Annotated in this window: 48 protein-coding genes and 1 riboswitch (1 of these 49 running past the window's edge); of the genes, 30 read left to right on the top strand and 18 right to left on the bottom strand. The window is 73.7% G+C overall.

Annotated elements, in window-relative coordinates; all coding sequences use genetic code 11:
- The 5 genes from shc to ACFC0B_RS12185 form a co-directional block, all read left to right on the top strand.
- Positions 1–1,120 carry the 3' portion of a squalene--hopene cyclase gene (gene shc, locus ACFC0B_RS12205; protein ID WP_376085204.1) on the top strand. 974 nt of this gene lie to the left of the window's left edge, so 1,120 of the gene's 2,094 nt are visible here — the last part of the coding sequence; its start codon lies beyond the left edge, outside the window; it ends in the stop codon at positions 1,118–1,120.
- A complete protein-coding gene (locus tag ACFC0B_RS12200; RefSeq protein ID WP_376085202.1) occupies positions 1,117–1,812 on the top strand; it encodes a 1-hydroxy-2-methyl-2-butenyl 4-diphosphate reductase in 696 nt (231 codons plus the stop codon). Before shc ends, ACFC0B_RS12200 begins: the two co-directional genes overlap by 4 nt.
- 2 nt (positions 1,813–1,814) lie before the next feature.
- Positions 1,815–2,840 carry an adenosyl-hopene transferase HpnH gene (gene hpnH, locus ACFC0B_RS12195; RefSeq protein WP_376085200.1) on the top strand — a complete coding sequence of 342 codons (1,026 nt, stop codon included), beginning with the start codon at positions 1,815–1,817 and terminating at the stop codon, positions 2,838–2,840.
- Positions 2,841–2,977: 137 nt separating this feature from the next.
- Complete coding sequence (gene dxs / locus ACFC0B_RS12190; RefSeq protein ID WP_376085198.1) at positions 2,978–4,915, top strand: 1-deoxy-D-xylulose-5-phosphate synthase; 1,938 nt, start codon at positions 2,978–2,980, stop codon at positions 4,913–4,915.
- Positions 4,905–6,365: an aspartate aminotransferase family protein gene (locus ACFC0B_RS12185; protein ID WP_376085196.1), complete on the top strand. Its 1,461-nt coding sequence runs from the start codon at positions 4,905–4,907 to the stop codon at positions 6,363–6,365. The genes dxs and ACFC0B_RS12185 overlap by 11 nt, the downstream gene beginning before the upstream one ends.
- A 96-nt stretch (positions 6,366–6,461) precedes the next feature.
- On the opposite strand, the gene ACFC0B_RS12180 is transcribed toward ACFC0B_RS12185, so the two are convergent.
- Positions 6,462–6,734: a DUF6343 family protein gene (locus ACFC0B_RS12180; RefSeq protein WP_376085194.1), complete on the bottom strand. Its 273-nt coding sequence runs from the start codon at positions 6,732–6,734 to the stop codon at positions 6,462–6,464.
- A gap of 122 nt (positions 6,735–6,856) precedes the next feature.
- Between ACFC0B_RS12180 and ACFC0B_RS12175 the strand changes: the two genes are divergently transcribed.
- Entirely contained in the window at positions 6,857–7,045 is a 189-nt protein-coding gene (locus ACFC0B_RS12175) for an I78 family peptidase inhibitor (protein WP_030392181.1), read from the top strand.
- Here ACFC0B_RS12175 and ACFC0B_RS12170 read toward each other — a convergent pair.
- The gene (locus ACFC0B_RS12170) at positions 6,996–7,787 is read right to left on the bottom strand and encodes a phosphatase PAP2 family protein (protein ID WP_376085192.1); all 792 of its coding nucleotides are present in this window, start codon (positions 7,785–7,787) and stop codon (positions 6,996–6,998) included. The genes ACFC0B_RS12175 and ACFC0B_RS12170 overlap by 50 nt on opposite strands.
- Positions 7,788–8,019: 232 nt before the next feature.
- Positions 8,020–8,787, bottom strand: coding sequence for an SDR family oxidoreductase (locus ACFC0B_RS12165; RefSeq protein ID WP_376085190.1), 768 nt, complete (start codon positions 8,785–8,787; stop codon positions 8,020–8,022).
- A gap of 560 nt (positions 8,788–9,347) precedes the next feature.
- On the opposite strand from ACFC0B_RS12165, the gene ACFC0B_RS12160 reads away from it, so the two are divergent.
- Complete coding sequence (locus ACFC0B_RS12160; RefSeq protein WP_376085188.1) at positions 9,348–10,214, top strand: MarR family winged helix-turn-helix transcriptional regulator; 867 nt, start codon at positions 9,348–9,350, stop codon at positions 10,212–10,214.
- A gap of 205 nt (positions 10,215–10,419) precedes the next feature.
- On the opposite strand, the gene ACFC0B_RS12155 is transcribed toward ACFC0B_RS12160, so the two are convergent.
- Entirely contained in the window at positions 10,420–11,283 is an 864-nt protein-coding gene (locus ACFC0B_RS12155; protein ID WP_376085186.1) for an aldo/keto reductase, read from the bottom strand.
- A gap of 271 nt (positions 11,284–11,554) precedes the next feature.
- Here ACFC0B_RS12155 and ACFC0B_RS12150 point away from each other — a divergent pair, with 271 nt between their 5' ends.
- The 11 genes from ACFC0B_RS12150 (at position 11,555) to ACFC0B_RS12100 (ending at position 22,439) form a co-directional block, all read left to right on the top strand.
- Positions 11,555–13,327, top strand: a complete 1,773-nt coding sequence (locus ACFC0B_RS12150; RefSeq protein ID WP_376085184.1) for an ABC transporter transmembrane domain-containing protein — start codon at positions 11,555–11,557, stop codon at positions 13,325–13,327.
- Between the two features lie 127 nt (positions 13,328–13,454).
- Complete coding sequence (locus tag ACFC0B_RS12145; RefSeq protein ID WP_376085182.1) at positions 13,455–15,227, top strand: ABC transporter ATP-binding protein; 1,773 nt, start codon at positions 13,455–13,457, stop codon at positions 15,225–15,227.
- 118 nt (positions 15,228–15,345) lie between these two features.
- On the top strand, positions 15,346–15,588 hold the full coding sequence (locus tag ACFC0B_RS12140) for a lipopolysaccharide assembly protein LapA domain-containing protein (protein ID WP_376085180.1): 243 nt from the start codon (positions 15,346–15,348) through the stop codon (positions 15,586–15,588).
- Positions 15,589–15,638: 50 nt separating this feature from the next.
- Positions 15,639–16,367 (top strand): amino acid ABC transporter ATP-binding protein, encoded by a 729-nt coding sequence (locus tag ACFC0B_RS12135; protein WP_376085941.1) that lies wholly within the window; start codon positions 15,639–15,641, stop codon positions 16,365–16,367.
- A 9-nt stretch (positions 16,368–16,376) separates the two neighbouring features.
- Positions 16,377–17,279: a glutamate ABC transporter substrate-binding protein gene (locus ACFC0B_RS12130; RefSeq protein WP_376085178.1), complete on the top strand. Its 903-nt coding sequence runs from the start codon at positions 16,377–16,379 to the stop codon at positions 17,277–17,279.
- 14 nt (positions 17,280–17,293) lie between these two features.
- Positions 17,294–17,938 (top strand): amino acid ABC transporter permease, encoded by a 645-nt coding sequence (locus ACFC0B_RS12125; RefSeq protein WP_376085176.1) that lies wholly within the window; start codon positions 17,294–17,296, stop codon positions 17,936–17,938.
- On the top strand, positions 17,935–18,804 hold the full coding sequence (locus tag ACFC0B_RS12120; RefSeq protein WP_376085174.1) for an amino acid ABC transporter permease: 870 nt from the start codon (positions 17,935–17,937) through the stop codon (positions 18,802–18,804). Before ACFC0B_RS12125 ends, ACFC0B_RS12120 begins: the two co-directional genes overlap by 4 nt.
- Before the next feature lie 196 nt (positions 18,805–19,000).
- The gene (locus ACFC0B_RS12115; protein WP_376085939.1) at positions 19,001–19,906 is read left to right on the top strand and encodes a LysR family transcriptional regulator; all 906 of its coding nucleotides are present in this window, start codon (positions 19,001–19,003) and stop codon (positions 19,904–19,906) included.
- An 87-nt stretch (positions 19,907–19,993) separates the two neighbouring features.
- The gene (locus tag ACFC0B_RS12110) at positions 19,994–20,560 is read left to right on the top strand and encodes a cysteine dioxygenase (protein ID WP_376085172.1); all 567 of its coding nucleotides are present in this window, start codon (positions 19,994–19,996) and stop codon (positions 20,558–20,560) included.
- 7 nt (positions 20,561–20,567) lie between these two features.
- On the top strand, positions 20,568–21,626 hold the full coding sequence (locus tag ACFC0B_RS12105; protein ID WP_376085170.1) for a YeiH family protein: 1,059 nt from the start codon (positions 20,568–20,570) through the stop codon (positions 21,624–21,626).
- A gap of 105 nt (positions 21,627–21,731) precedes the next feature.
- A complete protein-coding gene (locus tag ACFC0B_RS12100) occupies positions 21,732–22,439 on the top strand; it encodes a spermidine synthase (RefSeq protein WP_376085168.1) in 708 nt (235 codons plus the stop codon).
- A gap of 44 nt (positions 22,440–22,483) precedes the next feature.
- Here ACFC0B_RS12100 and ACFC0B_RS12095 read toward each other — a convergent pair whose 3' ends face one another.
- The 4 genes from ACFC0B_RS12095 to ACFC0B_RS12080 all read right to left on the bottom strand — a co-directional run bounded on the left by ACFC0B_RS12095 (position 22,484) and on the right by ACFC0B_RS12080 (position 28,516).
- Positions 22,484–24,775, bottom strand: a complete 2,292-nt coding sequence (locus ACFC0B_RS12095; protein WP_376085166.1) for a glycosyl hydrolase family 18 protein — start codon at positions 24,773–24,775, stop codon at positions 22,484–22,486.
- 307 nt (positions 24,776–25,082) lie between these two features.
- Positions 25,083–27,002 carry a hypothetical protein gene (locus ACFC0B_RS12090; RefSeq protein WP_376085164.1) on the bottom strand — a complete coding sequence of 640 codons (1,920 nt, stop codon included), beginning with the start codon at positions 27,000–27,002 and terminating at the stop codon, positions 25,083–25,085.
- Positions 27,003–27,135: 133 nt separating this feature from the next.
- The gene (locus ACFC0B_RS12085) at positions 27,136–27,960 is read right to left on the bottom strand and encodes a TetR/AcrR family transcriptional regulator (protein ID WP_376085162.1); all 825 of its coding nucleotides are present in this window, start codon (positions 27,958–27,960) and stop codon (positions 27,136–27,138) included.
- Between the two features lie 10 nt (positions 27,961–27,970).
- Positions 27,971–28,516, bottom strand: a complete 546-nt coding sequence (locus ACFC0B_RS12080) for an NUDIX hydrolase (protein ID WP_376085160.1) — start codon at positions 28,514–28,516, stop codon at positions 27,971–27,973.
- Between the two features lie 61 nt (positions 28,517–28,577).
- Here ACFC0B_RS12080 and ACFC0B_RS12075 point away from each other — a divergent pair, with 61 nt between their 5' ends.
- A complete protein-coding gene (locus ACFC0B_RS12075; protein ID WP_376085158.1) occupies positions 28,578–29,798 on the top strand; it encodes a serine hydrolase domain-containing protein in 1,221 nt (406 codons plus the stop codon).
- A gap of 73 nt (positions 29,799–29,871) precedes the next feature.
- Here ACFC0B_RS12075 and ACFC0B_RS12070 read toward each other — a convergent pair whose 3' ends face one another.
- The 3 genes from ACFC0B_RS12070 to ACFC0B_RS12060 form a co-directional block, all read right to left on the bottom strand.
- The gene (locus tag ACFC0B_RS12070; protein WP_376085156.1) at positions 29,872–30,195 is read right to left on the bottom strand and encodes a nuclear transport factor 2 family protein; all 324 of its coding nucleotides are present in this window, start codon (positions 30,193–30,195) and stop codon (positions 29,872–29,874) included.
- 223 nt (positions 30,196–30,418) lie between these two features.
- Positions 30,419–31,942: an aldehyde dehydrogenase family protein gene (locus ACFC0B_RS12065; protein WP_376085154.1), complete on the bottom strand. Its 1,524-nt coding sequence runs from the start codon at positions 31,940–31,942 to the stop codon at positions 30,419–30,421.
- Positions 31,943–32,176: 234 nt separating this feature from the next.
- Entirely contained in the window at positions 32,177–33,127 is a 951-nt protein-coding gene (locus tag ACFC0B_RS12060) for a terpene cyclase (RefSeq protein WP_376085152.1), read from the bottom strand.
- A gap of 292 nt (positions 33,128–33,419) precedes the next feature.
- Here ACFC0B_RS12060 and ACFC0B_RS12055 point away from each other — a divergent pair, with 292 nt between their 5' ends.
- The 7 genes from ACFC0B_RS12055 to ACFC0B_RS12025 all read left to right on the top strand — a co-directional run bounded on the left by ACFC0B_RS12055 (position 33,420) and on the right by ACFC0B_RS12025 (position 44,238).
- Positions 33,420–36,473: an AAA family ATPase gene (locus ACFC0B_RS12055; RefSeq protein ID WP_376085150.1), complete on the top strand. Its 3,054-nt coding sequence runs from the start codon at positions 33,420–33,422 to the stop codon at positions 36,471–36,473.
- Positions 36,474–36,690: 217 nt separating this feature from the next.
- Positions 36,691–37,776, top strand: a complete 1,086-nt coding sequence (locus ACFC0B_RS12050) for an aldose epimerase family protein (RefSeq protein WP_376085148.1) — start codon at positions 36,691–36,693, stop codon at positions 37,774–37,776.
- 308 nt (positions 37,777–38,084) lie between these two features.
- Positions 38,085–39,362 (top strand): extracellular solute-binding protein, encoded by a 1,278-nt coding sequence (locus tag ACFC0B_RS12045; RefSeq protein ID WP_376085146.1) that lies wholly within the window; start codon positions 38,085–38,087, stop codon positions 39,360–39,362.
- 112 nt (positions 39,363–39,474) lie between these two features.
- A complete protein-coding gene (locus ACFC0B_RS12040) occupies positions 39,475–40,476 on the top strand; it encodes a carbohydrate ABC transporter permease (protein ID WP_376085144.1) in 1,002 nt (333 codons plus the stop codon).
- Between the two features lie 37 nt (positions 40,477–40,513).
- A complete protein-coding gene (locus ACFC0B_RS12035) occupies positions 40,514–41,425 on the top strand; it encodes a sugar ABC transporter permease (RefSeq protein ID WP_376085142.1) in 912 nt (303 codons plus the stop codon).
- A gap of 61 nt (positions 41,426–41,486) precedes the next feature.
- Entirely contained in the window at positions 41,487–43,193 is a 1,707-nt protein-coding gene (locus tag ACFC0B_RS12030; RefSeq protein ID WP_376085140.1) for an alpha-amylase family glycosyl hydrolase, read from the top strand.
- A gap of 25 nt (positions 43,194–43,218) precedes the next feature.
- Entirely contained in the window at positions 43,219–44,238 is a 1,020-nt protein-coding gene (locus ACFC0B_RS12025) for a LacI family DNA-binding transcriptional regulator (protein ID WP_376085138.1), read from the top strand.
- 57 nt (positions 44,239–44,295) lie between these two features.
- Here ACFC0B_RS12025 and ACFC0B_RS12020 read toward each other — a convergent pair whose 3' ends face one another.
- Both ACFC0B_RS12020 and ACFC0B_RS12015 read right to left on the bottom strand, forming a co-directional pair.
- Entirely contained in the window at positions 44,296–44,496 is a 201-nt protein-coding gene (locus ACFC0B_RS12020; protein ID WP_376085136.1) for a hypothetical protein, read from the bottom strand.
- A 182-nt stretch (positions 44,497–44,678) separates the two neighbouring features.
- On the bottom strand, positions 44,679–45,959 hold the full coding sequence (locus ACFC0B_RS12015) for a transglycosylase family protein (protein ID WP_376085134.1): 1,281 nt from the start codon (positions 45,957–45,959) through the stop codon (positions 44,679–44,681).
- Positions 45,946–46,144, bottom strand: a riboswitch (cyclic di-AMP (ydaO/yuaA leader). (Overlaps the previous gene by 14 nt.)
- A 347-nt stretch (positions 46,145–46,491) precedes the next feature.
- On the opposite strand from ACFC0B_RS12015, the gene ACFC0B_RS12010 reads away from it, so the two are divergent.
- On the top strand, positions 46,492–48,597 hold the full coding sequence (locus ACFC0B_RS12010; protein ID WP_376085132.1) for a hypothetical protein: 2,106 nt from the start codon (positions 46,492–46,494) through the stop codon (positions 48,595–48,597).
- 60 nt (positions 48,598–48,657) lie between these two features.
- On the opposite strand, the gene ACFC0B_RS12005 is transcribed toward ACFC0B_RS12010, so the two are convergent.
- On the bottom strand, positions 48,658–49,581 hold the full coding sequence (locus ACFC0B_RS12005; RefSeq protein ID WP_376085131.1) for a hypothetical protein: 924 nt from the start codon (positions 49,579–49,581) through the stop codon (positions 48,658–48,660).
- 514 nt (positions 49,582–50,095) lie between these two features.
- On the opposite strand from ACFC0B_RS12005, the gene ACFC0B_RS12000 reads away from it, so the two are divergent.
- A complete protein-coding gene (locus tag ACFC0B_RS12000; protein WP_376085129.1) occupies positions 50,096–50,350 on the top strand; it encodes a DUF397 domain-containing protein in 255 nt (84 codons plus the stop codon).
- A 395-nt stretch (positions 50,351–50,745) separates the two neighbouring features.
- Here ACFC0B_RS12000 and ACFC0B_RS11995 read toward each other — a convergent pair whose 3' ends face one another.
- Positions 50,746–51,273, bottom strand: a complete 528-nt coding sequence (locus ACFC0B_RS11995) for an ATP-binding protein (protein ID WP_376085127.1) — start codon at positions 51,271–51,273, stop codon at positions 50,746–50,748.
- A gap of 417 nt (positions 51,274–51,690) precedes the next feature.
- Here ACFC0B_RS11995 and ACFC0B_RS11990 point away from each other — a divergent pair, with 417 nt between their 5' ends.
- Entirely contained in the window at positions 51,691–52,557 is an 867-nt protein-coding gene (locus ACFC0B_RS11990) for a helix-turn-helix transcriptional regulator (RefSeq protein WP_350542546.1), read from the top strand.
- 76 nt (positions 52,558–52,633) lie between these two features.
- On the opposite strand, the gene ACFC0B_RS11985 is transcribed toward ACFC0B_RS11990, so the two are convergent.
- Together ACFC0B_RS11985 and ACFC0B_RS11980 are read right to left on the bottom strand one after the other, a co-directional pair.
- On the bottom strand, positions 52,634–53,212 hold the full coding sequence (locus ACFC0B_RS11985; protein WP_376085125.1) for a TetR/AcrR family transcriptional regulator: 579 nt from the start codon (positions 53,210–53,212) through the stop codon (positions 52,634–52,636).
- Between the two features lie 290 nt (positions 53,213–53,502).
- Positions 53,503–55,026 carry an MFS transporter gene (locus tag ACFC0B_RS11980; protein WP_376085123.1) on the bottom strand — a complete coding sequence of 508 codons (1,524 nt, stop codon included), beginning with the start codon at positions 55,024–55,026 and terminating at the stop codon, positions 53,503–53,505.
- 88 nt (positions 55,027–55,114) lie between these two features.
- Between ACFC0B_RS11980 and ACFC0B_RS11975 the strand changes: the two genes are divergently transcribed.
- Entirely contained in the window at positions 55,115–55,546 is a 432-nt protein-coding gene (locus ACFC0B_RS11975) for a MarR family winged helix-turn-helix transcriptional regulator (protein WP_376085122.1), read from the top strand.
- Positions 55,547–55,585: 39 nt separating this feature from the next.
- Here the strand turns inward: ACFC0B_RS11975 and ACFC0B_RS11970 are convergent, their stop codons facing one another.
- Positions 55,586–56,548 carry a M56 family metallopeptidase gene (locus ACFC0B_RS11970; protein ID WP_376085120.1) on the bottom strand — a complete coding sequence of 321 codons (963 nt, stop codon included), beginning with the start codon at positions 56,546–56,548 and terminating at the stop codon, positions 55,586–55,588.
- Positions 56,549–56,801: the final 253 nt, after the last annotated feature.

Raw genomic sequence — 56,801 nt, 5'->3', positions numbered from 1 at the left:
GCTCGACCACCCGGTGATGCGGGCCGGGCTCGCCTCCTTCGACCGCTTCACCGTGCACACCCCCGACGGCCGGCGCTGGCTGGAGGCCTGCCAGTCCCCGGTCTGGGACACCTGCCTGGCCACCATCGCCCTGGTCGACGCCGGCCTGCCGGCCGACCACCCGGCGCTGGTCTCCGCCGTCGACTGGATGCTCGGCGAGGAGATCACCAAGCGCGGCGACTGGTCGGTCCAGCGGCCCTCGCTCGCCCCCGGCGGCTGGGCCTTCGAGTTCGAGAACGACACCTACCCGGACATCGACGACACCGCCGAGGTGGTGCTCGCGCTGCGCCGGGTCGCCCACCCCGACCCCGCCAAGGTGGCCGGCTCCGTCGACCGGGCCGTGCGCTGGAACCTCGGCATGCAGTCCAAGAACGGCGCCTGGGGCGCCTTCGACGTCGACAACACCAGCACCCTGCCGAACAAGCTGCCGTTCTGCGACTTCGGCGAGGTCGTCGACCCGCCGTCCGCGGACGTCACCGCGCACGTCGTGGAGATGCTCGCCGAGGTCGGCCGGGCGGCCGACCCGCGCACCCGGCGCGGCGTCGAGTGGCTGCTGCGCAACCAGGAGGCGGACGGCTCCTGGTTCGGCCGCTGGGGCACCAACTACATCTACGGCACCGGCTCGGTGCTGCCCGCCCTGGTCGCGGCCGGCGTCCCGGCCGAGCACCCGGCGATCCGCCGGTCGGTGCGCTGGCTGGAGGACCGGCAGAACGCCGACGGCGGCTGGGGCGAGGACATGCGCTCCTACGACGACCCGGCGCGCTGGGCCGGGCGCGGCGACTCCACCGCCTCGCAGACCGCGTGGGCGCTGATGGCGCTGCTCGCGGCCGGCGAGGGGCCGGACGGCCGGGCCAACCCGGCGGTGGAGCGCGGCGTGGACTGGCTGGTGCGCACCCAGCTGCCCGAAGGCACCTGGGACGAACCGCAGTTCACCGGCACCGGCTTCCCGTGGGACTTCTCCATCAACTACCACCTGTACCGGCTGGTGTTCCCGGTCACCGCGCTCGGCCGCTACCTGCACGGCAACCCCGCCACCGGCCGCCCGGCCGGCGGTCCGGCGGCGATCGGGGCGTCCCGGTGACCGCTTCCCCGCTGCTGGTCCTCTGCGCGCTCGGCCCCGAGGTGTGGGCCCTGCGCGGCGGGGACTGGCGTGGCGCGGCGGGCGGCCCGCCCGTCGTGGTGCGGACCGGGGTCGGCCGGCGGCGGGCCTCACTGACCGTCAGGAGGCTGCTCACCGCCGCCCCGGGCGGCTACGGCGCCGTCGTGGTGGCCGGCTTCGGCGCCGCCGTCGCGCCGGGAATAACACCCGGTGACGTGATCGTTGCCGACGGCGTGCGCGATGCCGAGGGCAACCACTTCGCGGTCGACTCCGGCCCGGAGCTCACCCGGGCCCTCACCGTGCGCGGCCTGACCGCGCACACCGGCGTGCACCACACCGCCGACCACGTGGTGCGCGGCCTGGAGCGGCGCGCCCTGCACCTGCAGGGCGCGCTCGCCGTCGACATGGAGGCCGCCGCCGTGCTGGCGGCCCTGAGCGAGCTGCGCCCCGGCCTGCCCGCGGCCGTCCTGCGGGTCGTGGTCGACACGCCCGAGCGCGAGCTGCTGCGGCCGGGCACCCTGCCGGCCGGCGTCCGCGCCTGGCGGACGCTGCGTTCCACGGTCCCCGCCCTGGTCGACTGGCACCTGCGCGACGACCGGCCGGACCGCGGCCGTCCCGCGCCCGCCCCCCTCAACCAGCCCACATCCTCGACGCTCCCCCAGGAGGCGAGCTAGCCATGGCCATGCCGCTGCGCCAGACCGTGCGGGTCGGCACCTACCTCATGCAGCAGAAGCTCAAGCGACGCGAGAAATTCCCGCTGATCGTCGAACTGGAACCGCTCTTCGCCTGCAACCTGGCCTGTGAGGGGTGCGGCAAGATCCAGCACCCGGCGGGCGTGCTGAAGCAGCGGATGCCGGTCGCCCAGGCGGTCGGCGCGGTGCTGGAGTCGGGCGCCCCGATGGTCTCGATCGCCGGCGGCGAGCCGCTGATGCACCCGCAGATCGACGAGATCGTGCGGCAGCTGGTCGAGCGCCGCAAGTACGTGTTCCTCTGCACCAACGCGCTGCTGCTGCGCAAGAAGCTGGACAAGTTCAAGCCCTCGCCGTACTTCACCTTCACCGTGCACATCGACGGGCTGCGCGAGCGGCACGACGCCTCGGTGGCCAAGGAGGGCACCTTCGACGAGGCGGTGGAGGCGATCAAGGAGGCCCAGCGGCGCGGCTTCCGGGTGACCACCAACTCCACCTTCTTCAACACCGACACCCCGCAGACCATCATCGACGTGCTCGACTTCCTCAACGACGACCTCAAGGTCGACGAGATGATGATCTCCCCGGCGTTCGCCTACGAGAAGGCGCCCGACCAGGAGCACTTCCTCGGCGTCGAGCAGACCCGCGAGCTGTTCCGCAAGACCTTCGCCGGCGGCCGCCGGCGGCGCTGGCGGCTCAACCACAGCCCGCTCTTCCTGGACTTCCTGGAGGGCCGGGTCGACTTCGAGTGCACCGCCTGGGGCATCCCCAACTACTCGCTGTTCGGCTGGCAGCGGCCCTGCTACCTGATGGCCGACGGCTATGTGCCGACCTACCGCGAGCTGATCGAGAAGACCGACTGGGACAAGTACGGACGCGGCAAGGACGCCCGCTGCGCCAACTGCATGGCGCACTGCGGCTACGAGCCGACCGCCGTCCTCGCCACCATGGGCTCCCTCAAGGAGTCGCTGCGGGCGATCACCGAGACCGTCGGCTCCAGCCGGAGCCGCTGAGCGGACTCGCCGGCGGCCGGCGCACCGCGCCGTCCGCCCCCGTCCGGCCCGGGCCGCCGACCCGGGCCGGACCACCCCCGCGCGGCGCGGCCACGGCGGGGCACCACCGCACCGCTCCGAGTCGTGAGGTGAAAGCCATGTCACTGCTCTCCAGCGTCACGTCCCCGGCGGACCTCAGATCCCTCCCGGCCGCCGAGCTGCCCCGGCTCGCCGACGAGATCCGCGACTTCCTGATCGACGCCGTCACCCGCACCGGCGGCCATCTGGGGCCCAACCTCGGCGTCGTCGAACTGACCATCGCGCTGCACCGGGTCTTCGACTCCCCGCGCGACCGGATCGTCTGGGACACCGGCCACCAGAGCTACGTCCACAAGCTGCTCACCGGCCGCCAGGACTTCTCCCGGCTGCGGGCCAGGGGCGGCCTGTCCGGCTACCCGTCGCGCACCGAGTCCGAGCACGACGTCGTCGAGAACTCGCACGCCTCCACCGCGCTCTCCTACGCGGACGGCCTGGCCAAGGCCAACCAGCTGCTCGGGAAGAACGACCCGGTGGTGGCCGTCATCGGCGACGGCGCGCTCACCGGAGGCCTCGCCTGGGAGGCGCTCAACAACATCGCCGACGCCAAGGACCGGCCGCTGGTCATCGTCGTCAACGACAACGAGCGCTCCTACGCCCGGACCATCGGCGGACTCGCCAACCACCTCGCCGCGCTGCGCACCACCCAGGGCTACGAGCGCTTCCTGTCCTGGGGCAAGGAGGCACTGCAGCGCACCCCGGTGGTCGGCCAGCCGATCTTCGACGCGCTGCACGGCGCCAAGAAGGGCTTCAAGGACGCCTTCGCCCCGCAGGGCATGTTCGAGGACCTCGGCCTGAAGTACCTCGGCCCGATCGACGGCCACGACCTCACCGCGCTGGAGTCCGCGCTGGTCAAGGCGCGCGGCTTCGGCGGCCCGGTGATCGTGCACTGCCTCACCGTCAAGGGCCGCGGCTACCGGCCCGCCGAACAGGACGAGGCCGACCGCTTCCACGCCGTCAACCCGATCGACCCCTACACCTGCCTGCCGATCGCGCCCAGCGCCGGCGTCTCCTGGACCTCGGTGTTCGGCGACGAGCTGCTGGCCCTCGGTGCCGAGCGGCCGGACGTGGTGGCGATCACCGCGGCGATGCTCCAGCCGGTCGGGCTGGCCAAGTTCGCCAAGGCCCACCCCGAGCGGACCTTCGACGTCGGCATCGCCGAGCAGCACGCCGTCACCAGCGCGGCCGGCCTGGCCACCGGCGGCCTGCACCCGGTGGTGGCGGTGTACGCGACCTTCCTCAACCGCGCCTTCGACCAGGTGCTGATGGACGTCGCCCTGCACAGGCTGGGCGTCACCTTCGTGCTGGACCGCTCCGGCGTCACCGGCAACGACGGCGCCTCCCACAACGGCATGTGGGACCTGTCGATCCTGCAGGTCGTCCCCGGCCTGCGGCTCGCCGCCCCGCGCGACGCCGACCAGCTCCGCGCCCAGCTGCGCGAGGCCGTCGAGGTCGACGACGCCCCGACCGTGCTCCGCTTCCCCAAGGGCACCGTCGGCCCGGCCGTCCCCGCCGTCGAGCGGACCGGCGGCGTGGACGTCCTGCTGCGCACCGGGGAACTGCCGGAGATCCTGCTGGTCGCCGTCGGCACCATGGCCGGCGCCGCGCTGGACGCGGCCCGGCTGCTGCTGGCCGAGGGGTTCACCGCGACCGTCGTCGACCCGCGCTGGGTGAAGCCGGTCGACCCGGCGCTGCCGGCCCTCGCCGCCGGGCACCGGCTGGTGGTCACCGTCGAGGACAACGGCCGCACCGGCGGGGTCGGCACGGCGATCGCCCAGGCGCTGCGCGACGCGGACGTGGACGTCCCGGTGCGGGTGCTGGGCCTGCCGCAGGAGTTCCTCGGGCACGCCGCGCGCGGCGAGATCCTGGAGGAGGCCGGGCTGACCGGCACCGGGGTCGCGGCCCAGACCGCCGCCTTCGCCAAGCACCTGCTTCCGGCCCGAGGACTACCGGACCGGGGACTACCGAACCGAGGAGCGAACCAGCACCATGCCGGCTGACCCCGACAGCACCGACCGCCTCGACCGCCCCGACCCCCTGGACCGCGTGAACGGTGCGGGGCGGGGCGGGTCGCGCTTCGACCTGGCCGCCCTGCTCGCCGAGCGCGGCGGCGAGCGGTACGAGCTGCAGAGCCGCTACCTGAACCCGCAGCTGGCCCGGATGCTGCACACCATCGGCTTCGACAAGTACTACGAGCGGGCCCGGGGGCAGTACTTCTACGACGCCGAGGGCAACGAGTACCTCGACATGCTGGCCGGCTTCGGCATCTTCGCGCTGGGCCGCCACCACCCGGTGGTCCGTTCGGCCGTCCAGCAGGTGATGGACCTCGACCTGCCGGACCTGGTCCGCTTCGACTGCTCGCCGCTGCCCGGCCTGCTCGCCGAACGCCTGCTGTCCCACGCCCCCGGGCTGGACCGGGTCTTCTTCGGCAACAGCGGCACCGAGGCGGTGGAGACCGCGCTGAAGTTCGCCCGGTTCGCGACCGGCCGCAAAAGGATCCTCTACGCCGACCACGCCTTCCACGGGCTGACCACCGGCTCACTGTCGGTGAACGGGGAGAGCGGGTTCCGCAAGGGCTTCGACCCGCTGCTGCCGGACACCGCGATCCCGCTCGGCGACCTCGGGGCACTGGCCAAGGAGCTGAAGCGCGGCGACGTCGCGGCGCTGATCGTCGAGCCGATCCAGGGCAAGGGCGTGCAGGCGCCCCCGCCCGGCTGGCTGAGGGCCGCGCAGGAGCTGCTGCACAGCCACAAGGCGCTGCTGATCTGCGACGAGGTGCAGACCGGCATCGGGCGCACCGGCGACTTCTTCGCCTACCAGCACGAGGACGGCGTGCTGCCGGACCTGGTCTGCGCGGCCAAGGCGCTGTCCGGCGGCTACGTGCCGGTCGGGGCGACCCTCGGCAAGGGCTGGATCTTCGAGAAGGTGTACTCCTCGATGGACCGGGTGCTGGTGCACTCGGCCAGCTTCGGCTCCAACGCGCAGGCGATGGCGGCCGGTCTGGCGACCCTGGAGGTCATGCGGGACGAGCGGGTGGTGGAGAACGCCCGCAAGGTCGGCGACCACTTCCGCGAGCGGCTGACCGCGCTGGTCGACCGGTACGAGCTGCTCGCCGAGGTGCGCGGGCGCGGGCTGATGATCGGCATCGAGTTCGGCCGGCCGAAGTCGCTGAAGCTGCGGACCGGCTGGACGGCGCTCCAGGCGGCCCGCAAGGGCCTGTTCGCGCAGATGGTGGTCGTCCCGCTGCTCCAGCGGCACCGGATCCTCACCCAGGTGTCCGGGGACCACCTGGAGGTGATCAAGCTGATCCCGCCGCTGATCATCACCGAGCGGGACGTGGACCGCTTCATGGCGGCCTTCACCGAGGTGATGGACGACGCGCACCGGGGGAGCGGTCTGATGTGGGACTTCGGGCGGACGCTGGTCAAGCAGGCGGTCAGCAACCGCTGAGGGCGCGGGCCCGCCGGGCGTTCGCCGGACGTTCGCCGGGGTGGGAGCCGGGGTGGGAGGCCGGGGCCGGCTTCCCACCCTTCGGGAGACACCGCGTCAGAGTTCGGTCCGGCGGCGCCGGACGACGACGACGAGATCGACGACGGCGAACAGGGTGAGGATCCCGCAGGCCACGGCGAAGCCGGTGAGGGTGCCCCGGCTCGGTGCGCCGAGCGGGGGGGCGTTCGCGGCCCAGTACGCGAAGGCCGCGGTGGCCAGCGCGAACAGCGGGGTGAAGGTCAGCGAGAGCAGGTAGCGCAGCTTGAGGTCGCTGCGGGCGGTGGCGGGTTCGGAGCCGCTGCGCCACCGGCGCGGGGTGGTGGCGGGCATCCGCGGTCACCTCCGGTGCTGCCGCCTGCCGGTCCGCCCGGTCCCGCCGGTCGGCCCGGCCGGATCCGTGCGGTCGGTCTACGATTCCAGCGTACGTCCGCTGGGCGAGCCGGGGAGGGGCGATGACGGACACGGACGCGGAGGGTTACGCGGGGCTGCGGGTCGAGCGGGCCGAGGAGCTGGCCCGCCGGCACGGCTGGGCCTCGGTGCGGGTGCTGCCGCAGGGGGCGGCGATGACCATGGACTACCGGGAGGGGCGGCTCAACCTCGCGGTGCGCGACGGGGTGGTGGTCCGCAGCTGGGAGGGGTAGCCGCGGTCCGGCGCCGGGTGAGCCGGTGTTCGGCGGCGTGCACCAGGGGCTCCAGCAGCGGGAGCGAGAGCAGCACCAGCAGGCCGGCGGCCCAGCCGGCCAGCACGTCGGTGACCCAGTGGGTGCCCAGGTAGACGGTGGTGAGGCCGACCGACCAGGCGGTGGCGCCGGCCAGCAGTGCGCCGGTGCGCCGCCAGCGGACCGCCAGGTAGGCCAGCACGCCCCAGGTGACCACGGCGTTCGCGGTGTGCCCGGAGGGGAAGATGGTGCCGCCGGAGAACAGCTCGGGCGAGCCGACGTAGTGGGCGTAGTGCGGGCCGAGCCGGCCGGTGACGATCTTGACCCCGCCGACCGTGAGGTTGAGCAGCAGCAGGGCGGAGCCCATCACCAGCAGCGGCCGGATCCGTCCCAGCCGGCGGGCGCGCCAGCCGAGCCAGGCGAAGGCGGCGAGCGCGGAGGGTCCGCGCTGCCCGGCCACCACCCAGTTGTCGAGCAGGGGTTGCAGGTCGGGCCAGTGCTCGTAGGGCCGGTACAGGCGTATCCTCCAGTCCAGGTCGACCAGCGAGGTGTCCAGCAGGACGGCGGCGACCACGAGCAGGTAACCGAGCGCGGTCAGGCCCAGCAGGGCGGCCTGCCGGCGGCCGAGGGGCGGCCAGGCCGGTTCGCCGGGGCAGGGGCGCGGGCGCTCGCGGCGGGTGGTCAGGTGCTCCGGGCGGCCCGGCAGTTCACTCGGCGCTTGCACGGCGGTGACCCTACCCAGCAACGCAGGGTGATTCCCCGCCTCATTCGGAATTCCCCGGCAAAGCCGTTCTCCGATCGGCCGCGGTCTGTTTCAGGACGATCCAATGTCGTTTTCGGATCGAATGTCCGTAAGGGGTTCGTGTGCTTTTCCCCAAGTTCGGGCAAAAGGAACGGGGCGGGAGACCGGCCGCGCCGGTTCCCACCCCGTGGTAACCCTGTGTAGGTTCGGTGGCTCAGTCGAGGGGGCCGCCGGCCACGTACACCACCTGTCCGGAGACGAAGCCGGCGCCCTCGGAGGCGAAGAACGAGATGGCGTGGGCCACGTCCTCGGGCGCGCCGACCCGCTGGACCGGGATCTGGGTGGCGGCCGCGGCCTTGAAGTCCTCGAAGTCCATGCCCACCCGGGCGGCGGTGGCGGCGGTCATGTCGGTGGCGATGAAGCCGGGGGCGACCGCGTTGGCGGTGATGCCGAACTTGCCGAGCTCGATGGCCAGGGTCTTGGTGAAGCCCTGCAGGCCGGCCTTGGCGGCGGAGTAGTTGGCCTGGCCGCGGTTGCCCTGGGCGGACGAGGAGGACAGGTTGACGATGCGTCCGAATCCGGCGTCCACCATGAACTTCTGGACCGCCCGGGTCATCAGGAACGCGCCGCGCAGGTGCACGTTCATGACCGTGTCCCAGTCCGATTCGGTCATCTTGAAGATCAGGTTGTCGCGGAGCACGCCCGCGTTGTTGACGAGCACGACCGGGGCGCCCAGCTCTCCGGCGATCCGCTCGACGGCGGCCCGGACCTGCCCGGCGTCCGAGACGTCGGCGCCGACGGCCAGGGCCCGGCCGCCGGCGGCGGTGATCCGTTCGACGGTCTCCCGGCCGGCCGACTCCTCCAGGTCGAGGACGGCCACGGCGTAGCCGTCGGCGGCCAGGCGCACGGCGGTGGCGGCACCCAGTCCGCGCGCGGCGCCGGTGACGACGGCGACCCGGGGGGCGGTGGTCTGCTCGGTCATGCTCGGTCTCGTCTCTCTCGGAGGCAATCGGGCGTTGTTGCAGGTCAGTTGCAGGTGGCGGGGGGTCGCAGCGGGTCGGCCCGGTGCCGGTCGCGCTCCGGAGTCGGCCCGCCTGGGTGCCGCCCGGCGGGCCGGGGTCCAGGAAACTCCCAGGAACCGTTCGGGGGGCACTCGGGTTCCACGGGCCGCTCCGGAGGCCGGATCCGCCTCGGTGGCCACACCCTACCGGCGAGTAAGGGGCGCGGCCAGGGCGAAGGCGCAGGTGACCGTGGGTAAGGACCGACCGGTCGGCTTTCTCCTGCGAACGGGTTACCGACGGGTCGGCACGGCGAGTAAATATGCCAATGTTGCCGAACCTGCGTCTACTATCCGCCCCTGCCTGCCAGCGAGGGCCTGCCGTTTGTATAGTGTCCGCCAGCAGCCACCGGCTGCACGGCTGGAGCGCCCTCCCGAACAGCGGGACGCCCACTCGCCGTTACTGCCCCACCCGGGTGTCCCACACACACCGGGTGTGACATCGGGACGGATACATGGTGCTGGGGGAGATCCCGACGACCCGCGTGTCCGCGCGACTGCAGCAGTCGCCCGGACACCTCATCCGCGTTGCACAGCAGGTCCACACCCGTCTGTGGTCCGAACACGTCGGAGCCGACCTCACGGCTCCGCAGTTCGCTGTCCTGCTGGTCCTCGCCCTCGAACCGGGCGCCGACCAGCGCACGGTGGGCGAGCGTGCCTCGCTCGACAAGGCCACGATGGCCGAGATGGTCGCCCGGCTGGTCCGGCGCGGCCTGGTGCTTCGGCGCCGAGACCCGGCCGACGGCCGGCGCAAGCTGCTCGCTCTCTCGCAGAGCGGCGCCCAGGCTGTCCGCGAGGCCACCGGCGGAGTGGTCCGCGTGCAGCGCACGCTCTTCGAGCCGCTCACTCCGGAGGAGCAGCTGGAGATCGTCCGCGTGATGGCCAAGATAGCCAGACTGGAGCCGGCCCAGGTCGCCGTCCTCACGGACGCGCGACCGATGCTGGACGCCCAGCGGGCGATCGGCTACCTGATCCGGGTGAGCCAGCAGGTGCACACCAAGCTCTGGTCGGAGCACGTCGGTTCGGAGCTGACGGCGCCGCAGTACGCGGTGCTCGACGCCCTCGAACTGGAGCCGGGCGCCGACCAGCGCACGGTGGGCGAGCTGGCCTCGCTGGACAAGGCCACGATGGCCGAGATGGTCAGCCGGCTGGTCCGGCGCGGCCTGGTCCAGCGTCGCCGCGACCCCTCGGACGGACGGCGCAACCTGCTCTCGCTCTCACCGGCGGGACAGGACCTGCTGCACCGCTCGGCCGCGGGCGTGGCCCGGGTCCAGCAGCTGCTGCTGGCGCCGCTCGACGAGGAGGAGCACGAGGCGGCGCTCGCGCTGATCGCCAAGGCGGCCCGGCTCTAGCCGGAACGCCGCGGTTGTCAGCCAAAACGATTCACCAGTCGGTCGCCGGTCGGTCGCCAGCCGTCCGCCGGTCGATCCGGTCCCGCCGATCCCGGGCCGGTGACGGTGCGCACGGGTCAACACGCTGAAGGCCGCCCTCCCCCGAGCGGGGAGGGCGGCCTTCGGCGTTGACGCGCGGTCGGGCGGCCGCGGGCCGCCGGGGCGGTCAGTTCCAGTCGAAGCCCTGCGGGTCCGGGCCGATCCGGGTGCCGGTGGCGATGCCGGCGATCGCGGCGAGGTCCTCGGCGTCCAGCTCGAAGCCGGCGACGTCCAGGTTCTCCTTGATCCGCGACGGGGTGACCGACTTCGGGATCGCGATGATGCCGCTCTGCAGGTGCCAGCGGAGCACCACCTGGGCGACGGTACGGCCGTGCTTGGCCGCGATCCGGACCAGCTCCGGCTCGGAGAGCAGCTCCTTGCCCTGGCCGAGCGGGCTCCACGCCTCGGTGGCGATGCCGTGCTGCGCGTGGAAGGCGCGCAGCTCCTGCTGCGGGAAGTACGGGTGCAGCTCGACCTGGTTCAGCGCCGGGAGGAGCGAGGACTCCTCGGCGATCCGGGTGAGCTGCTCGGTGCCGAAGTTGGAGACGCCGACCGAGCGGACCCGGCCGTCGGCCTTCAGCTGCTCCAGCGCCTTCCAGACGTTGAGGTAGCTGCCGTGCATCGGTCGCGGCCAGTGGATGAGGTAGAGGTCGAGGTGGTCGAGGCCGAGCCGGTCCAGCGAGGCGTCGAACTCGCGCAGCACCGCGTCGCGGCCCTGCTCGCCGGACCAGTCGCGGGTGCCGGAGTTCCACAGCTTGGTGGTGATGTAGAGGTCCTCGCGGGCCACGCCGCCGGCCAGGGCCTCGGCGATCGCCTTGCCGGTGCCGGACTCGTTCTCGTAGATCGCGGCGGTGTCGATCGAGCGGTAGCCGGCCTCGATCGCGGTGCGGACGGCGGCGGTGGCCTCCGCGTCCGGCACCTGCCAGACCCCGAAGCCGAGCTGGGGGATCCGGGTGCCGTCGTTGAGCGTGACGCTGGGAATGTTGCTCACGGAAGGAGTGCCCTCTCCTGGTCGTCCCTGTGGTTCTGATGGGGCAACCGGCGCGACGGCCGGAAGTGTTCCCCGGTCGGGGAATTTTCCGACGCCTGCTACCGGCGCATGCACAACCCTAAGCCGTCGGCCGGGTGCCCGGAAAACCTGTTGCGCAGGTCACATCCGAGTTGGCAGTCTCGCTGCCATGACCTCCTGACGAACCCCACGGCCGTGACCCTACCGGCCGTCCTCCGCGTCCTCCGCCCGCACCGCCCCGGATGGGAGCGTCATGCTGCTCAAAACCCTTCCCCTGGCCGATCCCGGCCGACCGGACCTCTCCTCCCCGCTCGCCTTCCTGCGCTGGCTCCAGCGCGGCCAGCGGCGCGGGCAGGTGCTCGCCACCTGCTGGTCGGTGGTCGAGATGGGCTGCCAGGCCGCCCTGCCGGTGCCGGTGGGCCTCGGCGTCCAGGCCGTCGTCGACGGGGACTCCGGCGCCCTGTGGCGGGCCGGCGCGCTCGCCCTCGCGCTGGCCGCGGTGTCCGCGCTCGGCACCGTGCTGCTGCACCGCCAGGCGGTCTGGAACTGGATCCACGCCGCCAGCCAGGTCCGCCAGCTGGTCGCCCGCCAGGCCTCGCACCTCGGCGCCGGGCTGTCCCGGCGGATCGCCACCGGCGAGATCGTCGCGGTCGGCAGCGGGGACGTCGAGAAGATCGGCTGGTACGTCGAACTCGTCGCCCGGCTGCGCGGGGCGGTCGCGGTCTGGCTGGCGGTCAGCGCCGCGGTGCTGGCCGTCGAGCCGGTGCTCGGGCTGGCCGTGCTGCTCGGGGTGCCGGTGCTCGCGGCCTCGGTCTGGCCGCTGCTCGGACCGTTCGAGCGCCGCTACACCGAGCAGCGGGCCCTCGGCGGCAAGGCCACCGAGCTGGCCGCCGACACGGTCGCCGGGCTGCGGGTGCTGCGCGGCATCGGCGGCGAGGAACTCTTCCTCGACCGCTACCGGGCCGCGTCCCAGAAGGTCCGCGCCGCGGCCGTCCGCTCGGCCCGGATCTGGTCACTGATGCAGGCCCAGCAGGTGCTGCTGCCCGGCCTCTTCGTGGTCGGCATCACCTGGTACGGCGCCCGGCTGGCGGCCGACGGGCGGATCTCGGTCGGCACCCTGGTCGCGGTCTACGGCGCCACGGCCTTCCTCGCCGCGCCGCTGCGGATCCTCGGCGAGGCGGCGCACGCGTGGAGCGTGGCCCGGGTCTCCGCCGGGCGCGCCGTGCGGGTGCTCTCGCTGGCCCGGACGGAGGGCGGCGGGTCCGCCGGGCCGGCCGACCCGGCGCGCTCCGACCTGTTCGACCCGGTCACCGGGCTGACCGCCCGGGCCGGCGAGCTGACCGCCGTGGTCTGCGGCGACCCGGACTTCGCCGGGGCGCTCGCCGAACGGCTCGGCGGGCACGTCCCGGTGGCGGAGGACGGGCGGGCGGAGCCGTCCGTCCGGCTCGGCGGCATCGAGCTGGACGCCGTCCCGCTGGCCGAGGCACGGGCCGCGGTACTGGTGCACGACAAGGAGCCGGTGCTGCTCTCCGGCACCCTGGCGGCGCTGTTCGAGGTGCCCGCCTCCGGCCGGGTCGATCCCTGGGAGGCGCTCGCCGCGGCCCGCGCCCAGGACGTCCTGGACGCGTTGGCGGACGGGTCGCCCGAGGCCTCGGCCGAGGTGATGGCGGCGGAGATCACCGAGCGGGGGCGGTCGCTGTCCGGCGGGCAGCGGCAGCGGTTGGCGCTGGCCCGTTCGCTGCTGGCCGACCCGCCGGTGCTCGTGCTGGACGAGCCGACCAGCGCGGTGGACGCGCACACCGAGTCCCGGATCGCCGCCGGGCTGCGGAAGAACCGCGAGGGGCGCACCACGGTGGTCTTCGCCACCAGCCCGCTGCTGCTCGACCAGGCCGACCGGGTGGTCCTGGTCCGCGACGGCCGGGTGGCGGCGGCCGGCGTCCACCGGGAGCTGATGCGCGGTGAGCCGGCCTACCGGGCGGTGGTCACCCGCGCGGAGGAGCCGGCGGCGGACGGGGAGCGGCGGTGAACCGCCGGCGGCCGCCCGGCACGGCGGCGCGGGCCGTCTGCACCGGGTTCGCCGTCCGCGCCGGGTTCGCCGTCCGCATCGGGTGCGCCGGGTGCGACAACCACCGGACCGAGTCGAGGAGTGACGCATGAAGCCCCCCGTCCACCAGGAGCAGCGGCCGGCCACCACCCTGCCGGTCGGCTCCCCGGCCGCCGTGCGCGGCTATCTGCGGGTGCTGGCCCGGCGCCACCGGGGCGCCTTCTCGGGGGTGGTCGGGCTGCACGCGGTGGCCACGGTGGCCGGGCTGGTCGGCCCGTGGGTGCTCGGCACGCTCGTCGAGTCGCTGGCCACCGGCACCGCGGAGTCCACCCTCACAGTCGCCGTGGCGTGGTACCTGCTGGCGCTGGTGGTGCAGTCCGCGTTCACCTGGTGGTCGCGGCTGCGCGGCGCCGTGCTCGGCGAGCGGGTGCTGGCCGACCTGCGGGAGGACTTCCTGGTCCGCTCGGTGGCGCTGCCGACCGGCGTCCTGGAGCGGGCCGGGACGGGCGACCTGGTCTCCCGGGGCACCACCGACATCGACCGGCTGGACAAGTCGGTGCGCGAGGCGGTGCCGGAGCTGGCCGTGGCGATCGTCTCGCTGCTGCTGGTGTTCGGCGCGCTGGTGGTCACCTCGCCGCCGCTCGCGCTCACCTCGCTGATCGGCCTGCCGCTGCTGCTGGCCTCCTCCCGCTGGTACTTCCGGCGCGCCCCGCAGTCCTACCGCAACGAGTCGGCGGGCTACGCGGCGGTGAACTCCGTCCTGGCCGAGACGGTCGACGCCGGGCGGACGGTGGAGGCGCTGCGGCTGGGAGAGCAGCGGGTCCGGCTGACCGACCGCAAGCTGGCGGAGTGGATCGCCTGGGAGCGGTACACCCTCTGGCTGCGCTCGGCCTGGTTCCCGACCGTCGACGCGGCGTACACCCTGGCCGTGCTCGGTCCGCTGGTGTTCGGCGGGCTGTTCGCCCTGCGCGGCTGGATCACCGTGGGCCAGCTGACCACCGGGGTGCTCTACGCCCAGGCGCTGGTCGCGCCGGTCGATCTGATCCTGCGCTGGTACGACGAGCTGCAGATCGGCCAGGCCTCGCTGGCCCGGCTGGTCGGCGTGCACGAGGTGCCGCAGACGCAGGGCGACGACGAGGTCCGGCCGAGCGGGCGGCGGGTCGAGGCGCGGGACGTGCGCTTCGGCTACCGGGAGGGCGCCGACGTGCTGCACGGCATCAGCCTGGACGTCGCGCCCGGCAGCAGGGTGGCGCTGGTCGGACCCTCCGGGGCGGGCAAGTCCACCCTGGGCCGGCTGCTGGCCGGGATCTACGCGCCGGGCCGGGGCAGTGTGACCCTCGGCGGGGCGGCGCTGTCGCGGATGCCGGCCGAGCGGGTGCGCGCCGAGGTCGCGCTGGTCAACCAGGAGCACCACGTCTTCGTCGGCACCCTGCGCGACAACCTGCGGCTGGCCGCGCCGGGGGCCGACGACGCCGAGCTGCGCCGGGCGCTGGACGCGGTGGACGCCGGGGCGTGGGTGGACGCGCTGCCGGCCGGGCTGGACAGCGAGGTCGGCTCCGGCGGCACCGCGCTGACGCCGCCGCAGGCCCAGCAGCTGGCGCTGGCCCGGCTGGTGCTGGCCGATCCACACACCCTGGTGCTGGACGAGGCCACCTCGCTGCTGGACCCGCGGGCCGCCCGGCACCTGGAGCGTTCGCTCTCCCGGGTGCTGGAGGGTCGGACGGTGATCGCCATCGCGCACCGGCTGCACACCGCGCACGACGCGGACGTGATCGCGGTGGTCGAGGACGGGCGGATCAGCGAGTACGGCAGCCACCCCGAGCTGGTGGCGGCCGGCGGCCCGTACGCGGCGCTCTGGCGCTCCTGGCGCGACGAACACTGACGGGGCGTGGCAGGGGAGTGACGGGAGGTGGGCCCGCACGGGACCGGACGGTCCCGTGCGGGCGACTCCCCGGCCGCGTATACGGGCAAATGTGTCCAAGCGCCCTCAGAATGCTCGGGTGACCAAGATTTCGGACTCCTCCGGTGCCAAGCGCAGTGAGATCGGCGGGATTCCCACCCGCTACATCGGGATCGGCGTCATCGTCGTCCTCGCGGTGTGGTTCCTGTTCGCCAACCTCGACAAGGTGAAGATCCAGTTCTGGGTGTTCACCGTGACCGCTCCGCTCTGGATCGCCCTGCTGGCCACCCTGCTCGCCGGCGCGGCGCTCGGGTGGCTGCTGAAGGGGCGGCGCGAGAGGTGAGCGCCGCCGCCGAGCCGCCCGCCGCGCCCGGCCCCGGCGGCTTCACCCCGTTGATCGAGCTGCGCGGCGTCAACAAGCACTTCGGGGCGCTGCACGTCCTCCAGGACATCGAGCTGACCGTCGGCCGGGGCGAGGTCGTGGTGGTGATCGGCCCCTCCGGCTCCGGGAAGTCCACGCTCTGCCGGGCCATCAACCGGCTGGAGCCGGTCGAGTCGGGCTCCATCGTGATCGACGGCCGGCCCCTGCCGGAGGAGGGCAAGGGGCTGGCCCGGTTACGTGCCGAGGTCGGGATGGTGTTCCAGTCCTTCAACCTGTTCGCGCACAAGACCGTGCTGCAGAACGTCTCACTGGCGCAGGTGAAGGTGCGCGGGCGGAGCCGGGCGGAGGCCGACACCAAGTCCCGGGCGCTGCTGGAGCGGGTCGGGCTGGCCGCGCACGCGGACAAGTACCCGGCGCAGCTCTCCGGCGGCCAGCAGCAGCGGGTGGCGATCGCCCGGGCGCTGGCGATGGACCCCAAGGCGCTGCTGTTCGACGAGCCGACCTCGGCGCTCGACCCCGAGATGATCAACGAGGTGCTGGAGGTGATGCGCCGGCTGGCGCACGAGGGCATGACGATGGTCGTGGTGACCCATGAGATGGGGTTCGCCCGCGCCTCCGCCAACCGGGTGGTCTTCATGGCCGACGGGCGGATCGTCGAGGATCGCGCCCCGGAGGACTTCTTCGGCGCCCCGGAGAGCGAGCGCGCCCGGGACTTCCTCTCCAAGATCCTGAAGCACTGAGGCCGGGCCGTGAAGAGGATCGTGACCCTGGCGGCGACCGCGGCGCTGCTGCCGGCCCTGCTGCTGTCCGGCTGCGGCAAGGAGGGCACCCCGCCGCCCAAGGGGCCGCAGCCCAGCTCGCTGCCCAGCTACCAGGTGGCGGCCGGCACCCCGGTGAGCGGCTCGCCGACCCTGGACGCGGCCCGCGGGCGCGGGCACCTGGTGGTCGGCGCCAAGGAGGACCAGCCCTACCTGGGCCAGAAGAACCCGGCCACCGGCGAGTACTCCGGCTTCGACATCGAGATCGCCAAGATGGTCGCCGCCGACCTCGGGTTCGGCCCGGACCGGATCGAGTTCCGGACCATCGCCTCCGCCAACCGCGAGACCGCGCTGCAGAACGGCCAGGTGGACTACTACGTCGGCACCTACACCATCAACGACAACCGCAAGAAGCTGGTCGGCTTCGCCGGACCGTACTTCCTGGCCGGGCAGTCGCTGCTGGTGCGCAAGAACAACAAGGACATCAACGGCCCCGAGGACCTGGACGGCAGGAAGGTCTGCTCGGCGGCGGGCTCCACGCCGTACCAGCGGATCCAGAAGCAGTACCCGAAGGCGGAGCTGATCGGCTACGACACCTACTCGGCCTGCGTGGACAACCTGATCACCTCCCAGGTCGACGCCGTCACCACGGACAACACCATCCTGCTGGGCTACGCGGCCAAGGTGCCGGACGAGCTCAAGGTGGTCGGGCCGCTGTTCTCCCAGGAGCCGTACGGGATCGGCACGCCGAAGAACGACACCGTGCTGCGCGCCGCGCTCAACGACGCGCTGGCGCACCACGAGGAGAACGGCGACTGGAAGAAGGCGTTCGACGCGACCCTCGGCCTGTCCGGGGAGCCCGCGCCCGCCCCGCCGCCGATCGACCGGTACTGAGGAGGGGCCGGGCTGTGAAGACGCTGACCGACAACTGGTCGACCTACTGGGACGGCTTCCTCGGCACCCTCCAGCTGTTCGCGGTGAGCGCCGTGCTGGCGCTGGTGCTCGGGGTGCTGATGGCGAGCTTCCGGGTCTCGCCGGTGCGGCCGCTGCGGGTGTTCGGCACCGCCTGGGTGACCCTGCTGCGCAACACCCCGCTGACCCTGCTGTTCTTCATCGTCGTGCTGGGCCTGCCGCGGTTCGACATCACCCTGCCGTTCTTCACCTTCGCGGTGCTCGCGCTCGGCTGCTACACCTCCGCCTTCGTCTGCGAGGCGATGCGCTCGGGCGTCAACACCGTGCCGGTCGGGCAGGGCGAGGCGGCGCGCAGCCTGGGCATGACCTTCGGCCAGACGATGGGGCTGGTGGTGCTGCCGCAGGCGTACCGCTCGGTGGTGGCCCCGATCGGCAGTGTGATGATCGCCCTGGCGAAGAACACCGCGATCGCCGGCTCGTTCAGCGTCACCGAACTGCTCGGCACCTACCGGACCATCAACGAGCTGGGCTACAGCATCGTCTGGACCTTCGTCTGGATCGCCGTCGGCTACCTGATCATCACCCTGGCCATCAGCGCCGTGTTCAACCTGCTGGAACGACGACTGGCGGTGTCGCGATGACGGTGGAATCCTCGGCGCTCTACGACATCCCCGGCCCGAAGGCGCTGGCCCGGCACCGGCTGTACGGCGGCATCGCGCTGCTGGCGATCGCCGCGCTGATCGGCTGGATCGTCTACATGCTGTTCCACACCCACCAGTTCACCGCGGACAAGTGGACGGCCTTCCAGTACCAGGGCGTCCAGGACCTGCTGCTGCGCGGGCTCGCCAACACCCTCAAGGCCTTCGGCTGGACGGTGCTGTTCGCGCTGCCCTTCGGCGCCCTGTTCGCGGTCGGGCGGCTCTCCGACCACCGGGTGGTGCGCCTGCTGTCCACCCTGGTGGTGGAGTTCTTCCGGGCCATGCCGCTGCTGGTGATGATCTTCTTCATCTTCGTCGCCCTCAAGGTCGCCCCGCTCTGGGCGCTGGTGGCCGGGCTGGTGCTCTACAACGGCTCGGTGCTCGCCGAGGTGTTCCGGGCCGGTGTGCTGGCGGTGCCCAGGGGGCAGGGGGAGGCCGCCTTCGCGCTCGGCATGCGCAAGTCCCAGGTGATGGCGTACGTGCTGGTGCCGCAGGCCGCCCGGGCGATGCTGCCGGCGATCATCAGCCAGCTGGTGGTGGCGCTCAAGGACACCTCGCTGGGCTTCCTGATCACCTACGAGGAGTTCCTGCACGCCGGCAAGCTGATCGCCACCAACCTGGACTACGACCTGCCGTTCATCCCGGTGGTGATGGTGATCGCGCCGGTGTACATCGGGATGTGCCTGCTGCTCTCCTGGTTCGCGCACTGGGTCGAGCGGCGCAGCCGGCGCAGCCCGAGCGCGCGCGGCGGGGCCCCGGTGGCGCCGGCCGAGGTGCCGACGGGGCTGCCGCCGTCCGCTCGGGCGTGAGCGGGCGTGAGTGACCGTGACCGCTCATGACTGGTCATGAGCGGCCTTGATCGATCCGGGTGCGGACGGGGGGCCGGGGGCGGGCGGTTCGGCGGTAAACCATAGGTGCGGCCGAGGTCTGGCTCGGTACCTCCAAACTCTGCTTATGATTGCCGGGCAGCGACGCGACGGCCGGGCGGAGGGACACATGGAGCCGGTGTTCGACTCACGGCACATCAGGACCTTCCACGAGGTCGTCCGGGCCGGCTCCTACTCGGCGGCCGCCCGCGAGCTCGGCTACACCCAGCCCGCCATCACCCAGCAGATGAAGGCCCTGGAGCGCACCGTCGGCCTGCCGCTGTTCACCCGGGCCGGGCGCGGGCTGCGGCTCACCGAGGCGGGCGAGGCGCTCGCCCGGCACGCCGAGCAGATCCTCGGCAGCCTCTCCGCCGCCCAGCAGCAGCTCGCCGCGCTGGGCCGGCTGCGGGCCGGACGCGTCCGGGTCTGCGCCTTCCCCAGCGCCAACGCCACCCTGATACCGGAGGCGATGGCCCGGCTGCTCGCCGAGCACCCCGGTGTGCGGGTCGAACTCCTGGAGGCCGAGCCGCCGGACTCGGTGCAGCGGCTGCTGCGCGGGGAGTGCGACATCGCGCTGGCCTTCCGCTATCCGGGAGCGCCCGCCGAGGTGCCGGAGGAGCTGGACGAGATCCCGCTGATGGAGGACCTGCTGACGGTCCTGCTGCCGGTCGGCCACCCGCTCGGGCGCCGGCACGCCGTCCGGCTGGCCGACCTCGACAGCGAGCGCTGGATCGCCGGCTGTCCGCGCTGCCGGGCCAATCTGCTGCAGGTCTGCGCCGAGCAGGGCTTCGCCCCGGACATCGTGTTCTCCACCGACGACAACCTCGCCGTCCAGAGCCTGGTCGCCGCCGGGGTCGGGATCGCGCTGATGCCCGCCCTGGTGCTCTCCTTCATGTGCCACCGCAAGGTCACCGGCCGGGCCGTCGAACCGCACCTGCGGCGGCAGGTCAGCGCGTACGTGCTCCGCGAGCACCGGGGGATCCCGGCGACCGCGCTGGTCCTCGACCACCTGCGGCAGGCCGCCGCGGCGAGGGTGGGCTGCTGACCCCGCCCCGATCCATAAGCGCGGATGGGGGAGGAGCGAAGGAACCCTCCTTGGACGTGATGGGTCGGTGGCGACCAACCTGCTGACATGACAACGTCAGCCACGGTCGGCGGCGGCCGGCTCACCGAGCGCATGACCGCACTCGTCGGCGAGATCCGCGCGGTCGTGGACCGCGGCCTGCCGCCCGAACTCACCGCCTACCTGGTCGGCGAACGGCTCGCCCCGCACCTCGGCGACGCCGAACTGCTCACCGCGGACCAGTGCGAGGGCGACCCGGCCCGCTACCGCCAGCACGTCCTGCACGCCGAGGGCGACGGCTCCTTCTCCGTCGTCGCCCTGGTCTGGCTGCCCGGCCAGTACACCCCGATCCACGACCACGTCTCCTGGTGCGTGGCCGGCGTCCACCAGGGCCAGGAGAGCGAGACCCGCTACCGGCTGGTCTCCGACGGGCGCAACGCCCACCTCGTCGAGACCGAGCACGTGGTCGGCCCGGTCGGCAGCGTCGCCGCCTTCGCCCCGCCCGGGGACATCCACCTGGTGCGCAACGCGTGCAGCGCCACCGCCATCTCCCTCCACGTGTACGGCGCCGACGTCTCCCGGCTCGGCACCAGCATCCGGCGCGTCTACCGACTGCCCGCCGGCGAACAGCGGTGAGCCCCGTATGGCCCTGACCCTCCGGGACCGCGCGCTGCGCCCGTCCCGCACCCGCGTCCTGCCCCCGCTCGGCGGGGACGTCCCCGGCCTGCTGCTCGCCGCGCTCGGCGTCGCCGCCGCGATCGCCGTCCACCGGGCCGTCCCCGCCGTGCCCAAGCTCACCGCCGCCGTGCTGCTCGGTGTCGCCGCCGCCCACCTGCCCGGTCTGCGGCCGGTGGTCCGCGGCGTCGCCCGGCCCGGGCTCTCCACCGCCGGCAAGCGGCTGATGCGCGCGGGCATCGTGCTGCTCGGCCTCAAGCTGGGCCTCGACGACGTGCTCGGCCTCGGCTGGGCCACCGTCGCCATGGTGCTCGCGGTGGTCACCGCCACCTTCGCCGGCACCCTCTGGCTCGGGCGCCGGCTCGGCCTGCCCGGCGACCAGCCGCTGCTGGTCGCCACCGGCTACTCGATCTGCGGCGCCTCGGCGATCGGCGCGGTCAGCCAGGCCGCCGGCAGCGAGGAGGAGGACGTCGCCGCCTCCGTCGCCCTGGTGACCCTCTGCGGCACCCTGGCCATCGCCGTGCTGCCGCTGCTCCAGCACCCGCTCGGCCTGGACGCGAGCGGCTTCGGCCGCTGGGTCGGCGCCAGCGTGCACGACGTCGGGCAGGTGGTCGCCACCGCGCAGACCGGCGGGACGGGCGCGCTGCGCGAGGCCGTGCTGGTCAAGCTGATGCGGGTGGTCCTGCTCGCGCCGCTGGTCGCCGGGGTCGCGGTGGCCGTCCGGCGCTCGCACCGGCGCGCCGGCACGGAGCCCGCGACCGGCAAGCGGCCGCCGCTGGTGCCGCTGTTCGTCGCCGGGTTCCTGGCCATGATCGCGCTGCGCACCACCGGCGTGCTGCCCGAGCGGGCCCTCACCCTCGCCGGGGACGCCCAGGAACTGCTGCTCGCGGCCGCGCTGTTCGGGCTCGGCAGCGCCGTCCACCTGCCCACCATGGTGCGCACCGGAGGCCGGATCGCCCTGCTCGGGCTGGGCTCCTGGGTGGTCGTCGCGGGGGTCTCGTATGTCGGGGTGCTGGCCACGACGTGAAAACACGGGGCGGCCGGCGGCGGTTGGGGCTATCGTCGGCCGGGCGGTCCGGCGCTCGGCCGGCCCGCGCCCGTGTCCCCGAGCGCCGCAGAGGAACCGCCGCACATGTCGACCGCACTGCCCGACCGGGACGGCTCCGCAGCCGTCGTCACGCTCGACCGGCGCGAGGGCCCGTTCGGGGAGGTGGTGCTGCGGCGGCGCGGCGGGCACTACGAGATCATCGCCAACGGCTGCTTCCTGATGGACACCGCCGACGGGCGCTCCGAGCGGCTGCTGGTCACGGCGGCGCTGGACGAACTGGACCGCACCGGGCCGGTGGCGGAGCCCTCCGTGCTGATCGGCGGGCTCGGCGTCGGCTTCTCGCTGGCCCACGCGGCGGCCGAGCCGCGCTGGGGGCGGATCGCCGTGGTGGAGCGCGAGCGCGCGGTCATCGACTGGCACCGGGGCGGCCCGCTGGCGGCCTTCTCCGCCGGCGCGCTGGACGATCCCCGGGTCGAGGTGCTGCCCGTCGACCTGCTGGAGTACCTGGCCGGCGGCGACGGCGCCCGCTACCACGCGCTCTGCCTGGACGTCGACAACGGGCCGGACTGGACGGTCACCGACGCCAACGCCGGGCTGTACGGCCCGGACGGGCTGGCGCTGCTCGGGCGCCGGCTGGAGCCGGGCGGGGTGCTGGCGGTGTGGAGCGCCCGGCCGTCCCGGGCCTTCGAGGAGGCTCTGCGGACGGCCGGCTTCACGGACGTGGTGACCCGGGAGGTCGCGGTGGCCCGGGGCGTTCCGGACGTCGTGCACCTGGCCCGCCGCGCGCGATGAGCGCGTGACGGGCCAGGCGTCGGAGCGGCGGGGCCGTTCCGGGGCTACTTGAGGCCGTTGTCCACCGCGGCCATCAGCTCGCCGCTCGGGGTGTCGCCGTCGAAGGCCCAGATCATCGCGCCGGCCAGCCCCTGGGACTTGATCCAGGCGGTCTTGCGGGCGATCTCGATCGGGTCGTCGTAGGTGTAGAAGACGGTCCCGTTGTAGATGTAGGCGTGGCCGGCCACCGGGTCGCGGTAGAGGGTGTAACCGCCGCTGGTGGCCATGTCCTTGAGCTTCTTGTAGTCCTCGAAGCCCGCCTCGTAGGTGCCCGGGCCGGGGCCCGTCGCGGTCTGGAAGAGGCCGTTGGTGGTGCCGCGCGGCACGCCCGTCCAGCCGCGCCCGTAGAACGGGATGCCCAGGGTGAGCTTGCTCTTCGGGGCGCCGCCGTCCACGTAGGCGCCGATCGCGACCTCGGAGCTGAACCGGCGGGCCGGCGGGTTCGGGTCGCCGGCGGCGACCTTGATGCCGGACTGCTGGTTGGTGACCATCTCCCAGCCGCCGTGGTAGTCGTAGCCCTGGATGGTGGCGAAGTCGAAGGCGCTGAACAGGCCGGGGACGTCGATGCCCGCGGCGATCTTGCCGGGGTCGGCCGGGAGGAAGGCGCTCAGCGTGTAGTGCTTGCCGGTGGTGGCGCCGAGGGCGTCCAGCTGGCGGCGGAACTCCTGGGCCAGCAGGACGTAGTTGGCCTTGTCGGCGGGCCGGAAGATGTTCCCGGCGTGCCCGTCGGAGTTCGGCCACTCCCAGTCGAGGTCGATGCCGTCGAAGATGCCGGCCGCGCTGCCCGCGCCGCCGCGGCCGTCGATCACCGGCAGGTTGCCCTTGATGTACATGTCGATGCAGGAGCTCACCAGGGCCTTGCGGGAGGCGTCGGTGGCCGCCGCGTCGGAGAAGTACTTGCTGTAGGACCAGCCGCCCAGCGAGATCTGCATCTTGAGGTTGGGGTACTTGGCCTTGAGCTGCTTCAGCTGGTTGAAGTTGCCGGCCAGCTTCTGGTCCCAGGTGTCGGTGGTGCCGGCCACCGAGTTGCCGGCGTCCCAGCCCTTGCCGAAGTCGGCCCAGGCGTCACCGGCGCCGTCACCCGCGTTCGGGTCGTTCTCCGGCCCGGCCGCCTTGTTGGTGATGAAGCACTGCTTGGTGCTCGGGTGGATGTTGGCGAAGGCGTAGTTGAGCACCGAGAGCCGGCCGGCCGAGCCCGAGGTGTCGAGCTGCTTCACGCTGTAGCCGCGGGCGTAGATGCTCCACTGGGTGAAGTAGCCGATCTTCAGCGCGCCGCCGGTGCCGCCCTTCTTGGTGCGGGCGGTCACCGGTCCGGAGACCGGGGAGACGTTGCCGGCCGCGTCGCGGGCCTTGACGGTGAAGGTGTACTCGGTGTCCGGGGCCAGGCCGCCGACGGTGCCGGAGGGACTGGTGACCGTGGTGACCACGCCGTTGCTCGCGGAGATGTCGTAGGCGGTGACGCCGACGTTGTCGGTGCTGGGCGCCCAGCCGAGCGAGACCGAGCTGGAGTCCGAACCGGTGACGGCCGGGGTGCCGGGGGTGGTCGGCGCCTCCTTGTCCTCGATCGGCGGCGGGGTGGTGACGCTCAGCGGACCGGCCGCCGCCGAGCGGTTGCCCGCCGCGTCGAAGGCCTGGACGGTGAACTGGTAGGTGGTGCCGCCGGTCAGGCCCTGCACGGTGACGGCGGTGGTGGCGCCGTCGGTGGTGGCGACCTTGGCGCCGTCCTTGAACACGTCGTACCCGGTGACGCCGACGTTGTCGGTGCTCGCCGTCCAGGAGAGTGCGGCCGTGGTCTGGGTGACGGTGCCGGACGTCAGGGCGCCCGGGACGGTCGGCGGGGTCAGGTCGTCGCCGCTGCCGTCGCACGGCTTGCCGTTCAGCTTGCAGTTCGCCAGGGGCTGGTAGGCGCCCGAGTAGGCGATGTTGAAGCCGACGTTGTAGGTGCCGCCGACCGGCAGGGTCGAGGCCCAGCCCGGGTTCTTCACCGTGACGTGGGAGGCCGCGGTGGTGTAGGAGGCGTTCCACAGGCCCGCGACGGTGTTCCCGGCGGGCAGGTCGAACTCCAGCGTCCAGCCGTTGACCGCGGCGCCGGAGCCGTTGGTGATGGTGTAGCTGCCCTCGTAACCGCTGCCCCAGTCGCTGCCCTTGGTGAGGGACGCGGTCAGGGACCCGGCGGCGGCCCGCGCGGCCGCGTCGGCGGAGGCGTGGGCCAGGGTGGCGGGGAGGGCTGCGCCGAGCAGGGGGACGAGCAGGGTCCCGGCCGCGAGGAGCGGCAGGCCGATCCGACGTCTGCGCATGGAGTGGCTCCTGTCCTGGGGGCCCGGGCAGGACCGGACGCCCCGTTACCCGTGGGGAGGTGTCAGGTGCGTGGAGCAGCGTGATCCGGGCCATGGGGGCGGCGCGGAACCGGTCCTCGGGCCGTCGGGGTGCCGCGGAGGATCCTGAGCCGAGGGTAGGGAGCGGGCGGGTGAACTGGCAATAGGTCTGTACCACTTGCCGATCGTGGACATGACCGCGGGGTGACGGCGAACGCCCTGACGACGGGGAGTCGTCAGGGCGTTCGCGCCGCGGTGGCCCGGGGCCGGCCGGCTCGGTGCTGGGGGCTCAGCCGAAGGGGTCCCGCTCCGGCGCGGCGGCCGGCGGCGGGGCCGGGGCGGCTTCGGGCTGCGGGGCGAAGGGGTTGAAGTCCGGCGGCGGGACCATCACCGGGGTGCCCTTGGCCGGGCCCGGGCCCGGGCCGGTGGCCGGGGCGGCCGCGGGGACGGCCGGCGGGGTGCTGGGCGGGGGCGGGACGGCCACCGGCCGGGGATCCGGGACGGTGGTGCCGAACGGGTCGCCGGCCCGGTCCGCGGCGGTCACCGTGCCGAACGGGTCGGCGGCCGGGGCGGCCGCGGGCTGCGGGGCGGCGGGCAGCGGCTCGGCGGCCGGGGCGCCCAGGATGCCGAAGGGGTCGAAGTCCGGCGGAGGCACCATCACCGGCGTGCCCTTGGACGGCTCCGGGGTGCCGGGGGCCTCCGGGGCGGCCGGTTCGGCGGCCGGGGTGCCGAGGATGCCGAAGGGGTCGAAGTCCGGCGGCGGGACCGTCACGGGCGTGCCCTTGGGCGGGGCGGGCGGCTGCGCGGCGTCCTCCGGCACCAGGATCGGCCGGGCCGGGGTCGGGTCGGCTACCGGGGCGAAGGGGTTGAAGTCGGCCGGCGGGATGCGGACCGGGGTGGCGTCCTCCTCGGGAGCCGGAGCCGCAGCCGGGGGTGCGGCCGGCGCCGGGGCCGGTGCCGGGGGTGCGGCCGGGGCGGGTGCCGGGAGAACCGGGGGAGCGGCGACGGCGGGCTGCGGGGCGACCGGGGTGGCGGGCACGCCGTCCCAGCCGAACTGCACGCTCTTCAGCAGTTCGGCGAAGACGTCCGTGTACAGCTCCCAGTCCTGCGGCTGGGCGGTGGTCAGTTGCACGCAGAGCACCGAGACGCCGTCCGGCAGCGGGACGAACGCCTCCACCACCGAGGTGACCGTCCAGCGGCGCCCCCCGTCGGCGGCCAGCGGGCCCGGCACCGGGACGCTGCGGGCCTCGACCAGGACGGCGGCCGGTCCGGCGGGCAGCAACACCGTCCAGACCTCGGCGTGCCGCCGTACGGTGGCCAGTTCGGTGGCGAGCCCGGTGATCGGCAGCGGGTGGCGGGCCAGCGAGACGACCAGGGTCGCGTCGGTCGGCCGGCCCTCCAGGTGGAAGGCGCCGACGCCGGCGTAGACGGCGCCGGCGGCGGTGACGGTGTCGGCCAGGGCGGCGGCGACCACCGCGAAGTCGCGGCGCTCGCCGGCGCCGGCGCCGCTGAACAGCTCCTCGGCGGTCTCGGCCAGGTGCGCCGTCAGCGCGGCCGCCGCCGCACCGGTGGCCGGGTCGACCCCCCGGCCGGCCGGTATGCCGTCCACCGGGCCGGTGGGCACCGTCCGGGCGGAGACGCCGGGCGGGCCGTCCGGCGAGGTGAGCGTGTGGAAGCCGGGCGGGACGACCAGGCGGACCTCGGCGCCCGCGCCGGTGGGCAGTTCGACCGGCTGCCGGGTCTGCTGCCCGCCGGCCAGGGCGGCCAGCGGCGCGGCGAAGGCGGGGCGGAGCTTGGGGTCGGCGGGCTCGCCGGTCACCGGCAGTTCGAAGGACTCCGCGGTGAGTGCCTCGGCGGGGCCGGCCGCCGCGCCGCGGACCGGGCCGGCGGCGCCGTAGCGGGCCAGCAGCGCGCCGGTCACCAGCGGGGCGAGCGCGGCGCCGGTGCCCGGGCGGGCGGTGCCGGCGGTGACCACCGTGCCGAGCCGGTCGACGGCGGTGTGCACCGGGCCGTTGGGCGCCAGCGGCAGGTGGAACAGGGCGTCGGCGGCCGGGTGCGCGGTGGCCCGCAGGGCGGTCAGCGCGGCGGCCGGGTGGCGCGAGGTCCGGGCGCCGAAGAGCGCGTCGGTGAGGCTTCCGAGGGTCGCGGAGACCCGCTCCGCGGCTGTGAAGGGGCTGGCCTCCGTGCTGAACCGGCCGTCCTGGGTCACCTGTTGAGCCCCCCGCTCCGTTCGCTGTGCGTTCCTGGTCGGTGGACCCGGGCCCGGGGGTGACCGGCGGGCCGTCAGATCCGTGCACATTCCTATCAGAGGCCGCCGACGCGGCAGAACCGGCCGTCCGGAGTCAGCCGGCGTCCGGGGCCGCGGCGGGGACGGCGGCGGCCAGGGCGGTGAGGGCGTCGGCCAGGCCCGGGACGGCCAGCAGGCCCGCCAGGTCGTGCACCAGCCGCCCGGTCGGGCCGTCCGGGCGCTCGTCGGCGAAGAAGCCGGCCAGCTCGGCGGCCAGCGCGGGCTCCCGGGCGGCGGTCAGGGTGAGCGCCGCCACGAACTCCTGCACCAGGTGCAGTTGCAGGTCCTCCAGCGGCACCGAGCGGTCGGCCAGCCACTCCAGCGAGGTGATCTCGGCGTTGGCGATCCAGGCCCGGACGGTCAGCCGCAGCCCCGGGCCGGGCGAGGGCAGCGCCAGGTGGCCGAGGATCTGGTCGTACGCGGCCTGCCGGACCTCGTCGATCACCGCCGAGGTGTTGGTGCTGGCCGTCACCGAACCGCCGCGCAGCAGCGCCGCGAAGCCGGGGCCGTGGCTCTGCACGAAGTCCAGGTAGCGGCCCATCACCCGGTACAGGCGCTCGGAGAGCGGCCCCTCGGCCGGCTCCTCGAACCGGGCCGACAGCTCCCGGCCGGCCCGGCGCAGCGACTCCTCGTAGATCGCCTGCTTGCCCGGGAAGTAGTGGTAGACCAGCGGCCGGGAGGCGCCCGCGGCGGCGGCGATGTCGTCGATCGACACCTCCTCCGGCGGGCGGTGGCTGAACAGCTCCAGCGCCACGGCGATCAGCTGCTCGCGCCGCTCGTCCACGCTGAGCCGCCGGCGCGGGCGCCCGGCGGGCTCCGGGCGGTCGCCGCCCGCGGGCGCGGGCGCGGGGGAGGGGGCCGACGGCGTGCGGGATGCCATGCGCGCCACCCTATCCGTCCCGTCGGGCCGGCCGGTGTTCCAGGTAGCGGCGGTAGGCCTCGCGGCCGTCCGGGACGAAGGTGTCGCGCTCCAGCCGTTCGGCCAGCTCGGCGGGGGTGAGCCAGGCGTGCCAGGCCACCTCGGACTCCTGCGGGGCGACCGGGCCGTCCCACTCGGCCTCGTGCACGTCGGACCACCAGGCGAGGCCCTCGCCGCGGTACAGGAAGCGGAACAGCGGGCGCGGGGCGATCCCGGTGACGCCCAGCTCCTCCTCGGCCTCCCGGACGGCGGCCTGCCCGTAGGTCTCGCCGGCGCCCACCACGCCGCCGACGAACATGTCGTGCGCGCCCGGGGCGAACAGCTTGGTGGCGGTGCGCCGGTGCACGAAGATCCGCCCGGCCGGGTCGCGGACCAGGACGAAGACGCACCGGTGGAGCAGCCCCCGCCGGTACACCTCCCCGCGCCGCTCGGTCCCGATCACCCGGTCGTGCTCGTCGACGACGTCCAGCAGCTCGTCGGCGGGATCGGCGGGACTGGTCCGCGCGGGCTCGGTCATGCACCACAGGTTAGGGTTTCCGGGCGGATCATGGACGGACGGACGACGGGAACGGCGCGCGGTGGTGGAGATCTGGGGCGAGACGGCCGGGGGCTTCGAACCGGTGCGGGAGGCCTTCGCGCGCAACTTCCGCGAGTACGGCGAGCTCGGCGCGGCGTTCGCGCTGTACGTGCACGGCCGCAAGGTGGTCGACCTGTGGGGCGGCGACGCCCGGCCCGAGGTCGGCGGGCGGCCCGCGCCGGCGGTGCCCTGGACGGCGGACACCGCGCAGGTGCTGCGCTCGGTCACCAAGGGCCTGACCGCGGCCACCGCGCTGCTGCTCGCCGAGCGCGGGCAGCTCGACCTGGACGCCCCGGTGGTCGCGTACTGGCCGGAGTTCGGGGCGGCGGGCAAGGGCGGCGTGCCGGTGAGCTGGCTGCTGTCGCACCAGGCCGGGGTGCCCGCCCTGGACGTGCCGCTGCGCCTGGAGGACGTGCTCACCTGGGAGCGGGCGGTGGCCGCGGTGGCCGCCCAGGAGCCCGCCTGGGAGCCCGGCACGGCGCACGGCTACCACCCGTACACCTTCGGCTGGCTGGTCGGCGAGGTGGTGCGCCGGGTGAGCGGGCGGACCGTCGGCCAGTACTTCGCCGAGGAGATCGCCCGGCCGCTCGGCCTCGACCTGTGGATCGGCCTGCCGGCCGGCGCCGCGCCCCGGGTCGGCCAGCTGGTCGACCTGCCCGCGCCGCAGGCCGCCCGGACCGGGCCGAGCGGGCTGCGGCTGCGCGCCAAGCAGTCGGTGCGGGAGGCCTACCGGGACCCGGCCTCGCTGACCGCCCGGGCGTTCGCCTCGGTGCGGCCCGGGGTGGACCTGAACGACCCGGCGGTGCAGGCCGCCGAGATCCCCGGCGCGGGCGGGATCGGCACGGCGCGCTCGGTGGCCCGGTTCTACGCGGCGCTGATCGGCGCGGCCGACCGGCACGGCAGCGGCGGCGGGACGCTGCCGCCGCTGCTCGGGCCCGAGGTGCTGGCCCGCGCGGTCGGGCCGGTGGTCAGCGGCCCGGACCGGGTGCTGATCGTCAACTCGACCTTCGGACTGGGCTTCTTCCGGCACAGCCCGACCGCGCCGATGGCCTCGCCGGCCGCCTTCGGCCACCCGGGGCGGGGCGGCTCGCTGGGCTTCGCCGACCCGGAGCTCGGGATCGGGTTCGGCTACGTCACCAACGGCATGCAGCCCGGGGTCACCGGGGACATCCGCTCCCGCACGCTGATCAGGGCGGTACGGGAGTGCCTCGGGGCGTCCTGAGGCGGCGGCCCGGGGCGGCGGCCGGAGGTGGTGGCCCGGGCGGGCGGCGGTCCGCGGCGGAGCGGGCCGGTGATCAGGCCTGGCCGGTCTCGAAGTGGCTGATCCGGCCGTTCGCGACGGTGAAGCGCCAGGCGGTGCGCATCTCGCCCCAGGTCTCGTTGCGGTAGTCGGCGACCAGCGCCCGGCCGCCGTCGGACTCGGAGCGGACCTCCATGTGGCCGCGGACGGTGAAGATCTCCCGGTCGATCCAGTCCTGGAGGTCGCGCGCGGAGCCGTCGTCGGCCATGGTCGCGTCCGGGGCGAGCAGGTCGACGAAGGCCTGCCGGTCACCGGCGTTGATCGCGGTGACGGCGGCGCGCACGGTCGGGTCGGAGAGTCTGGCGGGGGCGATGGTCATCCGGTCTCCCAGGAGTCGCGGCGGGTCGGGACTCCTGTTTAGGGCGTCGGCCGGAACACGCCGCGCATGTCGGCGGCGCGTCGGGGATTTCCGGGGGATTCATGTGCTTGGATCCCGGCACGGGTGATGTCCCCCAGGGATCCCCGCGCGGGCCACGGGGAGTGGCAGACGGGGTGGGAAGCCGGCCGGCCCGGCTTCCCACCCCGGGTTCCGGGGCCTGGCGTCAGAACAGTCCCAGGGCCTGCGGGGAGTAGCTGACCAGCAGGTTCTTGGTCTGCTGGTAGTGCTCCAGGACGGTCTTGTGGGTCTCCCGGCCGATGCCGGAGTTCTTGTACCCGCCGAACGCCGCGTGGGCCGGATAGGCGTGGTAGCAGTTGGTCCAGACCCGGCCGGCCTGGATGGCGCGGCCGGCCCGGTAGGCGGTGGTGCCGTTGCGGGTCCAGACGCCGGCGCCGAGCCCGTACGGGGTGTCGTTGGCGAGCGCGACCGCGTCGTCGAAGTCCTCGAAGCGGGTCACCGCGAGGACGGGGCCGAAGATCTCCTCCTGGAAGATCCGCATCCCGTTGACGCCCTCGAACACCGTCGGCGTGACGTAGTAGCCGCCGGACAGCGGGCCGCCGAGGTCGGCCCGCTCGCCGCCGGTCAGCACCTTGGCGCCCTCGGCCTGGCCGATCTCGACGTAGGAGAGGATCTTGCGCAGCTGTTCGTCGCTGGCCTGCGCGCCGACCTGGGTCGCGGTGTCCAGGGGGTTGCCCTGGCGCAGCGCGCGCACCCGCTCCAGGCCGTCGGCGAGCAGCCGGTCGTAGACCGAGGACTCGATCAGCGCCCGGCTGGGGCAGGTGCAGACCTCGCCCTGGTTGAGGGCGAACATCGCGAAGCCCTCGACGGTCTTGTCGTAGAAGGCGTCCTGCTCGGCGGCGACGTCGGCGAAGAACAGGTTGGGGCTCTTGCCGCCGAGCTCCAGCGAGACCGGGATGAGGTTGCCGCTCGCGTACTGCGCGATCAGCCGGCCGGTGGTGGTCTCGCCGGTGAAGGCGACCTTCCGGATCCGGTCGCTGGAGGCGAGCGGGCGGCCGGCCTCCAGACCGAAGCCGTTGACCACGTTGAGCACGCCGGGCGGCAGCAGGTCGGCGGTCAGCTCGGCCAGCAGCAGGACGGAGGCCGGGGTCTGCTCGGCCGGCTTCAGCACGACCGCGTTGCCCGCGGCCAGCGCCGGGGCGATCTTCCAGACGGCCATCAGGATCGGGAAGTTCCACGGGATGATCTGGCCGACCACGCCCAGCGGCTCGTGGAAGTGGTACGCCACGGTGTCCTCGTCCAGCTGCGACACGCCGCCCTCCTGGGCGCGCAGCGCGCCGGCGAAGTAGCGCAGCTGGTCGACCGCCAGCGGCAGGTCGGCGGCCAGGGTCTCGCGGACCGGCTTGCCGTTCTCCCAGCTCTCGGCGACGGCGAGCCGCTCCAGGTTCTGCTCGATCCGGTCGGCGAGCCGCAGCAGCACCAGGGCGCGCTCGGCGGGCGGGGTGCGGCCCCAGGCGGGGGCGGCCGCGTGGGCGGCGTCCAGCGCGGCCTCGATGTCCTCGGCGGTGCCGCGGGCGACCTCGGTGAAGACCTCGCCGGTGACCGGGCTGGGGTTCTCGAAGTAGCGGCCGAGGACCGGCGGCGTCCACCGGCCGCCGATCCAGTGCTCGTAGCGGGGGTGGTAGCTGACGACGGATCCGGGCTGCCCGGGGGGCTGGTAGACCGGCATGCTCTGGGGCCTCCTCGCGCTGTCGGGGCACCGCTTCGGCACGCGGGCCGGAGCGGTGCGCCGGGCCGCGCTGGGAGCGGCCCGGCGGAGGGTACGGACACACACGCGGGTCGGGCGCACCCCGTGCCGGGGGCGTCCGCCGGGCAGCACCCTAGCCGGGGGACGGCCGGTTCGGCTACGGTCCGTGCGGCGGCGGTCGACGGAGGGTGGTGCGCTCCGGCCGTCGGGTCCGGGTCACCGGGCCTCCTGGTAGCGGCCGGTGCGGCGCTCCCAGCTCAGGTAGCCGGCCAGCCAGGTGACCAGGCCCTCGGCGTAGCGCTGGGCGATGATCCGCTCCACCCGGGCCAGGCCGAGCTCCCGGTGCACGTCGGGCAGGCCCTCGTACAGCTCGCGGGCGCGCTCGACCATCAGCTGCGCCTCGGCCATCACCACGGCGCACGCCTCCTCGGCGGAGCAGTCGCGCTCGCGCCGCACGATCATCACCAGGTTGTTGACGTCGCCGCGCGGCGCCTCCAGGGGGAAGGACCGCACGTCGTTGGTGAGCGAGGGGATGTCGGCGGCGAGCTGGCGCAGTTGGCGCAGCACCGGGTGGTGCAGCACGGCCGGCGGCACCTCGAAGCGGCCGAGCCGCTCGATCATGTCGAAGATGGTCTCCATCGCGGCGGTGCCGCGTCGGAGCACCTGGTAGCCGGCCCGGTCCGGCGGGCGCGGGCTGATCCGTCCGGCGGCCTCGGCGGGGTGCGAGGCGAGGTAGTACTCCCAGTTGTACGCCGCGCGCGCCTGCCAGCGCGCCGGCATGCCCTGGACGCTGCGCTCCCACAGGTCGGCGAAGGCGGTCTCCACGGGGGAGTCGCGATCGGCCTTCGCGCCGTGCAGGACGGCGACCAGCCGGTCGCAGATCGGGGCGACCTCGGCGGGGCGGCGGCCGAGCGGGCCGTCGAACTGGTCGTCGAAGAGGAAGTAGAAACCCATGAGGTCGGCGGCGAGCGCGAGTTCGTCGGGCCCGGCGTCGGGGTAGCCGAGGGCCGCGAGGTCGACCACGTCCCAGTGGGCGTAGGACGGGTGGGCCGGGTCGGGCAGCAGGGGATGGCGGGTCAGCCAGGCGCGGTGCAGTTCGGTGGCGTACGGCCCGTGGCCGCTGCGACGGTGCGGGAACGGAATCTGAAGTGAGGTGTCGTCAGACATCGGACTCCCGGAGCTGCGAAGGTTGGGGTCACTGATGGGCAGGAAGGGCTCGGGTGGGGGAATCGGGGCGTCGGTGCCAGCGGAGGCTGCATGGTCATGGCATGATCAACTCGGCTGGCGGGGCGTAGAGTATCTGATGCAATGATCCGACGTTAGGGATATAGGGCAATTGCCCTCGGCAAGCCCCCCAAACCCTTCAACTCGCCCCTCGCCTGCGTGAATACACTCCACCAGGCCCCCTGCAACGCTAACCTCGGCTCCACGAGCAGATCGGCGAGGCGGAGGCACGACGGTGACCGAGCGGGACAGGGATTTCCGGGCGGAGGCGTTGCCCGGCGCGCGGGAGGTGGAAGGCGCCCCCAGCCGGATCAGGCTGCGCGACCGCGACGCCGAACTCCGCTCCGCCGAGGCCGCGGTGGACAAGCTCTGCCGCGACTTCGCGGCCGGCGGCACCGAGATCGGCGAGCTGCTCACCTTCTCCGGCCGGCCCGGCATCGGCAAGACCAGCCTGCTGCACGAGGTCCGCCGGATCGCCAAGCTGCGCGAGGGAGCCACCGTCCTCTTCGCCCGCGGCGGCGAGCGCCAGTTCAACGAGCCGTACCACGTGCTGCGCCAGCTCCTCCAGCCGGTGCTCGGCGGCCTGGATCCGGACGAGTTCAGCCAGGTGATGGGCACCTGGGAAGAGGTCGTCGGCCCGGCGATGGGCCTCAAGCAGCCCAGGAAGGGCGCCCGCCGCCTCGACCCGCAGGGCGTCCGCGACGGCCTCGACTTCGTCCTCACCCAGCTCGCCCCGCGGCGCGCCCCGCTGGTGATGATCGTCGACGACCTGCACTGGGCCGACCTCGAATCGCTCGGCTGGCTCGCCCAGTTCGCCGTGCGGGCCCGCGAACTGCCCGTCCTGCTGGTCTTCGCCTACCGCGACGACAGCGCCGACTGGCAGCAGGAGTCCCAGGAGCACCAGCGCGCGGTCGCCGGGCTCGCCACCCGCCGGCACGAGCTGAGCCGGCTGTCCCTGGTCGCGGTCACCGACATGATCCGCGCCGAACTCGGCGACAAGGCCGAGGACGCCTTCTGCTACGAGTTCTGGAACGTCGTCAACGGCAACCCCTTCGAGGTCGTCGCGCTGCTCGACCAGGTCCGCGACCAGGAGCTGGAGCCGGTCGAGGAGAACTCCCAGCAACTGCGCGAACTCGCCGTCGACGCCACCGGGATGACCCTCAAGTCCTGGCTGGACCGGCTCGGCGCCGCCACCCTGCGCTTCGCCTGGGCCGCCGCGATGCTCGGCACCGACATCCGGCTGGACCTCGCCACCCGGATCTCCGCCCAGACCGCCGAGGGCGCCCGCGAGTCCGTCAAGGAACTGCGCAAGCAGCGCGTCCTCACCGCCACCCCGAACGGCAACCTCGAGTTCGTCCACCCGCTGATCGCCAGCTCGATCTACAACACCATGCCCGAGGCCACCCGCACCGGCATGCACGGCGTGGCCGCCGCCGAGATCGAGAACGCCGGGCTCGGCCTGCTCGCCGCCTCCCGCCACCTGGTGGAGACCTTCGCGGGCGAGGGCGACGACCGCACCGTCCGCAAACTGCGCCGGGCCGCCTCCGAACACCTGCTGATCGGCGCGCCCGAGGCCGCCCAGCGCTGTCTGCACCGCGCGCTCGCCGAGCCGCCGGACGACCAGGACCGCGCCGAGGTGCTCTACGAGCTGGGCTGCTCCGCCCTGCTGACCGACCCCGCCGCCACCGTCAACCAGCTGAAGCTCGCGCTCGACCCGGAGGAGGGACCGCTGCGCCCCTCGATGCGGATCGACGCCACCTTCCGGCTCTCCGAGGTGCTCGCGTACAGCGGCGAGCTGCGCCAGGCCGCGCTGGTCTGCCAGCAGGAGGCGGAGAAGACCACCGGGGATCCGGAGGGCCGGCTGCGGCTGGAGGCCGCGTCGTTCATGTGGCATGCCTACCGCAAGTCCGAGGAGGACGGCCCGGCCCGCTCCGCCCGGCTCGGCGCGCTCTGCGAGAGCCTCACCGGACGGGAGGCGGCCGACCGGGCGGTGCTGGCGCTGCGGGCCTGGGACCTCACCCTGCGGGGCGAGCCCTCCGCCGAGGTGCTGCGGCACGCGGACGACGTGCTGGACAACGGCAGGCTACCCAAGGGCCTCGGCTGGACCGACAACACCTGGGGCTTCGAGCTGCCCGCCACGCTCGGCCTCTCCTACACCTACAGCGACCGGATCGCCCAGGCCGAGCGGCTCTTCTCGGACGCCATCGTCCAGTTCGAGGTGGCGGGCTGGAGCGGTGCCCACCGGGGCTTCGCCTACTTCCTGATGGGCCTGGCCCGGTTCCGCCGCGGCCTGCTCGCCGAGGCCGAGGACTTCCTGCGCCGGGCGCTGCGGCTCTCCGAGCGGATCAGCGCCAAGCTGCCGCTGGCCTGGGACGCGGTCGGCGTGCTGATCGACACCCTGATCGCCCGCGGCCGCAGCCAGGAGGCCTGGGAGCTCGCCATCGACTTCGGCTTCCACCCGCCGTACCACCCCACCGCGATGGTGCTGCCCGACGCCGCCTCGCTGTACGGGAAGCTGCTGCTCGCCGTCGGCCGGCCCGCCGGCGCGGCCGCGGCGCTGACCGAGGCCGGCGCCCAGCTGGACGTCCGGGGCTGGCACAACACGGTCTGGGCACCGTGGGCCGGGCACCTGGCCATCGCCCTCGCCCAGGACGAGCCGGAGCGGGCCCGCGCCTACGCCCGCCGCTCGGTCGTCGACGCGGAGCGCTTCGGCACCGCCTCGGCGATCGGCACCGCGCTGCGGCTGCACGCCCAGATCGAGGACGGCCAGCAGGCGGTCGAGCTGCTGGAGCGGGCGGTGACCCACCTCGGCCAGTCGCCGGCGGGCTACGAGCACGCCGTCGCGCTGGTCGACCTCGGCGCCGCGCTGCGCCGGGTCGGCCGACTGGAGGACGCCCAGGAGTACCTGTACCAGGGCATCGAGCTCGCCCAGCACTGCGCGGCGGACGGGCTGGTCGACCGGGCCCGGCGCGAGCTGGCCAACTACGGCCTGCGGCCCAACCGGCTCGGCGACGTGCGGGAGACGCTCAGCCAGCCGGAGTGGGACATCGCCGAGCTGGCCGTGCGGGGCGTGCCGCCGCAGCGGATCGCCGATCACCTGGCGCTGCCGCTCAGCCTGGTCAACCGTCGGCTGGCCGCCGTCTACCGCAAGGCCGGCAGCGGCCCCGACGGCCTGGCCGCCGCGCTCGGCCTGCCGCCCGCGCAGCGGGACGGCTCGGACCCGCTGGACCGGCCGGGCGGCCCGGGCGGGCCGGACACCGTCGGGGACGGCTTCGGCCTCGGCCGCTGACACCCGCCGCTGACACCCGGGCCGACGACACCTCGGCCGTCGACACCTGGGCCGCCGACTCCGCGGCGCACGGAGCGCCGGACGGCGCGCGGGCACTCGATGAGCGCCCCCGCGCCGTCCCCGCTTACTAAGCTGACGCCGACCCGGGCCCATGCGGGACCCGGTACCCCGGCGAAGGGCGGGCGCGTTCCGGTGGCCCGCCAGTGAGGAGCAGGCCATGGCGACGCCCCCGGCGAACGGGCCGCAGACCACCAGCGTGCGGCGCGAGCCCTTCGAGCCCTCGGGCGCGGGCGCCGCGATCGAACGGTGGACGCTGCGCGCCGGCCCGTACGAGGCGAGCGTGCTCACCCTCGGCGCCACCCTGCACACCCTGGTCGCCCCCGACCGCGACGGCCGCCCCGCGCAGGTGCTGCTCTCCACCGACAAGCTGGCCGACATCCTCGGCCCGGCCCGCCACTACGGCACCGTGGTCGGCCGCTACGCCAACCGGATCGACCGCGGCAGCATCACCGTCGACGGCGAGGAGCACCAGCTCGCCCCGACCGGCGGCGGGATCACCCTGCACGGCGGTCCGGACGGCTTCGCGCACCGGATGTGGGCGGCCGAGGAGGTGCCCGGCGGCGTCCGGCTGACCCTGCACAGCCCCGACGGCGACCAGGGCTTCCCGGGCGCGCTCGACGTCACCGTCGACTACACCCTCGGCGCCGACGGCGAGCTGGCGATCCGCTACCACGCGGTGACGAGCGCGCCGACCGTCGTCAACCTCACCAACCACGCGTACGTCAACCTGGCCGGCGAGGGCTCCGGGGACGTCCTCGGCCACCTGCTCACCCTGGACGCCGACGGCTACACCCCCGCCGACGAGCGGCAGATCCCGTACGGCCGGATCGAGCCGGTGGCCGGCACGCCGTTCGACTTCACCACCGCCCGGCCGATCGGCAAGTCGGTGCACGACGGCCACCCGCAGCTGACCGGGCCCGGCGGCTACGACCACAACTGGGTGCTGCGGCCCCGTCCGGCGGACGGCGGCCCGGCCCGGGCGGCGCGGCTGGAGGACCCGGTCAGCGGGCGCACCCTGGAGGTGCTGACCACCGAGCCCGGCATCCAGGTCTACACCGCCAACACCTTCCGGGGCGCGGTCACCGGCGCGAGCGGGGTGCCGTACGGGCCGTTCGCCGGGATCGCGCTGGAGACCCAGCACTTCCCGGACTCCCCGCACCACCCGGCCTTCCCGAGCACCGAGCTGCGCCCGGGGGAGGAGTTCCGCTCGACCACCCTGCTGCGCTTCGGAACCACCGGCTGACGGGGGCGCTGCAAGGGCCTTTCACCACGGAGGGTGGCCCCGGCGGCCGCAGCCGACCGGGGCAAACCGGACAAAGTGCGATGATCTCCTCGGCCGTCAACTACTGTGCGGCAACGTGGAGGACACGTGGGTGTAACGATCGCCGTTTCTTGCAGAAACTTGCTGCAAGGGGTTTCCGTCACTGTTGCCCCGCTGTTAACTTCCTTGCGAGCCCGGCGGCAGCAACGGTGCGGTCGGCGCGAGGCAAGGCAGCCATTATGCGCCTGTCTCCGAACAATTCGGGCACCCCCACCCTCCAAGGAGTTCAAATGCGGCGTGGCATCGCGGCCTCTGCCCTCGTTGTGGCCCTCGCGGTCTCGATGGCTGCCTGTGGCAGCAGCGGCTCCAGCTCGGACGGCAAGGCCGACGGGCCGGTCACCCTCACCTACTGGGACACCTCGAACGCCACCAACGAGGCGCCGAACTACCAGGAGCTCGTCAAGAAGTTCGAGGCCGCCAACCCGGGCGTCAAGGTCGACTTCGTCAACGTGCCGTTCGACCAGGCGCAGAACAAGCTCCAGACCGCGATGGGTGCCAAGGGCGCGCCGGACGTGTTCCGCTCCGAGGTCGGCTGGACCGCCGCCTTCGCCAAGGCCGGCTACCTGTCGCCGCTGGACGGCACCCCGGCCGCCGCCGACTCCGCCAAGTTCCAGCCCAGCCTGATCCAGCAGGCCACCTACGAGGGCAAGCTCTACGGCGTGCCGCTGGTGACCGACACCCTCGGCCTGCTCTACAACAAGGAGCTCTTCGCCAAGGCCGGCATCACCGCCGCCCCCACCACCTGGGACGAGCTGAAGACCGCCGCCGCCGCGGTCAAGGAGAAGGCCGGCGTCGACGGCTTCTGGCTGAAGGCCGCCGACGGCTACTACGCGATGCCGTTCCTGTTCGGCGAGGGCACCGACACGGTCGACGCCAAGGGCAAGAAGATCACCGTCGCCGGCCCGGAGGCCGTCAAGGCCGTCGAGACCTACAAGTCCCTGTTCACCGCGCCCGGCACCGCCAAGGCCGACGTCACCACCGACGCCTACGCGCACATGATGGACGCCTTCAACAGCGGCAAGGTCGCGGCGATCGTCCAGGGCCCCTGGGAGATCACCAACATCTACAAGGGCTCCGCCTTCGCCGACAAGGCCAACCTGGGCATCGCGCCCGTCCCGGGCGGCTCCGCGGGCAAGGGCGGCGCCCCGACCGGCGGCCACAACATCTCCGTCTACGCCGGTGCCGACAAGGCCCACAAGGCCGCCGCCGAGAAGTTCGCCGCCTTCATGACCTCGGCCGAGAGCCAGGCCTTCATCGCGCAGAAGAACTCCACCCTGCCGACCCGCGAGGACGCCTTCACCCCCGAGGTCAAGGCCGACCCCGGCATCGCCGGCTTCCAGGCCGTGCTGTCGAGCGCCAAGCCGCGCCCCGAACTGCCGGAGTACAGCTCGCTGTTCGCGTCGCTGGGCACCAACCTCGGCAAGATCGTCCAGGGCACCGCGACCCAGGACGGCCTGAACACCGTCGCCACCGACTACGCCAAGCTCCTCCCGGGCTTCGCCAAGTAGTCCCTTCCCGCAGCCGTCCGGCCCGCCGTTCCCCCGGCGGGCCGGGCGGCCGGACCCGTAGCAGCAGTCGCCGAAGCGAGGCGGCGGACCTCCCCCGAGAAGGTGTCGAACAATGTCAGTCGCCGTGCAGGGCGCCACCGGCCAGGGCAGCCGGCAGCGCGATCCGCGTCCGGGCCTGATGGAGCGCGTCAAGCGCTCGTACGCCAAGCACTGGTACGCCTACGCGATGATCGCACCGGTCGTGCTGGTGCTCGGCGTCCTGGTGCTCTACCCGCTCGCCGAGGGCCTCTGGCTCACCCTCACCGACGCCAACAGCCTCAACGTCGCCCGCAAGATCGGCGCCAACGAGATCCCGGCCAGTTACACGTTCGTCGGCTTCGACAACTACGCCGACATCCTCTGGGGCCCCGGCTCGTACGACCGCTTCTGGTCGCACTTCGTCTGGACCATCGCCTGGACCGCCCTGTGCGTCGGCCTGCACTACACCATCGGCCTGGGCCTCGCCCTGCTGCTCAACCAGAAGCTGCGCGGCCGTGCCGTCTACCGGATGCTGCTCATCCTGCCCTGGGCCGTGCCGACCTTCGTCACCGTCTTCTCCTGGCGGCTGATGCTCGCCGACGGCGGCGCCGTCAACGGCCTGCTCTCCGCCCTGCACCTGCCCGAGCCCGGCTGGCTGGACGACCCCACCGCGCAGAAGGCCGCCGCCGTCCTGGTCAACACCTGGGTCGGGGTGCCGTTCATGATGATCTCGCTGCTCGGCGGCCTCCAGTCGATCCCCGCCGAGCTGTACGAGGCCGCCGAGATGGACGGCGCCACCGCCTGGCAGCGCTTCCGCCACGTCACCCTGCCCGGCCTGCGCACCGTCTCCTCGACCGTCGTGCTGCTCGGCATCATCTGGACGTTCAACCAGTTCGCCGTCATCTTCCTGCTGTTCGGCAACGGCGCCCCCGACGCCCAGCTGCTCGTCACCTGGGCCTACCGGCTCGGCTTCGGCCAGCAGCCCCGGGACTACGCGCAGTCCGCCGCCTACGGCGTCATCCTGCTCTCCATCCTGGTCGTCTTCACCGCCTTCTACCGCCGCTGGCTCGCCCGCAACGAGCGGGCGAACGGCTGACCCAGGCGAATCCAGCGACCACGAAGGAGGCACCCCGATGAGCACCACCACCGACCGACCCACCCCCCTCACCGCCCGGCCCGCGGCCCCCGCCGCCCGGCCCGCCAAGGCCCGCCCGCGCGGCGAGAACGGCCCGCTCGCCAGGGCCCTGATGCACGGCGCGCTGACCGTGGCCAGCCTGATCGCGCTGTTCCCGGTGGCGTGGATCCTCTACGTCTCGTTCGGTCCCGACAAGACCGACTACCTGCACCCCGGCGAGATCCTCGACAAGCTGACCCTGGCGAACTACCACACGGTGCTGTTCGACACCGACTTCTTCCAGTGGTTCGGCAACGCCTTCCTGGTCTCCGGCGTCACCACCGTGTTCGGCGTGCTGATCGCCGCCTCCACCGGCTACGCCGTCTCCCGGATGCGCTTCCCCGGCCACCGGCCGCTGATGTGGTCGCTGCTGGTCACCCAGATGTTCCCGATCGCGGTGCTGATCGTGCCGATGTACACGATCCTGTCCGAGCTCGACCTGCTGGACAGCTACGCCGGCCTGATCCTGGTCTACTCGACCACCACCGTGCCGTACTGCGCCTGGCTGATGAAGGGCTACTTCGACACCATCCCGGTGGAGATCGACGAGGCCGGCCGGGTCGACGGGCTCACCCCGTTCGGCACCTTCTGGCGGCTGGTGCTGCCGCTCGCCCGCCCGGGCCTGGCGGTCGCCGCGTTCTACTCCTTCCTCACCGCCTGGGCCGAGGTCGCCTTCGCCTCCACCTTCATGCTCAGCTCCGACAAGTACACCCTCGCCGTCGGGCTCCAGACCTTCGTCAGCGAGCACGACGCCCAGTGGAACCTGATGGCCGCGACCGCCGTGCTGATCGCGATCCCCTCCTCGGTCCTCTTCTACCTGGTGCAGCGCCACCTGGTGACCGGCCTGACCGCCGGCGCCTCGAAGTCCTGACCGACGTCCCCGCCGACGCCCCGACCGCTCCGCCCGCCCCACTTCCCAAGGGATACCGTCCATGACCCAGAACCTGGCCGACACCTCCCGGCCCGCCGCCGACGCCACCGCTCACGAGGCCGGTGCCGCCGCGGACAGAGGCTGGTGGCGGGACGCGGTCATCTACCAGGTGTACCCGCGCAGCTTCGCCGACTCCAACGGCGACGGCATGGGCGACCTGCCCGGCATCCGCAGCCGCCTGCCCTACCTGCGCGACCTCGGCGTGGACGCCGTCTGGCTCTCGCCGTTCTACGCCTCCCCGCAGGCCGACGCCGGCTACGACGTCGCCGACTACCGCGCCGTCGACCCGATGTTCGGCACCCTGCTGGACGCCGACGCGCTGATCCGGGACGCGCACCGGCTGGGCCTGCGGATCATCGTCGACCTCGTCCCCAACCACTCCTCCGACCAGCACGAGTGGTTCAAGCGCGCCCTGCGCGAGGGCCCCGCCTCCCCGCTGCGCGACCGCTACCACTTCCGCCCCGGCAAGGGCGCGAACGGCGAACTGCCGCCCAACGACTGGGAGTCCATCTTCGGCGGCCCGGCCTGGACCCGCACCGAGAACCCGGACGGCACCCCCGGCGACTGGTACCTGCACCTGTTCGCCCCCGAGCAGCCCGACTTCAACTGGGAGAACCGGGCGGTCGCCGACGAGTTCCGCTCCATCCTGCGGTTCTGGCTGGACATGGGCGTGGACGGCTTCCGCATCGACGTCGCCCACGGCCTGGTCAAGGCCCCCGGCCTGCCCGACCTCGGCGGCGCCGACCAGCTCAAGCTGCTCGGCAACGACGTCATGCCCTTCTTCGACCAGGACGGCGTGCACGCGATCTACCGCAGCTGGCGCAAGATCCTCGACGAGTACCCGGGACAGCGGATCGGCGTCGCCGAGGCCTGGACCCCGACCGTCCAGCGCACCGCCAACTACGTGCGCCCCGACGAGCTGCACCAGGCCTTCAACTTCCAGTACCTCGGCACCTCCTGGGACGCCGCCGAGCTGCGCGCCGTGATCGACCTCTCGCTCGACTCGATGCGACCGGTCGACGCCCCCACCACCTGGGTGCTCTCCAACCACGACGTCACCCGGCACGCCACCCGGTTCGCCAACCCGCCCGGCCTCGGCACCCAGATCCGCACCCCCGGCGACCGCCCGCTCGGCCTGCGCCGCGCCCGCGCCGCCACCCTGCTGATGCTCGCCCTGCCCGGCTCCGCCTACGTCTACCAGGGCGAGGAGCTCGGCCTGCCGGACGTCACCGACCTGCCCGACGAGGTCCGCCAGGACCCGTCGTTCTTCCGCCAGGCCGGCCAGGACGGCTACCGCGACGGCTGCCGCGTCCCGATCCCGTGGTCCGGCACCGAGGCCCCGTACGGCTTCGGCCCGGCCGCCGGCGGACCGTCCTGGCTGCCGCAGCCCGCCGAGTGGGCCGCGCTCAGCGTCGAGGTGCAGACCGGCGACCCGACCTCCACCCTGGAGCTGTACCGCTCGGCGCTGGCCCTGCGCAAGGCGCGGCCCGAACTCGGCGCCGGCACGGACGTCGAGTGGCTGGAGAGCCCCGAGGGCACCCTGGCGTTCCGCCGCGGCTCCTTCGTCTGCACCGTCAACACCACCGGCGCCCCGGTCCGGATACCGGCCCCCGGCCGGCCGCTGCTCACCTCGGCCGGCGCCGACCCGGCGGTGGCGGACGGCGAGGCGGTGCTCGCCCCCGACAGCACCGACTGGTGGGCGGTCTGACGTGGTTGCAATAGGCTCTGGGACCGTGACTACGGCGCGACTCTCAGACATCGCGGCGCAGGCGGGGGTCAGTGAAGCCACCGTCTCCCGCGTGCTCAACGGCAAGGCCAACGTCTCGGCCACCACCCGGCAGACCGTGCTGGCGGCCCTGGACGTGCTCGGCTACGAGCGGCCGACCCGGCTGCGCCGGCGCAGCGCCGGGCTGATCGGGCTGATCACCCCGGAGCTGAGCAACCCGATCTTCCCGGCGCTCGCCCAGGTGATCGAGCAGGTGCTGAGCCGGCACGGCTACACGCCGGTGCTCTGCACCCAGACCCCGGGCGGCTCCACCGAGGACGAACTGGTCGAGATGCTGGTCGACCGGGGCGTGGCGGGCATCGTCTTCGTCTCCGGCCTGCACGCCGACTCCACCGCCGACCACGACCGGTACGCCCGGCTGGCCGGGCGCGGGGTGCCGTTCGTGCTGATCAACGGCTACAGCGAGCGGATCGACGCGCCGTTCATCTCGCCGGACGACCGGGCGGCGATGTGGATGGCCGTCCAGCACCTCGCCGAACTCGGCCACGAGCGGATCGGCCTGGCCGTCGGCCAGAAGCGGTACGTGCCGGTGCTGCGCAAGATCGAGGGCTTCACCGCGGCCCTGCGGGAGGTGCTCGGGAGCACCCGGGAGGAGGCCGAGGCGCTGGTCCACCACACGCTGTTCAGCGTGGAGGGCGGGCACGCGGCGGCCGGGGCGCTGCTCGACAAGGGCTGCACGGCGATCGTCTGCGGCAGCGACATGATGGCGCTCGGGGCGATCCGGGCGGTCCGCCAACGGGGCCTGTCGGTGCCGCAGGACGTCTCGGTGGTCGGCTTCGACGACTCGCCGCTGATCGCCTTCACCGAGCCGCCGCTGACCACCGTCCGCCAGCCGGTGGAGGCGATGGCGACCGCGGCGGTGGACGCGCTGCTGGAGGAGGTCGGCGGGAACGCCGCGCAGCGCGGGGAGTTCATGTTCCAGCCGGAGCTGGTGATGCGCGGCTCGACCGGCGCCCGCGCGCGCTGAGCGGAACGAGGAGGCCCGGGAGCACACCGCTCCCGGGCCTCCTCGGCGTTCCCGGGCTCAGCCCTCCTGGGCGGTCGGGCGGTCCTGGGCGACCCGGTGGCCGTCGGCGGAGTCGCCGGTGCGGCTCTCGGTGCGCCGGCCCCGCTCCAGGTAGTCGCGAAGGATCAGTTCGACGGCGTCCTGCGGGCTCTTGGTGCCGGACAGCATCATCGCGTCGATCGCGAGGTTGGCGTCGAGCGAGACGGTGACCTGGGCCATGGTGACTCCTCCTCGGGGGCAGGGCAGCAGCATGCCCGCTGCGGCCCCGGTTTGACCACGGCCGCCCGGTGGCCCGGACCCGCCGCGACGACCGGCGCGCGGCCGCCGCGGCGGGTCCGGGCAGGCCGAAGCCCCCGGGGAGGAGCGACCCGACTCTCCCCGGGGGCTTCGGCGCGACGGGATCAGACCCGGCCGGCGAAGTCCGGGGCCCAGTTGGCGACCGTCTGGAGGCGCACGCCCGAGCTCGGGTTGGCGGCCTCGACGTACTTGCCGTCGCCGATGTAGAGCGCGACGTGGTAGACGCCGGAGTCCTTGCCGTTGTTGGACCAGAACAGCAGGTCGCCCGCCTTGAGGGCGTCCAGCGAGACGTGGGTGGACGCGGCGGCCTGGTCGGCGGCGATGCGCGGGACGGAGACGCCCGCGGCGCGCAGCGCGGCCTGGGTCAGGCCGGAGCAGTCCCAGCCGCCGTTGCCGGTGCCGCCGTAGACGTAGGCCTGGCCGACCTTCGACTGGGCGAAGGAGACGGCGGCGGCCATGCTGCCGGTGGCGGTCGGGGCGGTGGCCGGGGTCTCGGCCTGTGCGGCGGGCTTGCTCGCTGGCTTGGCGGCCGGCGCCTGGGCCTGGGGCCGGGACGGGGTGGCCGGGGCCTGGGTGCCGCCCTGCGAGCCGCCCTGGGCGCGGTTGAACCAGTCGAAGCCCTGGCGCTCACCGAGGGTCAGGTGCTGGCCCGGGTAGATGGTGTGCGGGCCGTCGGCCAGGGTGGCGCGGTTGAGCTCGTACAGGCGCTGCCAGCCGCCCTGGACCTGGTGCTCGTCGGCGATGCTGGACAGCCAGTCGCCGGCGACCACGGTGTAGTCCTCGGCGGCCTGTCGGCCGCTCTGGGGCTGCTGCGGGGCGGCGGCGGTGCCGGAGGCGGCCGGGGCCTGGGTCTGCGGCTCGGCGGCGGGCTTGGCGGCGGGGGCCTGGGTCTGCGGCTTGGCGGCGGGCTTGGCGGCCGGGGTCTGGGCCGGGGCCGGGGTCTGCGCGGCCGGCTTGGCGGCGGCGGAGGTGTCCACCGCGGCCGGGGTGCCGCCCTTGGTCAGACCGGCCTGGACCGAGCAGACCGGCCAGGCGCCGGGGCCCTGGACGGCCAGGACCTTCTCGGCGGTCGCGATCTGCTGGTCCTTGGTGGCGAGGTCGGCGCGCGCGGCGAACGCGGTGCCGCCGAACGCGGACCAGGTGGAGTTGGTGAACTGGAGGCCGCCGTAGAAGCCGTTGCCGGTGTTGATGCTCCAGTTGCCGCCGCTCTCGCACTGGGCCACCTTGTCCCAGGTGGCGACGGAGGCGGCGGAAGCGGTGCCGGTGGTCAGGCAGGGGATGGTGAGGCCGATGCCCGCGACGCCGAGGGTGGCGATCGCGCGACGGGTACGGCCGGACAGTCGGGTGCCGTTGGTGGGCAGCATGAAGACGCGGTCCTCTCCCACGCCTGCGAGGTGAGCTGTCGGATTCGGGCTGGAGTTGCCCGGCCGCGCTGTGGACGCGGCTTCACCCCTAGCCCGGGGCCGGTCCGTGGACCGGTCCTGGGCGAACTACCTGTGGTTCCCCCGCTCCTGCCGTGATGCATTGCGCTGCCAGCACGGCCGACGGCAGGACTCGGCGAAGCGGACGTGCTGGGTTCGTGTGGTCACGAACGGGGAGCACGTTAAGCAGAGGCGCGTTCAAACCGCAAACATGTGTGACGCTCGTCACGGTTTGCGAAATCCATGCTGAGCGGCTGTCCTTCATGATCAGAAATGACCGATTTCCCGCAACGCCGGTCGCCGTCAACGCAACTGCCTATGCTTCAGAGCGTCGGCAGGACGCCGGCGCGCCGCAGCCGTCCGGGGAGAGGGCTACGCACCGATGGGCATCGACGAGGAGCCGGACGCCATCCGTCCGGCCGCCCGGCCGGCCGGAGCACATCGCCGGGCAAAGCACCGCAGAGCGGACATCCCACCCGAACCATCCCGAACTCACTTGACCCGCCGGGCACTCCTGCGCTGGCTCGCCGTCGGCACCGCCTTCGCGGCGATCAGCGGCGAGGAGATCCTGCGCCGCTCGCTGACCGGCGAGACCCACCTGGTCACCCCGGCCGCCGTCATCGGGACGACCCCGACCGAGGCCGTCGGCCCGGAGGGCCCCGACGGCGGCCACGGCGGCGCCCCGCCGGAGGGCACCGGCGCCCCGGAACAGCCCGCCCCCGCGCCCACCGTCGACCAGGGCGGCCGCCGCTGGTCCGACCGGGCCGGCTGGGGCGGCAGCCCGCCGGGGCCGCGCAGCGCCGTGCGGATCACCGACCGGGTCCTGCTCGACACCGACGCCGAGGTCGGCTCCCTGCTGGTCGAGCCGTCCGGCGCGCTCACCTTCGCCGCCGACCGCACCGTCACCCTCGCCGCCGCCGGCAACGTCGAGGTCCGCGGCGCCCTCGCGCTCGCCCCCGACGGCGGCCGCGTCCACACCCTGCGCTTCCCCGGCGTCGACGAGAAGCGCTTCCAGGGCGACGGCATGAAGGTGGTCGACACCGACGTCGGCCTCTGGGTCACCGGCGCCGGCTACCTGCGGCTGGACGGCGCGGCCAAGACGGCCTGGGTCCGCGCCGAGGGCGAGCTCAAGGCCGGCGACACCGTCGTCGACCTGGCCGCCCCGCCCGCCGGCTGGCTGCCCGGCGACGAACTCGCCGTCACCCCGACCGGCCCGCCCGACCAGGAGGGCTTCGCCGCCCGCTACGACCTCGTCACCATCCGGTCCGTCAGCGGAGCCGCCGTCACCCTGGAGGCCCCGCTGCGGTACGCCCACCCCCGGGTCGCCGCCGGAGGGGGCGTCACCGTCGGCGCCGAGGTGCTCAACCTGACCCGCAGCGTCCGGGTCGAGGGCAGCGCCGAGGGCCGCACCCACGTCCACCTCACCAGCTCCCGGCGCGCCGACGTCCGGCACACCGCGCTGCGCTGGGTCGGCCCGCGCGCCGACACCAAGGAGACCTGGAAGGGCCCGGACGGCGCCGCCCCGGTGACCGCGCCGGTGCTCGGCCGCTACGGGCTGCACTTCCACCGGCTCGGCGACGCCACCCGCGGCACCGTCGTCGAGGGGGTGGTGGTCCGCGACGCCGGCAGCCACGCGTACGTCCCGCACGCCAGCCACGGCATCACCTTCCGCAGCTGCATCAGCCACGAGACCTGGGAGGACGCCTACTGGTGGGACGGGCCGCTGGACACCCGCACCCCCCAGCAGCCCTCCGACGACATCGTCTACGAGTCCTGCGTGGCCTCCCGCACCCTGCTCGAACCCAACCCCCGCGCCTACCGGCTGACGGGCTTCAACCTCGGCGCCGGCACCGGCGGCAAGGCGCTGGACTGCGTGGCGGTCGGCGTGCAGGGGGCCAACGGCGCCTCCGGCTTCGAGTGGCCGGAGAACAGCGAGGGCGTCTGGACCTTCCAGCGCTGCCTGGCCCACAACAACCTGCAGGACGGCATCTTCGTCTGGCTCAACGCCAAGCAGCACCACGTGGTCACCGAGTTCGCCGCCTACCACAACGGCGGCTGGGGCATCGAGCACGGCGCCTACCTCAACGACTTCGACTACTCCGCGAGCGTGCTGTACGGCAACGCGGGCGGGGGAGTGGCGCTGCACTCGCTGGGCCGGGACAAGGGGACCGTCTTCGACGGACTGCTGATCGACGCGGCCGGGCGCAGCGACTTCGCGGTCTCCACCGCCCGGCACGAACTCGCGGGGGAGTCCGTCACCTTCGGCCGCTGCCGCTTCACCGGCTACCGCCGGGCCGGGATCGCGTTCCGCGCCGGGGCCGACGGCAAGCCGGACGACGTGCTGGTGCTGGACTGCGAGTTCGGCGGCAACGAGCTGTGGCTGGACCCGGAGGCCGGTCCGCCCAAGAGCATCCTGCTGCGCCGGGCCGGGTCCACCGAGGTGCTCCAGGTGCGCCGGGCGGGGGAGGAGGGCACCGCCCAGCCGCAGTGGAACGCCGCCGCGGCCCCGGTGGCCACCCTGGCCGGCCAGTCGCGGCCGGTGCGGGTGCCCGTGCTGAAGCTGAAGGACGCCGCGGCGGCCACCACCCGGGTGGGTCGGTAGGCGGCACGCGCGGGGCCCGGAACGGTGCGTCCGTTCCGGGCCCCGCGCGTGTCCGGGATGCTACTGGGCGGCGTGCCGCCCGACGGCGCGCGGGCCGTCCTGCTCCTCGGCGTCGGCCTCGTCGGCCGCGGCCCCGGGGTCGACGGCCGGCAGCGCGGCCAGGTAGGTGGAGGCGACCAGCTGGCCCACCGCCTGGTAGGCGCCCAGCGGTGCGGCCGACGGGCAACCGGACTCCTCGGCGGCCGCGGCGAGCAGCTCGGCGTCCGCCTCCGGCCCGATCACCAGCGGGGCGAGCGCCGGGTTCTGGGCGCCCATCTCCTTGAGGTGGGCGACGGCGTCGGCGACCGAGCCGGGCACGTCCAACGCGGCGGCGACGACCGGCACGGCGAGCCGGGCGGCCAGCAGCATGCCGGTGATGCCCGCGGCGTCGGCCGCGGCCCGGCCGCCGGCGGTGGTGAGCACCACGCCGTCGGCGGCGGTCGCGATGGCGAACAGCCGGGCCCGGTCGGCGCGGGCCAGCCCGGCCTCGGAGAGGCGGACGTGGACGCCCTCGGCGAGCAGCGGGTGCGGGCCCAGCGCGTCGGTGACGTGGGCGCCGTACTGGGCGGCGAGCGCGTGCAGTTCGGGGAGGAAGTCGTGCGGGCCGGGCACCAGCGGCACCACGACCGGCACCGGCAGGCCGGCCTCGGCCGCCTCGGCCAGCAGTTCGGCGACGGTGCGCCCGCCGTCCGCCTCGCCGGCGGCGTCACCGGAGGGCAGGTAGCCGGCGGCGGTCCGCACGCCGTTCTGCTCGCTGCGGACGATGGACAGCAGCTCCTCGACGACGGGCCGGGATTCCGGTCCGTCGGCCGCGGGGACGGCGAGCAGCAGGGCCGGGGAACCGGCCGGGATCTCGGGGCGCTCGGGACGGCGGTGGCGCCCCCGCGCACGGGAGCCTGGAGTGCGGACGGGCAGTGGCGCGCCCGGGATGGCTGCGGTGCTCATGGCGGAGATCGTAGGACATCGGTCCGCCCGGTCCGCAGTCGGCTGCCGAACCGGGCGGGACGACCGCCGCGAAAAGCGGACATAACCGGCCCCCGGGCGGCAGTTCTCCCGGTACCCGGTCAGATGCGCCGGAACGGGAACCGCGTTGCCGCCTCCGTGCGTGAGATGTCTCACAGCGCGCGGGCGGTCTGACGGAGGGTCACGGAAGGGCGACTCCCGGCGTTCGAAGATCAACAATCGGCGGGTGGTCGCCTACGGGCGGTCATCGACGGCCGGTCGATTCCATCGGCTATGTCCGTTTACGTACCGTCAGGCGGGTGCCTCGTGATGAGTTCCGGTTCGGTGTCGAAAAGGCCGTGCACCTGCAATGTCCCGTGCTGATGCACGTGCACTGGAGCTATCATCACGTCAAGTGAGGCGGTGTGCCGGGCCGGTACGGGGCCGGTCCGTCCGTTCGGCCGGTGCCGGGGCGCCGAGCTGAACGACCCACTCCGGAGCTCTTCGGGAGATTTCTATGCACGACACGCACGACACGTACGACCCGTACAACGGGATGGCCGCTACCGACCTTGAGGGCGTGGTCTGGCAGAAGAGCCTGCACAGCAACTCCCAGGGCAACTGCGTCGAGTTCGCCGCCCTCCCGGGTGGCGAGGTCGCGATGCGCAACTCGCGCTTCCCGGACGGTCCGGCCCTCATCTACACCCGGGCCGAGATCGCCGCACTGCTCCTGGGGGCGAAGGACGGGGAGTTCGACCACCTGGCGGTCTGACCGGCCGCCGGCTTCACCATCGGGGGGCCGTCGTGGGTGCTGACACCACGACGGCCTTTGTCTTTGTCCGGACGCCCGACCGGGGCCGCGCTGTCCGGGTTCTCCGGTCCGCGGGCACCGCCCCCGAACACGCCGGGAGCCCCTGAACGCGGCGGGAACGCCACGGCTCCCGCTCCGCCGCCGTGCCGAGCCGCCGCACGCGGATCGGAGGGGCGCCACCGCCGGGGGCTGCCGGTGCCCGCTGCCCGAGGGCCGCCGGTCGCCGCTGCCGGGGTGTCGTTCGCCGTGCTGTGGTGGTTCCTCGGGGACGTGCTGCCGGACGTGTGCCGTCCGTGCGCCGCCGCCCGTGCGTCGCTCGTTGTCCAGGGCCGGCCCGTTGTCCGCCCGTCAGCCGGTCAGGCCGAGCGCCGGTGCCGTCCGCCGAACTCGGCCACCGGGGCCGGAGCCGTCCGCTGTGCCTCCTCCGCCTCGAACAGCGCCCAGACGATCTTGCCGCCGCCCAGCGGGTGCCAGCCCCAGGAGCGGCTGAACGAGTCGACCAGGTGCAGGCCCCGGCCGGACTCCGCGACGAAGTCCGCCTCCCGGGCCACCGGGCCGATACTGCTGGGGTCGCTCACCGCGCAGACCACCTGGGGGGCGCGGTGCACGAGGCTTATTCGGATCGGCAGCCGGCTCTCCACCGCCGGTTGCACGGGAAAGTCGTAGTCGTCCGCCGCGGTGGGACACGCGCCGATCGCGTGCCGCAGCGCGTTGGTCACCAGCTCCGAGGCCACCAGCGCGACATCGTCGAAGAGCTCGCCCAGCCCCCACCGCTGCAGGGCGGTCCTGGCGAAGTCGCGCGCGGTTCTGACAGCCTCATAGCGGGGAGCGAGCGTACAGGTGACCACATGGGGGTCGACTGCCAAAGCCGTTCCGGTGCTCATGAAGAGCTCCTCCCATAAGGGGGCGGACACGGCTGGACCCGCCGGGGTCATGCCGGTCACCTCCGACTCGCTCGGCCGCGCGGCCGCCCCTCGACCCGACGGCGCGCGCGCACGAGGGCCCGGAGGCGCGGGGGCGCTGCCGGGCCGGTGCACGGAATCGCGCGTGGGGTCGACGCGGAGCCCGCGGGATTGCCAGGGATGTGCAGGTGCACGTGCACCATCGTGCTCTGCGCTCACTGCAGATGCAAGAGTCGATTCACGTGCAGTCGTTCAAATGGCATATGCAAGCGCCGGATGCACGTGCATCCTGGTGTGTGGAGTGCGGAACTGATAGGAACATCCGTCAGTATCGGCACCGTGAGCGCTCAACTGATGGCAGACTGTGCGCTGTTTGCCCTAGGTGGAGGTTAGGACCGCATGACCACAGTTCAGCCGGGCGGCGGCTCGATGGTCCGCCGGATCCTCCTCGGCTCCCAGCTGCGCCGGCTCCGCGAGACGCGCGGCATCACCCGCGAGGACGCGGGCTACGCGATTCGCGCCTCCGAGTCCAAGATCAGCCGCATGGAACTCGGCCGCGTCAGCTTCAAGGAACGAGACGTCGCCGACCTGCTCAGCCTCTACGGCGTGGACGACGGCCTCGAACGCGAGGCACTGCTCGGCCTGGTCCGCGAGGCGAACAAGTCGGGCTGGTGGCACAGCTTCAACGACGTCCTGCCGGGTTGGTTCCAGACCTATGTCGGCCTGGAGGAGGCCGCTGCCCTGATCCGTACCTACGAGGTCCAGTTCGTCCCCGGCCTGCTCCAGTCCGAGGAGTACGCACGGGCCGTTTTCGGCCAGAGTCGGCCGGTGATCAGCGAGGAGGAGGTGGAGCGCCGGGTCAGCCTGCGCATGCGCCGCCAGAAGCTGCTCACCGAGGGCAACAGCCCGCGGCTCTGGGCGGTCATCGACGAGGCCGCGCTGCGCCGGCCGGTCGGCGGGCCCAAGGTGATGCGCGGCCAGGTCCAGTACCTGATCGACGCGGCCGAGCAGGCCAACGTGGTCATCCAGGTCATGCCGTTCCGCTTCGGCGCGCACGCCGGTGAGTCCGGTGCGTTCACCATCCTGCGCTTCCCCGAGCAGGACCTCGCCGACGTGGTCTACCTGGAGCAGCTGACCAGCGCGCTGTACCTGGACAAGCGCGACGACGTCGACGCCTACATCCAGGTCATGGAGCGGCTCTGCGTGGACAGTCTCACGCCCGAGCGGACCATCGACCTGCTGGCCTCGATCCTGAAGGAACGCTGAGCGGGAGCCGGGAGGCCGCCGGGAGACCGGGAGGCGACCGGAGCACGACGCAGGAGCGGCCGCCGGCCGCCGCGGGTCAGCCGCGGGCCGGCGGCCGCTCCCGTTCCGGCGGGAGGGGCTGCGGCGGGCGGCCCAGCTGCCAGGGCAGGTCGTAGCGGCGGAACAGGTCGGCGCGGATCGGGGCCAGCGGAAGCTCGGCCCCGGGCAGCAGCACGCCTATGCAGCCGCCCATCAGCGCGCTGCGCAGCACCGCGTGCTCGGCCGCCGGGTCCGGCGCCCCCCAGTCGCGCAGCAGCCCCTGGAAGATGGAGCCGAGCCGCTGCTGCTCCGGGTCCTGGACGAAGGCGCCGGCGTCCGGGTCGAGGATCAGCGCGAGGTGCGAGCGCATCACCCGCGGGTGGTCCATGGCCAGGCCGAGCACCGCGTCGATGGCCCGGGCCAGCCGGGCCTCCGGGCCCGCGTCGGGGGCCAGCTCGTCGAGCGCGGCGGAGAGCGACTGGTGCATCATCCGGTGGGTCGCGGACTGCATCAGCAGCCGTTTGCCGTCGAAGTAGTAGGAGAGCAGCCCGCGCGCGAGTCCGGCCCGCTCGGCGATGTCGGTCAGCGTGGTGCCGGCGTATCCGTGCCGGTCGACCAGTTCGACGGTGGCCCTCATGATGCGTCGCCGGGAGCGCTGCCGCATCTCCTCATTGACCGAATCCCCGCGAGGTGCCATCGTGTCTGCTCCGTACGTTCGTTGGCTGGCGGCCAATATACTGGCCGGGCCGGCGACCGAACCGCGGCGGCCGGTCCTTGGCCGGGCGGCCCTGTTCGGTCCGTACGGAGGCGCCGGCCCTACCAACACGGGGGTTTGGTAGAGCCGGCGCCCGATCCGTCGGCGAGGGCCGGACTCCGGCGCCGGTCCCCTCGGTCGAAGGGCCCCTGCCGTCGTCCGGCGTTCGTGGATCAGTTCTTGCTGAGGACCTCGCCGCGCCGCTCAGCCAGGTCTTCCCGGCTTACTGACGGATAATCATAGTCCGGCACCCGCGCGGGAGTTGTCTTCTTCCGCCGGTCGAGCACGGCACCGGCCGCGGCGATCACCAGGCCGACCAGTGCGACCCCGGTGACGAAGAGCAGCGCGGGCCGGTAGCCGTCCAGCTGGGCCTGGGCGGTGGTGCCGCCGTCGGTGCCGGCGGTGATGATCGCGGTGGCCCCGGCCAGCACGACCGCGGTGCCCACCTGGATCGCGGTGTTCACCAGCCCCGAGGCGAGCCCCTGCTCGTCGTCGGCGACCCCGTCGGTGGCGGCGATGTTCACCGAGGGGAAGGCCAGCGCGAAGCCGATGCCGAGCAGCACGATCGACGGCAGCACCAGCACCGGGTAGGAGCCGTGCTCGTCCAGCCGCAGGAACAGCGCGAACGCGGCGGCCAGGGCGAGCAGGCCGATCGGCAGGAGCCGGCCGGTGCCGAAGCGGTCCACCACCGGCCCCATGAAGGGGGCCGAGAGGGCGACCATCGCGCCGGCCGGGAGCAGTCCGAGTGCCATCGTCAGCGCCGACCAGCCGAGCAGGTCCTGCAGGTAGAGCGTGACCACGAACTGGAAGCCGCCGTACGCGCCGGCCATCGCGAAGGCGATCACGTTGGCCCGGGCGACCCCGCCGTTGCGGAAGATGCCGAGCCGGACCAGCGGGTGCGCGGTGCGGCTCTCGACGATCAGGAAGGCGGCGACGAGCAGCACCACGACGGCGAGCGAGCCCAGGGTGCGGGCGCTGAGCCAGCCCGCGCCCTGGGCCTCGGTGGCGGTGAAGACCAGCAGCAGGACGGCGCCGGTGCCGGTGATGGCGCCGAGCACGTCGTAGCGGCCGTGCGCCTTCTCGTCGGCCGGGCGGGGGAGCAGCCGGACGGCGAAGACCAGCGCGATCAGCGCGATCGGGACCGGCACCAGGAAGGTCCAGCGCCAGCCGACCGAGGTGAGCAGCCCGCTGAGCACCAGGCCGAGCGAGAAGCCGCTGGCGCCGCAGGTGGTGTAGATCGACAGCGCCCGGTTGCGGGCCGGGCCCTCGGGGAACGTCGTGGTGATGATCGACAGGCCGGCCGGCGCGGTGAAGGCGGCCGCGACGCCCTTGAGGAAGCGGGTGACGATCAGCAGCCCGCCGTCGTCGACCAGGCCGCCGAGCAGGGAGGCGGCGGCGAAGACGGCGAGCGCGGTGAGGAAGACCCGGCGACGGCCGAGCAGGTCGGCGGCGCGGCCGCCGAGCAGCAGCAGGCCGCCGTAGCCGAGCACGTAGCCGGAGACCACCCACTGCAGGGTGGAGGTGGAGAGGTGCAGTTCGGAGCCGATGGAGGGGAGGGCGACGCCCACCATCGAGACGTCCAGGGTGTCCAGGAAGAGTGCGGCGCAGAGCACGATCAGGGTGCCCCAGAGACGGGGTGTCCAGTGGCCCCCGGCCGCTGACGGTGCGTCGGGTGTCGTGGCGGTCGCTGTGGTCATGGCGCAAGACACTACATGCACGTGCAACCAATGCAAGTGAATAAGATGTTAACGCATAAGTTGCTGTCGCCTGTGATACTGTGGCGCGGTGGCTGAACTCGACTCCCCGGCGGAGGCAGGTCTGGTCGCCCAGTGGCGCGACCTGCTGGCCCGGCATGCCCAGACCGCCTGCCTGCTCGATCGCGAGCTGGGCGAGAAGCACGGCCTGGGCATGAGCGAGTTCGAGGTGCTGGAGCGACTCGTCGAGGGCTGCGACGGCACCGGCGGCGGGCTGCGGGTCCAGGAGCTGGCCCCCACCGTGCACCTCAGCCAGAGTGCGCTGTCCCGGCTGATCGGCCGGCTGGAGAAGGCCGGACTGGTCACCCGCGCGATGTGCGCCGAGGACCGGCGCGGCATCAAGGTCGCGCTGACCGACGAGGGCCACCGCCGCTACGTCGAGGCGCGCCCGCTGCACCGCGAGGTGCTCTCGCTCACCCTGGCCGAGGATCCGGCGGGCGTCTGCGGGGCGATCGCGGACTGACCCCGCGCCGGCGCGCGGGCCGCTGCCGCGGTCGGCCGCTCAGCGCAGGGCGAGCAGGCCCGGAGCGGCGGCCAGGACGACGACCGCGGCGGGCGCCGCCAGGGCGGCCAGGGTCAGCCGCAGCCGGTTCGGCACGGACAGCCGCGGCCGCCCCGCCAGCAGCCGGTCCACCCGCTTCGGGGACTGCGCAAGACCGGGCGGGCAGGAGCCGAAGACCCCGCGCCCCAGATTGATCTCGGCCAGCGCCAGGGCCGTGGTGTGCCGCCCGTGCCGGCGCGCCGCCCGGTCGTCCGCCGCCAGCTCCACCAGCTCGCCCACCTGGTTCCGGAAGGCGCTGAACACCCCGACCCCGGGGAACCCGGAGGCGAGCGCCTGGGCGCCCTGCGCCAGCCAGTGGTGCCGGGCCCGGACGTGCCCGCGCTCGTGGCTGAGAACCGCCGCCAGCTCCCGGTCGGTCAGCTGACGCATCGCCCCGGTGGTCACCACCAGCCGGGAGTCGCTGCCCGGCAGCGACCAGGCCTCCGGGCGGACGTTCTCCAGCACCACCAGCCGCTCCCGGCGCGGCCGGGCGCCCTGACCCGAGGGCGGCTCGATCGACTCCGGCAACGGCGGTGACAGCTCGGCCAGTTGGGCGTGCCGACGGGCGCGCAGCGCCTTCGCCGTCCGGACCTCGCGGGTCAGCGCGACCAGCGTCTGCAGGCCGCCCGCCGCCAGCACGGCCGCGCAGAGCCGGCCCCAGCCCTCCGCGTTGTGCAGCCCGTACGCGGCCTCGACGCCGTTGGGCGCGCAGGAGAACAGCACTCCGCGCAGCGCGGGCAGGGCGGCCATCGCGGCGAGCACCAGGCTCAGCGCGCAGCACAGCAGCACGGCCACCACCAGGCACTGCCAGACCAGCAGCGCGAGCACCGGTTCGCGCTCCACCCAGCGCGCCCGGGTCAGCAACCGGGGAGCGGCGGTGGCGAGCAGCAGTCCGAGCAGCAGCAGGCCGAGCAGGGCCGTCATGGCATGGGCTCCCCGAGGACGCACGGAGCGCGACAGTGCGCTTCCCGCCAACTTATGCGCTGCCGGGGCGGCGCGGTACGACTTTCGGCCACCCGTGACCAACGCCACGACCGTGCTCCGGCGTGGCGGGTTCCGGCGGCCCCGTACGGCGGCTACGACGCTGTTGGCGAATTCGGGGTCGTGATCATTTTGCCCCGCCGAGCTAGTGCTCGGCGGGGCGAAGTGCTGCGAAGTGGGTGGTGCGGGTGCGGGC

It is taken from the genome of Kitasatospora sp. NPDC056184 (assembly GCF_042268405.1).
Lineage (GTDB): Bacteria > Actinomycetota > Actinomycetes > Streptomycetales > Streptomycetaceae > Kitasatospora.
The sequence above is the reverse complement of the archived record's forward strand: the minus strand, read 5'-3'. Positions and strand labels throughout refer to the sequence as shown.

Coding starts and splice junctions, on each gene's coding strand:
- ACFC0B_RS12040 (WP_376085144.1), top strand. CDS start 39,475: ATGTCAGTCGCCGTGCAGGGCGCCACCGGCCAGGGCAGCCGGCAGCGC.
- ACFC0B_RS12030 (WP_376085140.1), top strand. CDS start 41,487: ATGACCCAGAACCTGGCCGACACCTCCCGGCCCGCCGCCGACGCCACC.
- ACFC0B_RS11995 (WP_376085127.1), bottom strand. CDS start 51,273: ATGAGCACCGGAACGGCTTTGGCAGTCGACCCCCATGTGGTCACCTGT.
- ACFC0B_RS12085 (WP_376085162.1), bottom strand. CDS start 27,960: ATGGCATCCCGCACGCCGTCGGCCCCCTCCCCCGCGCCCGCGCCCGCG.
- ACFC0B_RS12180 (WP_376085194.1), bottom strand. CDS start 6,734: ATGCCCGCCACCACCCCGCGCCGGTGGCGCAGCGGCTCCGAACCCGCC.
- ACFC0B_RS12080 (WP_376085160.1), bottom strand. CDS start 28,516: ATGACCGAGCCCGCGCGGACCAGTCCCGCCGATCCCGCCGACGAGCTG.
- ACFC0B_RS12150 (WP_376085184.1), top strand. CDS start 11,555: ATGCTGCTCAAAACCCTTCCCCTGGCCGATCCCGGCCGACCGGACCTC.
- ACFC0B_RS11990 (WP_350542546.1), top strand. CDS start 51,691: ATGACCACAGTTCAGCCGGGCGGCGGCTCGATGGTCCGCCGGATCCTC.
- ACFC0B_RS12095 (WP_376085166.1), bottom strand. CDS start 24,775: ATGCGCAGACGTCGGATCGGCCTGCCGCTCCTCGCGGCCGGGACCCTG.
- ACFC0B_RS12100 (WP_376085168.1), top strand. CDS start 21,732: ATGTCGACCGCACTGCCCGACCGGGACGGCTCCGCAGCCGTCGTCACG.
- ACFC0B_RS12145 (WP_376085182.1), top strand. CDS start 13,455: ATGAAGCCCCCCGTCCACCAGGAGCAGCGGCCGGCCACCACCCTGCCG.
- ACFC0B_RS12175 (WP_030392181.1), top strand. CDS start 6,857: ATGACGGACACGGACGCGGAGGGTTACGCGGGGCTGCGGGTCGAGCGG.
- ACFC0B_RS11970 (WP_376085120.1), bottom strand. CDS start 56,548: ATGACGGCCCTGCTCGGCCTGCTGCTGCTCGGACTGCTGCTCGCCACC.
- ACFC0B_RS12045 (WP_376085146.1), top strand. CDS start 38,085: ATGCGGCGTGGCATCGCGGCCTCTGCCCTCGTTGTGGCCCTCGCGGTC.
- ACFC0B_RS12070 (WP_376085156.1), bottom strand. CDS start 30,195: ATGACCATCGCCCCCGCCAGACTCTCCGACCCGACCGTGCGCGCCGCC.
- dxs (WP_376085198.1), top strand. CDS start 2,978: ATGTCACTGCTCTCCAGCGTCACGTCCCCGGCGGACCTCAGATCCCTC.
- ACFC0B_RS12120 (WP_376085174.1), top strand. CDS start 17,935: ATGACGGTGGAATCCTCGGCGCTCTACGACATCCCCGGCCCGAAGGCG.
- ACFC0B_RS11985 (WP_376085125.1), bottom strand. CDS start 53,212: ATGAGGGCCACCGTCGAACTGGTCGACCGGCACGGATACGCCGGCACC.
- ACFC0B_RS12005 (WP_376085131.1), bottom strand. CDS start 49,581: ATGAGCACCGCAGCCATCCCGGGCGCGCCACTGCCCGTCCGCACTCCA.
- ACFC0B_RS11980 (WP_376085123.1), bottom strand. CDS start 55,026: ATGACCACAGCGACCGCCACGACACCCGACGCACCGTCAGCGGCCGGG.
- ACFC0B_RS12165 (WP_376085190.1), bottom strand. CDS start 8,787: ATGACCGAGCAGACCACCGCCCCCCGGGTCGCCGTCGTCACCGGCGCC.
- ACFC0B_RS12000 (WP_376085129.1), top strand. CDS start 50,096: ATGCACGACACGCACGACACGTACGACCCGTACAACGGGATGGCCGCT.
- ACFC0B_RS12110 (WP_376085172.1), top strand. CDS start 19,994: ATGACAACGTCAGCCACGGTCGGCGGCGGCCGGCTCACCGAGCGCATG.
- ACFC0B_RS12020 (WP_376085136.1), bottom strand. CDS start 44,496: ATGGCCCAGGTCACCGTCTCGCTCGACGCCAACCTCGCGATCGACGCG.
- hpnH (WP_376085200.1), top strand. CDS start 1,815: ATGGCCATGCCGCTGCGCCAGACCGTGCGGGTCGGCACCTACCTCATG.
- ACFC0B_RS12105 (WP_376085170.1), top strand. CDS start 20,568: ATGGCCCTGACCCTCCGGGACCGCGCGCTGCGCCCGTCCCGCACCCGC.
- ACFC0B_RS12050 (WP_376085148.1), top strand. CDS start 36,691: ATGGCGACGCCCCCGGCGAACGGGCCGCAGACCACCAGCGTGCGGCGC.
- ACFC0B_RS12185 (WP_376085196.1), top strand. CDS start 4,905: ATGCCGGCTGACCCCGACAGCACCGACCGCCTCGACCGCCCCGACCCC.
- ACFC0B_RS12035 (WP_376085142.1), top strand. CDS start 40,514: ATGAGCACCACCACCGACCGACCCACCCCCCTCACCGCCCGGCCCGCG.
- ACFC0B_RS12060 (WP_376085152.1), bottom strand. CDS start 33,127: ATGTCTGACGACACCTCACTTCAGATTCCGTTCCCGCACCGTCGCAGC.
- ACFC0B_RS12065 (WP_376085154.1), bottom strand. CDS start 31,942: ATGCCGGTCTACCAGCCCCCCGGGCAGCCCGGATCCGTCGTCAGCTAC.